Raw genomic sequence first — 43,739 nt, 5'->3', positions numbered from 1 at the left:
GGGAAGGCTCTCTCAGGCGATTGAAAGCCGGTAAGGTGCCGAGAATATGCCCATCCAGCGTATAAACAAAGGGCACCATTCCGAATTCGATGATCTCATGACAGGCAGGGTCAAGGCCGGTGGTTTCAAGATCAAGAAAAAGGCCAACGCGGGTCTGATCACGCGGCACCTGTGTCTCAAGTGGAAGGGGCGCGATACGACGTAAAACCCGGTAAGCACCCGTTGCTTCCAAGGTGCGTGCCTGATCTTCCAGCGAAGTGTGTTGCATAGAAGCGCTCCCTTAAAGCCTGATGTGATAAACAGGAGGTAATCCGTTACAGGCAGTGACAGCATTAGAAGGAGGAAGTCTCATGCGCAAAGCCGGTTTTATGGTGATGACAGCCCTTGGCCTTTTAGGGCCGGTTAGTGGTTTTGCCCAGTCATCGGGGGACTGGCTGCCGCAGTCGGGTGTGAAATCCCCCTATAGTCCTTTGGCGCTTCCCACGACGTTGAAACCACTTGCGCTGTCTTTGACCGAGTTATTGAACAAGGGTTTCAAGGTCATAAGCACGACGGACTATTCGGGGCAAGGGGTTCTTTTAACAGTAGAGGGGCGTAAGCAAACTGTGTTGTGTGTGTTAACCGCCCCCAATCCCCAGACAGATCAGAACGTGCCGACTTCACGCTGTTGGGCTTTGAATTAAGAGACTGATTTAACGTCATAAATTGATTGGGAAGAGGTGTCCGGTTGGGCGACAGCGCATCTTTTTGCAGACACTGTGAGGGGCGTTTTATGCGACCATTGGTCGCCCAGGTTTCCTCTCAAAGCGACCAATGGTCGCATTTGAGAGTTTGGCCATGCGACCAATGGTCGTTGATGAAGCGAGGATGACGCGACCGTTGGTCGCCTAGGTTTCCTCTCAAAGCGACCAATGGTCGCACTTGAGAGTTTGGCCATGCGACCAATGGTCGTTGATGAAGGGAGGGTGATGCGACCGTTGGTCGCCTAGGTTTCCTTCCAAAGCGACCAATGGTCGCATGACGAGAGGGTTTTGGTGACAAGAAACAGCACCAGTGCCCTTCAATCCTGCCCCTAAAACCAGCGCAGGCCGGCTCGGTGTTCACCAGTTTGCAATGTCATCGGGATAGGTAATGGCCTCCACAACCCGCTGAAGGTTTTGCAGATAAATAGCCGATGTGTATTTGGTCGTGCCCTGACTTTTATGGGTGGCTTCATGGCCTAACAGGTCATCAATCCAAAGCTCTCGAATGTGACTGTCCTGATTTCTGAGCACGGTTGAAACCAGATGGCGGAAGGAGTGAAAGGTGACCTGCGTTGGCAGGTTCAGGCGCCGTTTATGTTTGGAAAAGATCAATTCAAAATTGGCGCCCCGCACCCCGAAATTGGAGATAGGCAGTTCACTGAAGAAATAGGGGCCGGCGTTTCTGAATTCCTCAAGGATACCTTTTTCCAGCAGTTTGCTGTGAATGGGCACGATACGGGTGCCAGCCGATGTCTTGGGAGACCATTCCCGAATTTTGCCGTCGATCTCAACCGTATGGGGCCGGATGTGGAAACAGGGAATACCGTTCAGGACTTCGATATCCTCATTCCTCAGATTGCAGATCTCGCCCAGACGCATGCCGGTATACAGAGCAATGCGCACAATGCCCCGATAGGTGCGTTCTGGGAAAACCCGGCCTAGCCATTTTGACGTCAGGAGTGTTCTCAGTTCGTCTTCTGACCAGGCCCGGCGATTGGTCTTTTGTGTTAAATCGAAAGACCAGTTGGCCCAGGGGTTTTTGGGAGCGAGATCTCGCAGGACCAGTTCGCTCCAGATCGCAGACATGCGCGAGAAATGGTTTTTGACGGTCTTGCCGGAGACGAGTTCTGCTCCATTTTCCTCAGCTTCTCTGGCAGCGTCCCGAAGGGGGAGGGTGACCTTACCTTTGCCATGGGTGGTCGGCAGGCCAGAGAGAAGGTCGTAAAATTCTCCAACCACGTCGCCAGTGATCTGGTGAACCGGGATATCTCCGAATGCTTCGGTGAAGAGGGCCACGGTCTTGCCGGTTCCTTTGATGGTGCCAGCACTTTTGGATGGTACTGAGAAGACAAATTTGTCCGCCGCCGCCGACAGTTTCATGCTGCGCGGTTGTTTGGACGAGGATTTCTGCCCATCGGGTTTATCTTCATTGTGAGGCAGGCTGGTCTGGATCAGGCTACAGAGCGTGGTGATCTGGTTTTGTAAGCCCTGTTTTTCGGTGACAGCCCAGACTTCCCGTTTTTCGAGGGTGTGCCTGAGTTGTCCCAGTCCCTTCAGAAGGCCTTCCATGTGAGGCAGGACCGTATTGAGGAAGGTTGATTGCTTGGTGACCAGATCGGCTTTTTCAATGAGATGCTGGGCGCGCTCGGCTTCGAGCACTTTTGCGGCACTCTCTTCCTGCGCTTTCAGAGCGGCCTCGTAGCTGTCAATCAAGTCGCGATAGAGGGCCAGAAGGTCGTCTTTGGTGGGGTGTTGCATCTTGCCTGCTCTGAAAAGCTGTCCCGTCCTGGCATACAGGGCGGCTGCACGTTCACGGGCGACCAGCTTATCAGAGGTATGGAGGACAAGGGAAATCTCGGTCTTGCCCAACAGGGGACGGAGCAGTGCCGGGACAATGCGGCGGAAGTGATAACGAGGCTGTCCTGTGCGTCGGGACGGGATGGCGCGGAGCATGAAGTTTTCCCATTATGGGAAAATTTCCTCTCGGACAAAATACCTCTGTTTTTCAACAGTTTGTGGTGCGAACTGCGGGACTCGAACCCGCACGCCCATTCGGGCTGGAGATTTTAAGTCTCCTGCGTCTACCATTCCGCCAAGTTCGCGTGTGGTTTGCACTGTCAGGGGGTGCTCCTTAGCATGGTTCAGTCGTCGTGCAAACGGGGTGTTTATCTGGCGTGCAGCAGGAGGGGGCCTTTCTGGCGCAGCATGTTTCTGCCTGTTGTTTAAACGGTGTGATTTTGGCGACCTGTTGCCAGAAAAGTGGACCATGATTCATATGTTTGAGGTGGCTAAGTTCATGGGCGATCAGGTAATGGCGTACTATATCTGGCGCCATGATAACGCGCCAGGACAGCATGATACGGCCGGAACTAGAACAACTTCCCCAACGGCTGGATGTGTCACGAATATCTACGCGTGATGGATGTAGGTCCGTACTTTGGGCCATTGCCTGCACTTCCTGCCTGAGAGCTGTTGTGGCGTGGGAACGTAAAAAATCGGCAACGCGTCTATTGATGAATGCACGATCTCCGCTGACCATAAGGTATTGGGCTTCCAGCCATGCTCCGCCCTGTTGTTTGGGGGCATGCATGATACGGTAGGGTTTGCCCTGTATGGGAATGATGTTGTTATCTGAAAAAGAGGGGGGTTTTTCAAGTTTTTGCAGGCGTTCATTGATCCATGCATGGTTTGCCTGCACAAACGCCAGTGCCTGTTCCGACCTGCACCCTATCGGTACAGTTACAATCAGTGTGTGCTCATACGGTGCAATGCGCAGGGAAAGACGCTTGGCACGTATGGATTGTTTCCATACGACCTGCACCACTCCCTGTGCGGCAACATTAATTTCCTTCGGTAGGTTTTGCGTGTTCGGCAGGCCAGTCAACAACGTAATCCTCCAGTGCTCCCGCGCGTCTTTCACTTATGCAGCGCCCTGCGGCGGATGCGCCGGAGGTGATGACTGTCTGGGGGCTGCCCGTTATCAAGGGGTGCCAGGGCGGCAGGTCATCTCCGTCTGATAGTCGTTTGTAAGCACAATCTGGTGGTAGCCAGTCGAGTTCGGGAATCATGGTGGGTGTTAAGGTCACGCAGTCCTGCACTTTTCGGTGGCGTTTTGGGTAGTCCGTGCACTGGCAGGTTTTGACATCCAGAAGTCTGCACGCAACTGATGTGTAATACAGTTCGTCCGTTTCATCATCACGGAGTTTATGCAGGCAGCACCGTCCACATCCATCGCACAGGGATTCCCATTGTGCGTTGGTCATGTCTTTAAGGGGCGTGGTTTTCCAAAAAGGGAGAGGGGGGTGTGATGTCATTGTACAATGCTGAATAAAGTTGCGAGAGATAACGTCAGAACCAAAGGTTTTTTTAACAGTGGCCACCAGAAAAAATATAGTCGCGCCAGCTTGTTGGCCCCCAGTTCCTGCGCTGTTGCGATCCAGCTGCGCTGTAATGTTCTGATTGGCAGGGATAACGGGAGCAGGAGTAGGGGGGATAGTAAAAACCCTTGCAGGATCGGGGTAGTTGTCGCGTGTACAAATGCTGGTAACGCCATGCATATCCCGGTGCAGGGGAGCAGGAGTGCCAGAGTGAGTGTGTACAGGTGCTGTTCGGTCCGCAAAGCAAACACTGAAAGTACAAAGGCTGCTGTGACCAATAAACTGGTTGCAAGCATGACAATACCACAAACCAACGCTGTATAAGCGGATGCGCCGAGTGCAAGATATGGGATCATGTGCGCCGCATCCACTGTTGGAAGCGTTCGTTCAGTGCACCCAGATTATTTTCCCAGAATGTGTCATCTATGGTGATGGCGGGGGGGATGTGACCAAGGCCGGGGGTAAGGGCGTTGAGCTCAGCATGGATGGGAGCGAGGGCCATGCATTGGCAAAAGCCTGTTGCTGTGCGGCCTGCTCCAGCCAGGAGACAAAAGCAAGGGCTGCGGGGTTGGCGGCTGCACTTGCCAGCACGCCCCAGCCGTATTGTACAACAAAGCGCTGTTGCCAGTACAGGCCAAAACGCTGGCGGATAGCGTCTGCTGTGCCCAGAATTTCTCCGGTAGGGACGCAGCCCATAAGCGCTCCGCCGGAGGTCAGTATCTGCCCAGCCTCTCCCGGTGTGGACCACCACGCAATATAAGGTCGCAATTGTTCCAGTTTGAGAAAAGCACGATTAACACCTTCGGTCGTGCCCAGCGCGCGGTAGAGCGCATTTGCCGGCACGCCATCGGCCAGCAAGGCGATTTCCAGCGTCAAGCGGGGGTCGCGTCGTAGGCTTCTGCGGCCGGGGTGGCGGGCCACATCCCAGAAGTCAGACCAGCTTGGGGCGGTTTCGAACCGTGCCTTGTCCCACGCCATGGCGTAATCAATGGAAGCAGATGGCAGGCCGCAGTTGCTGGACGATGTGTCTGTCTGATGGCGGGACAGGAGCTTGAGCGCGCAGCCAATGCGCAGGCTGCTGTTTTCCATCATTGCGGCAGCCGGGTGTTGGTGAGCTGGATTTGTGAGGTGTTGCAGGTCCGGGAGTTCTCCGTTCCAGCCGCGTGGCACTATGCTTTGGTGGGTCAGGTGTTCGTAGGGTTTAAACAGGATTTTGCTCTGGGTCTGGGCAATGCTGCCTGTAAAGGTCAGAATGTGCAGGCTTTTGTCTGCTCTCGTCTGTTTGCGCGTGTGGCCTGCCATAGCTGTGCCCGGTAGCAGACCCCCAAGGCCTGCCAGCAGGATACCACGGCGCGATAACGTGCGGCGGCACGCAGCCTGCCCCTGTTCCTGGGAGGACATGACCTGCCTGCGGGGTATGCTCAGGAAAGAGGGAGAGAACAGGGTAAACCTCACGCGTCGTCGTCGTTAATTATGGACACAATGCCACCAGCCTAAAGCGAGCCGGTTTTTTTATCCATCGGAAAGGCTGTTGCATTCCGCGTTTGCCATGCAAGCAGGGCCGGGCGTCCTGCTTTCAGTTCCCTCGGGTTATGCACGGGGGGGCGGTTAAGGCTGACTTCCGTGCCGTCGCACAAGCGCATCCGCATGACAATGCTGTGGCCCAGATGATGGGCGGAGACCAGTGTGCATATCAGGTCGCCTGCTTCGGCGCTGTTATCAGCCGCACCCGCGCGTGGGAAGAGGACTGAAAGGCGGTCGGGCAGAATGCAGATGCTTGCCAGATCATGCTCGGCCAGATCGGCATCGGCCATGGCTTCCACCGTTTCGCCGGATGGCAGGCGCAGTTCGGCAACATCGTCGTCAATCCGCAGGACCTTACCGGTCAGGATGTTGGCGTCCCCCAGAGCCAGCGCCACGCCGGGGGTGGCGGGGCGGTTGAGCAGTAGGGGCATCCGCCAGTTGCAGCAGGGTTCCGTTATCCAGCACACCAATGGTGGAGGCCGCGATAAACGCCTCGGTACGGTCGCGGGTCAGGAACAGGGATGTCAGGCCAATGGCCTGCCGGAGTCGTTCCAGAAACATCATCGAGCGTCTGACAGCCTGCGTGGGTAGGCCGTCCATGGGCTGGTTGAGCATCAGCAGGTCGGGGGATGTGACCAGCGCACGCGCCAGTGCAGCCCGAAACCTCTGTTCTGCCGAAAGGGTGTTGGGGGAGAGATTACGTACTGCGTCCAGCCCGGTCAGGGCCAGTACCTCGTCGCGCCTGCGGCCTATTTCTGCCTTGGGGAGCTGGCCTGTGGCCCGGAGAGGGAAGAGAATGTTGTCGGTAACACTCAGTTGCGGGAACAGTGGCGCATGCACACCCATGGTGGCGATCTTGCGTGCACCCTGGGGCATATGCCCCACCTCCACCCCATGTATGCGTATTTGCCCTGACGTGTGCGTGCGCCCGGCCAGTGCTTCGGTCAGGGCGGTCAGGTCTGCTGTGTCGGAGCCGATTCCCAGCAGGGCAATGCAGTTACCTGCGTTCAGGCGCAGGGTCAGGGGGGATGCTTCGGGCAGGACCGCCAAATCCGTGAGCGCCAAAGCCGGGGGTGAGCCATGCGCGGGCGGCATGCAACTATGTCCTTTTTTGTGGGTTAAAGAAGGTGTTGTCATTTAAAACGATAAAGTCAACGAGGTTTGTTTCATGTCATCAGATAAAATCAAGGACGTTAAGCTTGCCGGAGAAGCCGCAGCAGATACCGCGCGGGAAGAACTGGAGGCAGTCAAGGCACATATTGAACGCCTTGTTACACAACATATTGTGCCAGCGCTGGGCCGCGCTGGGGGCAAGGCAGGTGATCTGACGGAACAGGCGGTTGCCAATGCGCGCGAACTGGCCGATCATACGCGCAACGATCTTGCAAAGCGTACAGGCAGTCACACGTCCTGGTTGTCCATTGCCATTTCCGGCGTGGTAGGGTTTATCATCGGGCGCATGTCTCGCTGACGCTTTGCGCGTCATCTGAACGAAGGTAGCTCCAGAGCCCATGCGCATCTTTGATCTTGGTAAATCCGCCCTATCTGCCCAGTCCTCCCTGATGCAGCAGATGGCCATCCGTTACGGTCGTCAGGCCGCATTTTTGATTATGGCTGCGGTGTTTGGCCTTTTTGCCCTGATTACGGGGCATGGGTTACTCTGGATTCTTCTTGTATTTGTTGGCCACTTCGGGCCGGTTGGTGCGTCCTTTACCGTTTTCGGGCTGGATGTGCTGGCGGCTCTGGTGTGCATTATGTTTGGTCGTCGCTCCTACCTGACAACGGATGAGGTCGAAGCCCGGATCATGCGTGACCGCTGCATGACCCAGATGCGCGACTCCGTCACCATGGCTGCGGTGACCGCTACGGTTGCTACCGCTGTAGGGCGTGGCGGCTCGCGCAAGCTGTGGGATATTGTGCGCGGTAAAAAGGACTGAATCTGTCCAGTCTAGGTTAAGCCATAGGTTCCATTCCAAATTTGCATTGGCGCGCTGGATTGTTTCTGTAAATGATGGCGTCAGTCTTTTGTGAGCGTGCAAATTTTTTGCATGCTCGCTAGTGTGAGCAGTGAATGGAACTAGAGCATAATCCTGTTGTGGACAACGAAACCAGACGGTCCTTCGGCTACCGTCTGGCTCGGCTTGCGTCCATGTGGCGGCGGGAAATAGATGCCGACCTCCGGGCATTCGGCCTGACAGACGCCACGTGGCGTCCCATTTACTATCTCCATCTTTCATCTTCCTCCATGCGCCAGACTGATCTGGCCCGCTCCCTCTCGCTCGAAGCGCCATCACTGGTCCGGCTTCTGGATGTGCTGGAGAAGCGCGGCTATGTCGTGCGCGAAACGGATGAGGAAGACCGACGTTCCAAGCTTGTCAGCATTACGTCTCAAGGTCGGCATGTGGCTGATCTGGTCTGCCGGGTGGCGGATCAGGTCACTGCACGGCTGATGGCGGGTGTGTCCGACCCGGAGCTGGAAGAATGCTGTGGTGTTCTCGACCGTGTGGAGCAGGCAGCGCTTGCCCACAGGGAGAATGCTACGGATGCACAAAAGAGGGACGCACGGTAATGCTGGTGTCCAGGGCGGTGTCATGCTGACGGAATTCAATCTTTTCGGTGTCTTTATGGCACCTATTGTCGTGTATGCGCTGGCGGCACTTCCCCTTACCATGTGTATCCGCTTTGCGTTGTGGTGGAGCGGCCTGTTGGGCTGGTTCTGGCATATCGCACTGTTTGAAGTTTCGCTCTACGTCTGCATTCTCTGTCTGCTGATCCTCTACGTCTGACCTGAAAAGGCTTTTGAGTCTCTGCAATGCCCCTTCTGCGCACCCTGATACGAGTTGTTCTGACCCTTGCGGTCGTCTCTCTTGCGATTGTTCTGGGGATTACTCTCTGGAACGTCTACATGATCGCCCCCTGGACCCGCGACGGCGCGTGCGTGTTTACGTGGTCGATGTGGCCCCCGAAGTGTCCGGCACTGTGGTGCAGATCCCGGTGGTGGATAACCAGTTCGTGCACAAGGGGGACCCGCTCTTTGTGCTGGACCCGGTTCGCTTCCGTCTGGCTATCCGCGAGGCACAGGCCCGTCTGGACGGCGCTCTGGAGGATTTGAAGCTCAAACGCAATGATGCCAAGCGCCGTATGGGACTGGGTGGCATTGTGTCGGCCGAAGAGCAGGAAGTGTTCAACTCCAATGTGGCAACCCAGATTGCTGCGGTGGATGCAGCCCGCGCGGCGCTGGATGTGGCCAAGCTGAACCTACAGCGTTCGGTTCTGTACTCTCCCGTCAATGGTTATGTGACCAACCTTAACCTGCGGGTGGGGGATTACGCCGCAGCCAGTCAGGCCCGCATGGCGGTGATCGATGCCGACTCCTACTGGGTTTACGGGTATTTTGAAGAAACCAAGATGTGGGGCGTGCACGTGGGGGATGTCGCACGTGTCAAGCTGATGGGGTACAAACCCATTCTGGCAGGGCATGTTGTCAGCATTGCGCGCGGGATTAACGATACCAACGGTACGCCCGACAAGCTGGGGCTGCAGGATGTCAATCCGATCTTTACGTGGGTGCGTCTGGCCCAGCGTATTCCTGTGCGTATCCATCTGGACCATGTGCCTGACAGTGTGACACTGGCCGCAGGTATGACCGCCACGGTCAGTGTCGGGCCGGAACCAACAGGGCGCAGGGGTAAATTGACTACCTGGCTGCAAGATCATCTCTGAGCGTGGGCCAAGGATGAAAAGCATGAAGGCTCGCCGCCGCTTTGGGTTATGTGCCGCAACCGGCATGCTGCTCTCCGCCTGTACTGTTGGGCCAAATTACCAGCCTGACCGTATGAAGCTGCCAGCCCAGTTCAAGGAGGCGGCAGAAGAACACGTTGCCACCCCTGAAGAGATTGAGCGCACAAACAAGGAAATGGTCGAGTGGTGGTCTCTGTTCAGGGACCCCATGCTCTCCCAGCTTGTGCAGGACGCCATCAAGGGGAACTATGACCTGCAGATTGCGGGGCAGCGTATTCTGGCCGAACGTGCCATGCGCGACCGTTCCGCCGCGCAGTGGTATCCGCAGATGGATGCCAACATGGGCGGGGGGGATGTCCGCTATTCCCTGAATATTGATAACTGGCCGATCCGTCCGGGTAACCCGCAGAACAGGCCCGAAGCCTCCATGCTGACCTATGGTGCCACTGCATCGTGGGAGCTCGACATGTTCGGGCGGATCCGTCGGGATGTGGAAGCGCGCGAACACGCAGTTGAAGCCACGATTGAGGCCCGCCGCGCAGTTCTTATGGGTCTTCTGTCCGAGCTGGCATCGGACTACATGCTGCTGCGTGTGACCCAGTTGCAGATCCAGATTGCAACGGACAACATCCGGGTTGCCAAGGACGCGGTGGACCTGACCAACAAGCTGTATCTGGAGGGTGTGGGCAACACCTTGCAGATTGCACAGGCTCAGGCTGAACTGGATGCACAGATTGCGGCACGTGAGCCGCTTAAAACCCGTGTTTCTCAGGTAACACACGCGATTGCAGTTCTGCTGGGCAAAATGCCCGGCGAGCTGGAAGATCAGCTCAAGCAGCCGCGTGCGCTCCCTACAGTGCCTGAATTCCCTGCAGTTCTGCCATCCGTGGTGATTGCCAACCGTCCGGATGTGCGGATGGCCGAGCGGCGTTACGCAGTTGCCACGGCCCAGATTGGCGTATCGGTTGCCAACCTGTACCCGCATTTTGTGGTGCCGTTGACATTCAACCCCAATGCTTCGGCCATGTATCAGGCGTTTCAGGTCAACGCCATGAGCTGGCAGTTCCTGCTTATGGCCAGCCTGCCGCTGATGCATGGTGGCAAAATGACGTCCGAAGTCCGGGCCGCACAGGCCTCCGCGGAAGCATCGCGCCTGACATACCGCCAGACAGTGCTGACTGCGTTCAAGGAAGTCGAAGACGCGATGGCCGCATGGCATGATGATATTGAATATGCCGAGCAGTTGCACAAAGCGGCGGAAGACAGTGCAACAGCCAGCGAGCGGGCGCGCAAGCTGTACGGGGCAGGTCTGGTTGGCTTTCTGGAAGTGCTGACAACCGAACGCACGACCCTGAACGCGCAGAACACGGAGGCACTGGCCCGTCTGGAACGCCTGCGTGATGCGGTTAATCTTTACACGGCGCTGGGGGCGGGCTGGAAAGGTGTAGCCCTGACCAACTCCACCCTGCCTGTTTCTCTTGAAACGCAGAATATTCTGGCAAGGGCCTTCTCGCAGTAACACGCGGGGAGCGGGTCTGGGGCCATATACCCGTCCGGCATGTCTGTCGGGCGGGTTTTTTTATACCCTGACGATCAACCGCGCGCGTTGCCGGCTGCAAACTGCCTGAATGCCGGGCGCTCTGCCTGTGTGTGCAAAAAGTGCAGCATGGCCTTGCGTGCCAGCCCGGCATCTCGCCCCAGATTGATCAGCCCGCTTATCTGCGATGGGTGGCGGAGCAAGGAGCGGAGGAGCAGGCCAATTTTAAGCCTCCATCGGGGGAGAGCACGCAGGCCGTAACCGGGGGGAGGGAGCGCGTTGCCGGGTCGCAGATAACACGCAGCACGGCAAAAGGTAGACCAGCTTCCTGCGCAGCCTGCGCCAGAAAGCCACTTTCCATATCCAGTGCGGCACAGTGTGTGTCGGCAAACAGCGTGGCTTTGTGCTGTGCCTCAAGGACCACATCATCATGGTGCAGCAAAGGGCTATTGATAACGCCTTGCTGGTCCGCTCCCAGAATATGGCGCAGGGTCGCATCACACGACCATGTGTTGCTCCATGCTTTGACCGCGCCGGGAATAACAATGCTCCCCGGTGGCAGGGCCGGGTCCAGCCCTGCGGCCAGCCCGAACGATAGCAGGCAGTCTGCCCCGCATGCGGCCAGCCGGTTGGCCTCGCGCTGGGCACCTGTCCGTGTAGCGCCACTTGCCGCAATGGCTGCATGGGGGAAAACACTGCGGATGAGCTGTGCTTCGGCCTTGAGCCCGACCAGAATACCGGGGCGTAAGGGGGCTGGATGTGTGGTGGATGTTTGTGTCATGGATCAGCCCCCGGCGTGGTGGAGAGTGTGGTGCCCCGTGCTCAGCCCGGGGTTTTAAGGCCCAGTGCCTGTACGGCCCGCAGGCCCGAGCGCATGGCCCCTTCCAGCGTGGCGGGCAGGCCGGTGTTCGTCCAGTCGCCCGCCAGCGCCAGATTGACAAGCGGTGTCGCAGGTCCGGGTCTGCGGCGGTTCTGCTCTGGGGTGGCGGCAAAGGTTGCGCGCTTTTCCCATACAATACGCTGCGCATCTGGTGTTTGCGGCAGGGGTTGTTCGAGCACTGCATCGCAGGCACTGCGCAGCTCGGTCCAGATTGTGCGGGCCAGTTCCTCATGGTCGTGGCTTGCGTAGCGGTTGGCCGCGCTGACTGTGACGGACAGAATATTCCCGCGCAAAAATACCCACTCTGTTACGCCGCCGATTACGCCCATAAACCCGCAGCGGGCAAAACTGCCAACGGGGCGTGGTGCATCCTTCAGGCGGAAATGCAGGTTGAGAATGCTCTCAAACGCGTTGGGGGTTACCAGCCCGGCCATATGCGGGGCCAGCAGTGTTTCGGCTACCGGGGCGGTGGTCGCCACAATGACGTGATCCTGTTCGGACAGAGCAATGCTGTCCTGGGCCGTGTGCAGGGCGCTGACCCGGCCTTTTGTGACATCCAGCCCGGTAATGCGGGTTTGTGTGCGGACTTCGGCGTTCATGCTGCCCAGATAGGTTATGGCCGGGTCCACAAGGGATTCGGACAGACCATCCCGCGCAAACCATGGCACACAGGCATGCCCGCCCAGAGAGAGGGATTCGCGCACCACGGCACCCAGTAGTGCGGCACTTCCCGTATCGCTCAGGGTATTCAGCGCGGAAATGGAAAAAGGTTCCAGCAACCTACGGGTAAAAGCACCGGGGAGCAGGCAGTCGGCTACGGTGGTTTTGGCGTCCGCACGGATCAGGCGGTACAGGCTCTGCAACTCGGGCAGGCGCATGTCCGGCACGCGGCGGTGGGGCTGAAAAACCCACAGGGGGAGCCGCCCACGGGACAGGTCAAGCGTCCAGCGGGCATCCTCGGCCAGATCTACGAATGGAAAAATCGGCTCTTCCGGCCCGCTGAGTGTGTCCAGCGCTCCTGTTATGCCCAGATAACGGAAAACCGTGCTGTTGGCGGACAGCAGCAGGTGGTTGCCGTTATCTATCCTGCAGTCAAGGTGCCGGTCATGGTAGGAGCGTGCTCGCCCACCACAGTTACGCCCGGCTTCATGCACGATAACGCGCGTACCTGTACCCGCTACGTCAACAGCAGCGGCAAGGCCTGCCATGCCGCCGCCAATAATATGCAGAATACCAGACATACCGTGTTTTGCCGTTTCTTCAGGAGACGTAGGACAGGGCAAACCACTTGGCTTTGCCAAGCAGGGTGGTCTGGGGGCGTGCGCGCAGCACGGCGGCACCCCAGCCACGTTTGCACAGGGCCTTGAGAATGGACTCGTAGCTTGCCCCCATAATGCGTGCGGGCAGCATGGAGCGGGGCTGGCAGACCTTCATGGTGGCAAAAGCCGTGCGGAAGTGGTCCTGCGCACGAGCAGCCATAACGCGGGCGACCTGTTCCAGACCGGGTGCGTACAGGGCCTGCACCGGGTCCTTGGGTACGTCAAAGCGTTCCAGCAGGTCGGCGGGCAGGTAGAGCCGCCCGCGGGCGGCATCTTCGGGGATGTCACGCAGGATGTTGGTAATCTGCAGGGCGCGGCCCAAGTGGTAGGCTACGCGATCGCCATTGTCCGAACTATCGCCAAAAATGCGCACGGACAGGCGGCCAACGGCAGAGGCTACGCGGTCACAGTAAAGGTCCAGCGTTTTTTCATCTGGGGCGACAATGGCGGTCTGTGTGTCCATCAGCATGCCGTCGATGACGGCATCAAAATCCACCTGTTGGAGGGAGAAGAAGTTGATGGCAGCCAGCAGCACCCGGTCCAGTGCCTCTACGGGGGGGAAGGCCCGCTCCGCGTAAAGCTCGGCAATACGCTGGTGCCAGTCTTCCAGCCCTTTGGTGCGTTCGGCCAGCGGGGTATTGCCATCGGCAATATCGTCCACAACACGGCAGAAGGCATAAATGGCGTACATGCCATAGCGCCGCATGGGGGGCAGGATACGCATGCCAGCGGCAAAGGAGGTACCAGCCTGTTTGACGGTGCTTTCCACCCAGGCAAGATCAGCAGGATCGCATCCGAGCGGGGTCGGTTTATCGTGCATCTGGATGTTTACGGCTGTCACGCGCTTGTCACCTGTTTATCGTCAAGATTGAAAAGAACGGGTCTCTTTTTACAGAACTTTCACCATTCGGGAAGGTCATGCCCATGCCCGCAGGGCCGCAATGGCTGCATGCATGGCGTCTGTCCGGCGCAGGGCCACGCGCCCTGCCAGAGGGTCCTCGCGGCGCAGGCGCTGTGTCAGGCGGTGGGCAAGGGCCACAATGGCCGCACATTCCATACGGAAACGCCGATCCTTGATATGGGCTGGCAGCGCGCTGGCCTGCTGGTTGAGGTCGTCCACCCCGTCGAGCAGGGTGTTAAAGACCCGGCGCATGGCGGGGCAGGTCCGCCCTGCCAGCAGGTCCTGTGCAGACGTGCCTGCCTGCTGCATCAACTCGGAGGGCATGTAGCAGCGGTTCAGGCGCTCAAGGTCCTTGGCGCAGTCCTGCAGGTGGTTCAGAATTTGCAAGGAGGTGCATAATGCGTCTGACGGGCCAAAGGCTGCCGGGTTCTCCCCATGCAGGCAGATCAGGTAACGCCCCACCGGGTTGGCGGAATATTTGCAGTATTCCAGCAGGTCGTCCCACGTATGGTAATCATGCCCGCGTGAGTCATTGCGAAAGGCGACCAGCAGGTCTGTTGCCGTCTCGAACGGGACATGGGTCTGCAAAAGGGATGCCCGCAGGCGTGCAGCACTCAGGGCATCGGCCCGGTTGATGGCGCTGCGCTGGCCAAGGAGCACCTCCTCCATGGCATCAAGCCGAGTAATCTTGTCCTGCGGGGGCAGGCTCTCGCAGTCTGCAATGTCGTCTATGACGCGGGCATAGTCATAATAGGCATGCACATGCGGGCGCAGTTTGCGGCTGAGTAGCAGGGAGCCTACGGGAAAATTCTCGTCAGACGCACCCTTGCCGGATGAAACGTCAGCTTGTCCCCAGATGCGTGTATCGTCAGTCATGCCGTGCCGTGTTCCAATAAAGGGTGCCTAAAGGCCGCTTGGTGTTTACATGACCCCGCCAGCCGTGCCTATCCCTTAATCCGGAAGGGGAGGGATGGCACAAATCCTTCACCTGCCGGGTGCGCGTATTTTCTGCGCCGTATCGGTGGGGGAGGTGTGGTCGCTGTCGGGGGTGGTTCCGGTATAGGCCCGGTTCTTCCACACAACACCGCGCCCACGGTGGTGGTTAAGTGCGGAGCCTATGGTGGCAGCAGTGTAAAACACTGCGATGAGCGGCAATGCCAACGCCCAGAGTAAGGAGAGCCGGAAGCGTCGGAGTGTTGGCACAAAGGATACCGTGGCGGCAAGCCAGACCCCGGCGCCAATCCACCGGGCGCTACCATGTGCGCAGAGTGCAAGCATGGCCGGTGCAATCCAGACCACCAGCATGGCCACAACGGTCAGAACAAGCAGAATGGGGGAGAACCCGAGCTGCACGTAAGCCGTGCGCGCAATCATGCGCCAGATATCGGCGGCAGATGGGTAAGGGCGAATGGAACGTGCCAGGCAGGAGTGGCCAAGGTAGAGTTGTCCTCCTGCCTGTTTGACGTGGGCTGCCAGAGTGCAGTCATCAATCAGGGCACCCTTCAGAGCCTCAATCCCGCCAATCTGGCGGAGCATGTCACGCCGGAGCAAAATGGTGCCTCCGGCGGCTCCGGCTGTTTTGTCTTTGGGGTTGTTGACCTTGGCAAAGGGGTAGAGCAGCGTAAAAAAGAAAACAAAAGCAGGGACCAGCGCACGTTCGGCCAGTGTTGCGCACTGGAGTTCCACCATTTCGGAAACCATGTGCAGTCGCTCGGCCTGCGCCTTGGCAACAAGGGTGGAAATATGGGCCGGAGCGTGAATGATGTCCGCATCGGTCAGGAACAGGTAGCCACTGCCCTGTGGGGTTTGTCGTTCTGCCTCATGCACCCCTTGGGCAACAGCCCATAGCTTGCCGCTCCAGCCTGCCTCCGGGGTTGCGCCATCCAGTACGTGCAGTCGCCCCTGCGGGTCGGGCAGGGCTCTGGCCAATGCGCCTGTGCCATCCGTGCTGCGGTCGTTGACCACAATAACGCGCAGTGCCCCCGGGTAGTCCTGCTGCAAAAGGGAGCCTACGGCCCCGGCAATGGATTCCGCCTCGTCACGTGCGGGAACGATGACTGTAACCTCAGGGGCAATATCCGCCGCAGCCTGCGCCATGCTGAGTGGCTGGAGAATGGGCCCTGCCTGCCAGAAATACCCGTGGCAGAAGAGCAGACCCACCCAGACAAGGGCGCACAGAATGGCCAGAGCAAGCAGCATGGCGGACTGTGCCTTCCCTTATTTGAGCATGCCGTTGTTGCGGAACCACGTAATGGCATCCCCTACCGCCTGCTGTGCCGGGCGTGGCGCGTAGCCCAGTTCGTCCATGGCTTTTGCGGATGAGAAAAACATTTTCTTGCGGGACATGGCGAGCATCTCCCGTGTGACACGGGGCGAAAAGCCAAAGGCGCGGGACATCCACTCGGACACAACAGCTACCGGCCAGATGACTTCCTGCGGCAGGCTGATCTTGGGTGGGGGGACATGCGCGATCTGTGACACCATGGCAAACAGGTCACGCAGCAGATAGTTCTCTCCGCCCAGAATGTATTTTTCGCCAATTCTGCCGCGTTCAAGGGCCAGCGCATGGCCTTCTGCCACATCATCTACATGCACGATGTTTACGCCCGTATCCACATAGGCGGGCATGCGTCCTGCGGCGCAGTCCAGAATCATCTGTCCTGTGGGGGTGGGTTTGATGTCGCGCGGGCCCACGGGAGTGGAGGGGTTTACAATCACCGCAGGCAGTTGCTGCTCACGCACAAGACGCAGGACTTCCTGCTCCGCGCGGTATTTGGAGCGTTTGTAAATGCCAATAACGGCATGTTCCTCTACGGGCGTGTTCTCGTCCGCTATGGAGCCGTCCCCGATCAGCCCAAGGGCGGCCACGGACGAGCAATAGACAATCCGCTCCACTCCGGCCTTCTGGGCGGCCAGCATCAGCAGACGGGTGCCCTCGACGTTGGCGGTCATCATGGGGGCGGGATCGGGCACCCACAGCCGGTAGTCGGCGGCAACATGGAAGACGTAGCGGCACCCTTCCACAGCACGCGCAAATGTGTCCGGGCGGGAAAGATCCCCCTCCACCAGCTCGGCGGGAATGTCGGCAATGTTTCTACGGTCGCTGCCTTCTCGCACCATCAGGCGCAGGGAATGGCCACGTTCGAGCAGTGTACGAGCCACGGCGGAACCGACAAAACCAGTTGCGCCGGTTACGAGCGTATGAGCAGTCATGGAGGGTGCGCTCCCGGTAGAGGGCTGAAAAAAAAACAGGTGTTGGGCTTTGATCCCGAACGGCTGGTCTGTTTCTTTATCCTGACACCCGAGGTGGCGCCAGACCCCGTGGTAGTGTAAGGGGGCGGAACATTCACACATGCGCCCGGTCGGGTTTGCGCCACATCCATGGGGGTGGCGGAGCCAGTGGCGTAACAGGCGGACAGAGCTGAGGCCTTGAAGAAGCTTACGGTTTTTCTCACTTTTCTTGGGCTCGTGGTCGTTACGGCGGCAATGGCGTGGAGCGGTTTCGATTCCGTTTTGCGCGCTGTTATGCGCATTGGTCTGGGCGGCTTTCTGCTTATGGTATGCTGCCAGCTGGCCGTGGATGGCGTGCTGGGCATGGCATGGCATGCCGCGTTCCCTGAAATTGGATATGTGCGTCTGCTGCTTGCCCGCATGGTGCGTGACGCGGCGGCGACCTGCCTGCCGTTCTCCCAGGTCGGGGGGATTGTCATTGGTATTCGTGCCACGTGCTCGGGCCATGGCATGCACCGTGCATCCGACCGCGAAGTGGAGCTGCCCGAAGCGGCCTGCGCCAACCTTGTAGACATTACAACAGAGGTCATGGGGCAGGTGGCATTTGTGCTGCTTGGTGTGGCCTGCCTTGTGGCGCACCAGCGCACCAGCCCGTTTGTGGTGCCGGTGGTAGGGGGCACACTGTTCCTGATCGCAGGGACGGCAGGCTTTATCTGGACACAGACGCATGGGGGCAACCTGTTCCGCAAGTTTGGCGGCATGTTTACCCGCAGCCTTGCATCACAATGGCGGGACAGCATTCTGGCAGGTGCAGATAATCTGCAGGAGCGCATGGAGGCAGCTTGGAGCCGCCCATGGCATATCTGCCGTTCGGCCTCCTACCACCTGCTTGGCTGGCTGGGGGGCGCTGGCATGCTCTGGCTGACCGCGCGTTTTCTGGGGGCGCACCTGACCTTCTCCGGCGCTGTGGCGGTGGAAGGGGTGACCTGCGCCATTATGTCGGTCGGGTTTCTGGTCCCCGGTAGTCTGGGTGTGCAGGAAGGGGCCTATATGGCCATGGGCCATGCGTTTGGTATTGACCCTTCCCTGTCCCTCGGGATTTCGCTGCTGCGCCGTGGGCGGGAAATTATGATTGGTATTCCCGTGCTGCTGCTCTGGCAGTTCATGGAAATGCGGGGCCTGCGCCAGAGTGCGTCTGCCGAGCCTGCCCCGAGCAACGGCGAGGGTATGGGGTATTCCCCCTCTTCCAACGTGGTGAAGGATAGCTGAGCGGTGGCAGATACAGACTCTGGCGTCGTGTTTGATACGCTTGTTGTTGTGGGGCCGGGGCTGATTGGCTCCTCCGTGCTCCGTCGCGCCAAAGAGTATGGCACACTGGCCCGCAGATTGGTCGCGGTGGATAACAGTGCAGCCGTGTGCGCGCGGGTTATGGAGCTCGGTCTGGCGGATGAGGCCACGACCGATGGTGTGGCTGCTGTAGCACAGGCCGACTGTGTTATGCTCTGCGTGCCGGTGGGGGCCATGGGTGCCGTTGCAGCCCAGCTTGTGCCAGCCATGAAGCCCGGTGCCGTGCTGACCGATGTCGGCTCCACCAAGGTTTCCGTGACCGAGGCCATAGCCCCCAGTCTGCGGGCGGATGTGCCCTATGTGCCTGCCCACCCCATGGCGGGAACCGAATTTTCCGGTCCGGATGCAGCTGGTGGACCTGTTTGAAAACCGCTGGTGCCTGCTGACCCCGCTGGAGGCCACAACGCCGCAGGCGCTACAGCAGATTCGCACGTTATGGACACGTTGTGGCGCTCGCCTGCGGGAGATGAGCCCCGCCCACCATGACCGCGTGTGCGCCATTGTCAGCCATCTGCCACACCTGCTGGCCTTTACCATCTGCGGTACGGCCGATGATCTGGCGGAGGAAACACGCTCGGAGGTGTTGGACCTCGCGGCTTCGGGGTTCCGTGATTTTACGCGTATTGCCGCCTCCGACCCCGTGATGTGGCGTGACATCTTTCTGGCCAACCGCGAGGCGCTCTTGGAAATGCTGGGGCGTTTTATGGAAGACGCACAGGCCATGGCCCGCGCCATCCGTTGGGGGGATGCGGAGTATATTGTCGATAAAATTGAACGCGGGCGTGAGATTCGTAAAAGCCTGATTGAAAACCGGCAGGCCTGAACCCGCTCAGGTCGGCTGACCAAAGGCCTTGAGACGGAGGGAATCGAGCCGCTTGCCGCTCTTGTCCAGCATGGGGTTAAGGGCTGTCGCCTTTTGCCACGCCTTGAGTGCGGCCTGACCATCGTTCAGGTGTTCTTCCACACTGGCTAGCAGGCTCCAGCTTTGCGCGTCCTCTGCATCGCGCGCCAGTGCCTCCCCAAGGTCCGCTACAGCCCCGCGCAGATTGCCCGCTACAAGGCGCATCTGGGCCCGCGTGCGCCACAGGACGGCCTGATCGGGTTGCAGGGCCAGAGCATCGCCAACATCTTCTACCGCATCGTCCGGCTTTTCTGCCGCGAGGTCTTTTTCCGCCCGGCGGAGCAGGAGCTGTGTGGTGGGGGAAAGATGCGCGGCCCGCAGTGCCTCCAGCCTGCTTTGCAGGGTATGGGCGTCATCAGGAGTCTGGGCTTGGGCCAACAGCTTGACCAGCATGGCAATCTGTACCGCTGTGGTGCCAGTGCCAGTGCCAGTGCCAGTGCCAGTGCCAGTGCCAGTGCCAGTGCCAGTGCCAGTGCCAGTGCCAGTGCCAGTGTGGATGGCAGGAGGAGCCGGTGCGGTAGTGGGGGCAGGTGGCGCAGCCGCCAGCGCGTCTTCCCAAATCAGGGGTAGAGCCGTGCTCAGCAGTGCAACAGACAGGCTATAAAACAGAAACCCGTTCCTTCGGTATCCGAGGGAACGGGTTTTGTGCATGATAGTCATGATAAGCTTGCCCGCAAGGGCGCGGCCAACCATCAATTAGCCCTGACGGGCCTTCATGCGGGGGTTCTTTTTGTTGATAACGTAAACCCGGCCACGACGACGCACCACACGGCAGTCTTTGTCGCGCACCTTGGCTGACTTCAGGCTATTTCTGATTTTCATGGCCCGTATTCTCCGCCGATGCTGCTCAATGCATGAATAAGTTGGCTCGGCACATACCGGCCCCGTGCGTCTGAGTCAATATTGCCCGCATTTATCGCGCGTTTTTCTTGCGGATTTTACGTTTTTGGGGCCTGCCAGTGGGCCAGATGCCTGTGATCTGGTCCGCTCTTCAGGCTGCGTGGGGGGCAAGGGTGCGCAGTGTGCCGGCCAGCGTGGTAAAATCCGCAGCACGGGGGGAGCGGGGGCGCCAGGCCAGGCCGATGGTGCGCCACGTAGCCCCCCCGGCCAGTGGGCGGGCAAGAATGGCACGGTTTTTAAGGATGCCGTTCTCAATGGCCAGTGCGGGCATAATGGCGATTCCCAACCCTAGTTCGACCATTTCCGCCATGCTGTGGAGTGACATGGCGGTAAATGTGGGTTCGCTCTCCCCTTCCGAACCACTGCGGCTGGGGCTTTGGCGGCAGATGGCCAGTGTCTGCTCGCGCAGGCAGTGCCCGTCTTCCATCATCACCATGTTGTACTCGGACAGGCGCTCTACAGGCACGCTTTCCAATGCCCCAAAAGGGTGGTTGGTGGGCATGATGACGTAAAAGGGGTCCTGCCACAGGGGGTGGGTCTCTGTGCCGTCACACAGGCAGGGCATGGCCAGCACCAGCATGTCCAACTGCCCAAGGGAGAGTTTTTCCAGCAGATGCTCCGTTGTGTCTTCGGTCAGGGACAGGAGCAGGCGCGGAAAATGCTCATGCAGGATGCGGACCGTGCGGGGGATAAGGAACGGGCCAATAGTGGGGATGACCCCGAGTCGCAGGGGGCCGGTCAACGGGGTGCGGGCGGCTGCGGCCAACTGGGGCACGGCCTCCAGTGCCGCCAGCGCCTGCCGGGCCTTTAGCGCGATCTCGTGCCCCAGTGGTGTAAAAACCACTTTTTTACCCACAGTGCGGTCCAGCAGGAGGGCATCAAGCTGGCGCTCAAGCGCCATAATCCCGGCAGAGAGGGTGGACTGGGTAACCGCGCAGACTGCCGCCGCACGGCCAAAATGGCGTAGTTCGGACAGGGCGATCAGGTAGCGCAGTTGCTGGGCGGAGGGGAGGGGAAGCATGGCCAAGTCCTACCTGAAAACCAAGGTATGGGTAATCGATATACTCAATTGTTCCTATATAAAATTTTCATTGGATTAAATGAAAAAGGCGGCCCATACAGGTTTGCACCGCCTGACCAACTCAAGATGGTCAGGCACAGTGCCAGAAACAAGGAGCAAACATATGCTGACCGTTGGCGATAAGTTTCCCAGCTTTGATCTGACCGCCGTTCCGGGTGGGCCGGAAGGCTGAAGGGCGAATTCGTTCAGATTTCCGACAAGTCCGATGCCGGTAAGTGGAAAGTAGTGTTCTTCTGGCCGAAGGACTTCACCTTTGTCTGCCCGACCGAAATCGTGGCTTTTGGCAAACTGTCCAAAGACTTCGCAGACCGCGACGCAGTTGTGTATGGCGTGTCCATCGACAGCGAGTTCGTGCATCTGAACTGGCGTCTGCACCACGATGACCTGAAGGATCTGTCGATCCCGATGCTGGCCGACATCAAGCGCGAGCTGACAGAAGGCACGGGCGTTATGGCAAAGGACGCTGGCGTTGCCCTGCGCGCCACCTTTGTGATCGACCCCCACGGCGTCATCCGTCATGTGTCCGTCAACGACCTGTCCGTTGGTCGTAACCCGCAGGAAATCCTGCGTATTCTGGACGGTCTGCAGAGCGATGAGCTGTGCCCGTGCAACTGGAAGAAGGGCGAAGACTTTATTAAAGTCTGAGTCTGATACTTCTCCCGGTCCGTGTTTGCGGGCCGGGGGTAGTCAGGCAGACCCATTGCGTGGTCTGCCTGACTACCTGCACTGCTCTGTTCTGGTGGTTATGCCCACTTCCGCCATCTGATGTGGCGGCCATGTGTTCCAGTTAACCATAATCTGGTCTGGCGCAGTTTTTTCCCCAAAAAAAAATCACGATGGAAAAAGTCATGTCCATAGATGCTCTCAAAGACCGTATTCCCGATTACGCCAAGGACCTGCGCCTCAATCTGGGGTCTCTGGCCAGCGACATCTCCCTGACCCCGCAGCAGCTTGGTGGTACGTTTGTGGCCTCCGCCCTTGCTGCGAGAAATGACGATGTCACGCGTGAGATTGTGGCCCAGTTCCGCGATGTCCTGTCCGAACAGGCGCTGACAGCCGCACAGTCTGCCAATGCCATTATGGGCATGAACAATATTTACTACCGCTTTGTGCATATGGCCGGTGGTGAGTATGCCAAAATGCCTGCCCAGCTCCGTATGAGCGTTATTGGCAACCCGGGTGTGGATAAAGCCGACTTTGAGCTGTGGTGTCTGGCTGTTTCCATTATCAATGGGTGTGACCTGTGCGTAACCAGCCACGAAAAAATCGTGCGTGATGCGCTAGGGGCCGCCGCTGTGCAGACTGCCGCCCGTATTGCTGCAACCGTGCACGCTGTTGCGGTAACACTGCAAGGTGCAGACGCATTGCAGGGCTAACGGTCAGTAAGACGTCAGGCGTAAGCGCAAACCGGTCGTTCTCGCGGCCGGTCAGGAGTGTGCATGTGGCTTGTAGTAAAAAGGGGCGCTCGGCGCCACTTTCTGATTACGATAAGATTGTAAGGGAAAGTGGCGCGAGTGACGGGGCTCGAACCCGCGACCTCCGGCGTGACAGGCCGGCGCTCTAACCAACTGAGCTACACCCGCATTTTCGACGCTCAACCGTTGTGTGCGTCGGTATGTGGGGCTTTATAACGATGTTTTTTTCTTTGGCAACAGGCATTTCACAAAAAATGCAAAGAAACGCATTTTAGCCAGTGCCATGCTGCCCAAAGGGGCAAAAAGCACCCGGCCAAGGGGCCGGGTTACCCAAAACGGTAGCCCGAGAGCGCTTTGCCCAGAACGATATCGCTGTAGATCTGCTGGCCTTTATCCTGCCCGGCGGCTCCGGCAGCGATCATAAGGGGCAGTAGGTGCTCCTCACGCGGGTGGCACAGGCGCGCACCGGGGGCTTGTGCCCATTGCGTCAGCCTCAGGTTTCGTTCAGGCGGTGGGGCGCAGGCTGTGGCCGTCAGCCATGCATCAAACGCCTGCGCGGGCTGGTCGGTCACAGGGGAGCCGTTCATGAAGTGACGCAGGTTATGGTAGCTCAGGCCGGTGCCCACAATCAGCACATTCTGCGCACGCAATGGGGCAAGTGCTGCACCAATGGCCAGATGCTCCGCTGGGTCCAGAGCCATTTGCAAGGATAACTCCACCACGGGAATATCTGCGTGCGGAAAGGCGAGAATGAAGGGAATGAAGACCCCGTGGTCAAGCCCGCGCTGTTCGTCTGCGGCGTTGGCAATCCCGGCGTTCTGGAGCAGGGTGCGTATGTGCCGCGCGACATCCGGGCTGCCCGGTGCAGGGTATTGTAGCGTATAGGTGTGGGGCGGAAAGCGTAATAGTCGTATATCAGTTCTGGTGCTGGGCTGGAGGTGACCGTTACGGCCTGTTCCTCCCAATGGCCGGACACAACAACAATCGCATCCGGCTTTTGTGGAAGCGTGTTGCCAAGCCCGCGCAAAAAAGCGGCCATATGGTCCCATGTCTGGGGCCAGTCCATAAAAAAGCACGGCCCACCCCCATGAGGGATGAACAGGGTCGGCTGCTGGGGTCGGGTCGTTGAGGGGGAGAGGTCAGTGGCAGGCATGAACAGTCACCGTTAAAACATGAGTGTTTCAGAGTGTTGTTCAGAGCATGGCGTAAAACTGGCAGGCTGATAATCCGCGATACACGCAATATATCTCACACTTTGGGTGTGAGTGCGGGCAGCCTGCGGGCATGGTGGCGCAATGGGCCACCATGCCGTTCTGGTATAAGGTGTGGAAGCCTTATTTGGTTTTTGCGGCTTCCAGAGCCTTGAGGATGAAGGAGCCTGCTTCTTCCTTTGTGCCCCAGCCGGTCACTTTGACCCACTTGCCTTTTTCAAGGTCCTTGTAGCGGGTAAAAAAGTGCTCAATGGCCTTGACCGTAATTTCGGGCAGGTCCGCAATGGTTTCTACCTTGGAGAACTCGGGGTGCACCTTGTCGTGGGGGACGCAGATGATCTTTTCGTCCTGCCCGGATTCGTCTTCCATCTTCAGCACGCCAATGGGGCGCGCGCGGATCACGCTGCCGGGTACGACGTTGGTGGGGGTCAGGACCAGCGCATCCGTGGGGTCGCCATCAGCGGCCAGCGTGTTGGGAATAAAGCCATAAGCCGTCGGGTAGGCCATGGGCGTGAACAGAAAACGGTCAACGAACAGAGCGCCGCTTTCTTTGTCGATTTCGTATTTGACCGAGGAACCCTGCGGGATTTCAATCACGACATTGATGTCAAAGGGGACATCCTTGCCGGGAGAAAGTTTGGAAACGTCCATGAGCACTGCTCCAGCCAGTAAATAAGAGAGAATGCTCCAGACCCTATCCGCCCGCCCGCTGCTTGCCAAGGGCTGGAGTATAAACGGGCAATATATGGATTTTCCTGCCCCAGACCCTTGCCAAACCGCTCTGGTTGCGTAATCAGATACTCGCCTGCGCGCCCGTAGCTCAATTGGTTAGAGCGGGCCGCTCATAACGGCTTGGTTGCGGGTTCAAGTCCTGCCGGGCGCAGGCTGTTCCAGCCAGTCGCGCTGCCTGTGACCACTTCATTTTTTCAGTCTGTTCCGCATAACGGGGGTTCATCATCATGGCATCTTATCAATACGTCTATGTGATGAAGGATCTGACAAAGTCCTATCCCGGCGGGCGTGAAGTGTTCAAGGGGATTACCCTGTCCTTCGTGCCGGGTGCCAAGATCGGTATTCTGGGTGTGAACGGCGCGGGTAAGTCCACCCTGCTCAAGATCATGGCTGGACTCGATAAGGAATTCGGGGGGGAAGCCTGGGCGGCTGAAGGTGCGCGCGTTGGCTATCTGGAGCAGGAACCCCAACTGGACCCCAAGCTGACCGTGGGGGAGAACGTTGCTCTGGGCTTTGGTGAGCTCAAAAAAGCGGTAGATCGTTTTAACGAAATTTCTGCCCGTTTTGCCGAACCCATGGAAGACGACGAAATGAACGCCCTGCTGGCCGAACAGGCCGAACTGCAGGAAAAAATTGATGCGGGTGACGGCTGGGAGCTGGACCGCAAGCTGGAGATCGCACTGGACGCCCTGCGCTGCCCGCCTGCGGACAGTTCGGTAGAAAAACTGTCCGGGGGGGAGTGCCGCCGGGTCGCTCTGTGCCGCCTGCTGCTGGAAAAACCAGACCTTCTGCTGCTTGACGAACCGACCAACCATCTGGACGCAGAAAGCGTGGCATGGCTGGAAAAAACCCTGCGTGACTACGACGGCACGGTAATGGTCATTACCCATGACCGTTACTTCCTGGATAACGTGACTAACTGGATTTTGGAAATTGAGCGCGGTCGCGGTATCCCGTTCGAGGGCAATTATTCCTCATGGCTGGAACAGAAGCGCAAGCGCCTGTCGCAGGAAGAAAAGGAAGAAAGTGCCCGCCAGCGTGCCCTCGCCGCCGAACAGGAATGGATTAACGCCAGCCCCAAGGCCCGCCAGAGCAAAAGCAAAGCCCGTATTGCCAAGTATGAGGAAATGCTGGCCGCAAGTGCCGAGCGTGTGGGCGGTGTGGCTGATATTGTTATCCCCCCTGGCCCGCGCCTTGGCGGTACGGTGATCGAGGCTGACAACCTGACCAAAGGGTTTGGGGACCGGCTGCTGATTGATAATCTGAACTTCAAGCTGCCACCGGGCGGCATTGTGGGTGTCATCGGGCCGAATGGTGCTGGTAAGTCCACGCTGTTCAAAATGATTATCGGGCAGGACAAGCCCGATTCAGGTGAGCTGAAAATCGGTGAGACGGTCAAGCTCGGCTATGTTGACCAGTCGCGTGATGACCTGTCCCCCGATAAAACCGTGTGGGAAGAAATCTCGGGCGGGACGGATGTGATCTACTTGGGCAAGCGGGCTGTGCCGTCGCGCGCTACGTAGGGGCTTTTAACTTTAAAGGCTCCGACCAGCAGAAAAAGGTTGGTGTGCTCTCGGGCGGGGAACGCAACCGTGTGCATCTGGCTAAAATGCTCCGCCAGGAAAGCAACGTGATCCTGCTTGACGAACCGACCAACGATCTGGACGTGGATACGCTGCGCGCTCTGGAAGATGCTCTGGCCGAGTTTGCAGGCTGCGCCGTGGTTATCTCCCATGACCGCTGGTTCCTGGACCGTCTGGCTACGCATATTCTCGCGTTTGAAGGCGATTCCCACGTTGAGTGGTTTGAGGGTAACTTCCAGGCTTATGAAGAAGACAAACGCCGTCGTCTTGGCCCGGATGCCACCGAACCCGGACGTATCCATTACAAACCGCTTGCCCGTTAAGGGCATGCGGACATGGGGGCTCCATCAGGGGGCCTTCCTCCGCTGCGGGGGCTGAGCAATGGATTTACGCTCGGTCAGAACACCACGCCTGCTCCTTAAACCCGTTACGTGGCGGGATATGGAAGATATGGTGCGCCTGAAGGCCGATGGCGGCGCTTTTGGCCAGATGCTGGGCGGGGTTTGTACCCGCCAGCAGGCAGAGCGCGAAATGGCAGATGACATTGCTTTTTGGGCATGCCATCGCGTTGGTATTTTTACCATTCATGAAAACGGCCAGTTTGTGGGTATGACCGGCATCCATGACCGACCGGATGGTCGTGGGTTTGGTCTGCGCTTTGCTCTGTTTGCAAGCGCGCGCGGGCGCGGCATTGCGCGTGAGGCTGCCAATGCGGCATTGAACTTTGCGCATGATGCAGGCTTGCACAGGGTTATTGCTGTGGCATCGGAGAGTAATGTGGCCTCCCGTACCATTCTGGGCAGTATTGGTATGCATGTCTGCGAGACATTCGCCAGAAACGGACAGACAATGATGGTGTACGAGAGCAAGCGCGCATAAAAAGCACCCTTTCGGGTGCTTTTTGCCAGAGTGGCTGGTGCGTTTTTTTATATGCTCAGTTGGCTGCCTGAGCGTGACGGTCCAACTGTTTTTGCAGGGCAACCAGCAGTGTGTCCACGCTGCCACCATTACGGGCAATAAAGGAGGAGTAGTCGTTACGCTGGGTCAGGCGCAGGCTTGCCCCTTCACCGATCACGTCCACAACCTGTGGCTGCCCATTGTCATAGCCAACAATCCACTGCATGGAGGCAGGGGGCTGCTGGGGGCGTGTGAGAATGGCGTTAACGGAATCTTCCCCACCCGATTTGGTCACATCCCCGATGGTGAAGCTTACGCCACGGTATTCACCAAGCTTGTCGGTAATGGCGTTGACCAGCACTTCGTGGAAGAGGGCCAGATAATGCTGCCGCTGTTCCGGGGTGGCAATTTTCCAGTAACGGCCAAGGCAGTAGCGGCCAATACCGTCAATATCCACGTTTTTCTGAACAAGAGGAAGCACTTTGGCTTTCTTTTCAGGCAGGGGCACAGGGCTGTTTACAATGGCAACAAGCTGGGTGCCAAAGCCCTGAATGAACTGCTTGGCGTTATCCGCTGCACGGGCTGGCAGTGCAAACAGTCCGCTGGCGCATGTCAGGGCCAGAGTGGCAAGAACAATACGACGACCAGAAAGGAGTTTCATGTCTGCGCTACCTTCTTGTTGTTAGTTATTGATACCAGTCGGGCACGGTGGCGCGGTGGTCATTTTTAATGGCCTCGGCCTGTGCCTTGCGCTGCTGCTGGTATGCGCTGCGGATTGTGGCGTAGGGGTCCAGAGCATCGCGCTGCAAGGCATCCAGATCTTCCAGATGCTCGGAGCGGCCGTGTACTACGCCCATCATATTGTAAGCCCAGTTAAAGCTGACAAGCCCATAGCCGCGGGGAACGTAATCCCATGGGGACAGACCCTGATCAATACCGTAGCCAATGCCATCACGGAACGAGGATGGCCCCATGGGCAGGAACAGGTAAGGACCGGAGGAAATACCCCAGTTGGCCATGGTCAGGCCCGCATCGTTGTCATGGTGCGGGAAGCCAGCCATTTTGGCCACGTCAATCAGCCCGCCTACACCTACGGTCATGTTGATGCACCAGCGCACGAACGAGTCCCCTGCACGGCGGGGTTTGCCAGCTCCCACGTCGTTAAAGAAGACGGAGGGTTCGTTCATGGTGGTAATCATGTTGCCGAGCGAGTTGCGTACCGGGCGCGGCACGGCCCACACATAGGCCTTGGCAGCAGGGCGGAGGGCCCATTTGTCAAACTTCATGGTCAGGTTGAAGACCTTGCGGTTCAACGGCTCGTAAGGGTCGTTTGCCGCCTGGTATTCGGCCAGAGCGTCCGGGTCTTTGGGAACGGGGGCTTTTATGGAGCTACACCCCGTTGTGCCGACCAGCACAAGACCAAGGCAGAGTGTTCCCAGACGGAAACGGCGATGTACCGAGGAACCTTCCCGCGTCTGATCATTTTGATCCTGCGCGCGAGGGCGGAGCCGTGAGCCGTTCCGTCCTGAAATCATTGCCACCTTTACCTTTGCCTTGTGACGTCCGCATGGCCTGCCGGGCAGACCTGTTTACTGCTGCCTTCTCTACCATGAGAAACGCAGGGTGCAATGGCAGGGCTTCTCTGCGTAGAAGGCAGGGGACAAAATACAGCCCTTTGCATGTTGTCTTTTAGCCGGGAAGTCTAGGTTTTTGCAACTGCTGTTGCCATAAAGTCGCACATCCTGCTCAGGATGTGATGGCAGGTTGGGACTCCGGTTTTACAGCCCGCGCTCACGCTTGATAATATCCCATGCAGCGTTGATTCTGGATATGCGGACGGAGGCCACCTGCACCTCTTCCGCGCTGGCATTGCGCGCGGCCAGAATGTCCGGGTGGTACTGCCGGACAAGCTTTTTCCAGTGCGCACGTAACTCCTCGTTGGAGAGGGAGGCGCTGACCCCCATAACGGTGTAGGCGTCATCTTCCCCCATGCTGGCGCGGGCGCGGCCCTGTTCCGCCCGCTCCCATGCCCCACGTCCCAGCCCGAACAGGGCATGCACGCGTTTGAGAAAGCGCAGCTCTTCAGGTGCCAGAGGTTCATCATCCGCCAGATCAGCGCGGGCAATGGCAAACAGGGTCCCCATCAGGTCTTCCAGCGGAGGTTTGTCCTTGCCGTAAGCCTGCCCGAGTTCGCGGGCAAAGGCCTCGTAATCATCGGTTCTCTGGCGGGCCATATCAAACAGGCGGCCAATGTCGCGCATGTTCTCATCGGGTACGCGGAAGCGGTTTTTAAAAGCGTTGATTTCCCGCCGGTTGACCGGTGCATCGCATTTGGCAAGCTTGGCGCACAGGATCACGCAGGTCAGCCCGTAGAGCTGCTCTTTTTTGCCCAATGTCGCCGCCAGTTTGGCGGCCACAAAAGCTGCGGCCCCGTTGGGGTCCGGGCGTGCCCGGGCGGCCCAGCGGTCGCTCCAGCCAACAGCGGGCGGGTGCAGCAATGTACCATTGTCCGCAGCATGGCCCAAAGCCGTGCCCAAAGCGGCACCGAGTGGCCCGCCAACGGCAAAGCCGGTTACTCCGCCAAATATTTTGCCCCAAATCGCCATAAGCTCTTTTATCATGTTCTGGTGTTAAACCCTAGTGCGGGTAGGGGTAGCGTAAAAGCTGGGCAGCAATGTGCCCAAATCGTATTTGTGATGAACCGCGTTAAATCAAAAAAAGAGAGAGGGTATGATTACACACACGGCACCCAGACCAGCCCCTGCGCGGCCAACTGTCGCCCTGATCGGGGCCGGCGCGGTCGGGCTGGTTATGGCGGGGGCTCTTGCCCGTGCCGGGTGGGGGATAAGGGTATGCGGTGCGCGTGCCCCGTTTGCGCGGCTGGATGTAACCGAAGGCGCGGACACAACGGTGTGTGCCGTCACACACGCGCACACTGTGGCCGATGTGGGGGCATGCACGCTGGCTATTGTGGCGGTCAAGGCGCACCAGACGGCGGATGTGGCGGGTTGGATTGGCGCGTTCAATCAGCCGGGGGTGCGTATTCTGGTTGCCCAGAATGGTCTGGAACACCGTGCGCGCATTGCTGCATATGCGCCCGAGGCCAGTGCTGTGCCTGCTATTGTCTATTTTAACGCAGAGCGGTTGGCACCGGGGCATACGGTCCTGCGCCGAATCGGTGCGGCGGACATCTGTCTGCCCGCACAGGCAGATGTGCAGGATGTGGCACAGGCCCTGCAACAGGGCGGGCTGCGTACCCAGACCACGGCAGATATGACCACCATCGTATGGACCAAGCTGCTGGCCAACAGTGCGGCCAACCCGCTGACTGCCCTGAGTGGTCGCACGACCGGGGTGCTGCACGACCCAGCCCTTGCTGCCAGTGCGCGCCAGATCATGGTCGAGGTACTCCGTGTCGGGCAGGCGGAAGGTGCGGCGTTGACCGAGCAGCATGTGGACGAGAGCCTTGCATGGCTCCAGAGTGTGCCGCCGGAGAGCATGACATCCATGCTGCAGGACAGGCAGGCAGGGCGCATCTTGGAGTATGACGCCATAACCGGTGCCATTGTGCGTGCGGCTGAGCGGCATGGGCTGGATGTGCCTTTGAACCGTCTGCTTCTTGGCCTGTTGCGTGCGATCAGGCCCACGCAGGGAGTGGGTCATTCTGGTCATCGGTAAGGCGGTTTGAACGGGAAACCTTATGAAATACGCGTATAAAGTTGTGGATGTTTTTACCCAGACGTCTTTTACCGGGAATCCGGTGGCTGTGGTGCTGGACGCTCAGGGGCTGGATACGCAGGCCATGCAGGCAATAGCCAGTTGGACCAACCTGTCTGAAACAACCTTTGTGCTGCCACCCCGGGCTGAGGGAGCAGACTACAGGCTGCGCATTTTTACCCCCCGGAGCGAACTGCCCTTTGCAGGCCATCCAACACTGGGAAGTGCCCATGCCATACTGGAGGCAGGGCGCGCCACGCCACGGGATGGGCGGCTGGTGCAGGAGTGTGGCGTTGGTCTTGTAGCACTACGGGTTGAGGGGAGTGGTGCTGAGCGTCATTTATATTTCTCTCTCCCCCCTGCAACACAGCAGGCTTTAAGTGCTGCGGATACAGAGGAGCTTGAGGCTATTCTGGGGGTAAGCGTGGACCGTGCAGCCGCCCCGTTGCAGGTTGATGTCGGGCCGGTGTGGGTTGTTGCCCGCGTGGCGGATGTGGCGCAGTTGCTCGCGCTTACGCCTGATTTCTGGCGGGCAAAAATATTTGAACAGCGCCTTGGTGCAACGGGGATCAGTGTGTTCGCCAATCATGAGCATACGTTGGCGGATATAGAGGTCCGCTCCTTTGCCGCATCGCAGGGAGTCAACGAGGACCCCGTGTGTGGCAGCGGTAATGGGAGTGTTGCTGTCTTTAGGCACGCGCATGGCCTGCTGCCGCCCGGTCAGGTCCGGTACAATGCCACGCAGGGGCATTGCGTGGGGCGTGCAGGGCGGCTGGTGGTGTCGGTGGGGCCTGATGGCGCGGTGCAGGTCGGTGGGCAGTGTGTGACCACGGTTGAAGGACGTCTGGCGGGTTAAGGGGATGGCGTGCGCATGTGTGTTTCCACCTGCTGCTCAAGCCATTCCAGCGTGCTGACCCGCAGGGCAGATGCAAGGGACTGGTCGGGCGCGCGCTGGGCGTCAACCTGGGTAACCAGTTGCACCAGCGTGATGTGCTGGTGAGCAATCATACGCTCAAGCACGGCCCAAAAGGCGGGTTCGAGTGCAACGCTGGTATCATGCCCGGCCAGAATCAGGCTGCGCTTTCGTAAATGTCTGCTCATGTGGCGCGGCCTTCAAGTTGTGCAATGGCCCAGAGTGCGGCATCGCGTACGACCGGGTCGGGGTCCATGCTCAGGGTGTGGGCATGGGGCAGCAGGGCGGGTAGGCCAGAATTGCCAATGGCAATCAGCACATTGCGCACAAAGCGGTTGCGGCCGATGCGTTTGATGGGAGAGCCCGAAAACAGGGTTCTGAACGCGGGGTCATTCAGTTGGCTGAGTTCTGCCAGGTCCGGGGCGATAAGCTCTGCTCTGGGCTGGAGTTTGATGTGGTGGCTTGCCTTGGCAAACCTGTTCCATGGGCACACGGCCAGACAGTCATCGCACCCGTAAATATGCGTGCCCATCAGTGGCCGCAGCGCTACGGGAATGGGGCCTGCGTGCTCTATGGTCAGGTAGGAGATGCAGCGCCGTGCGTCCATCTGGTAGGGGGCAGGAAAAGCCTGTGTGGGGCAGGCGCTCAGGCAGCGGCTGCAACTGCCACACCCCCCGCCAGACGGAGGGGAGGATGGCAGGGCGAGCGTTGTATAGATCTCGCCTAAAAACAGCCAGCTTCCATGTTGGCGGGAGACAAGGTTGGTGTGTTTGCCAGCCCAGCCCAGTCCCGCTTTTTCTGCCAGAGGTTTTTCGGCCACAGGAGCGGTATCAACAAACACCTTGACCTCGGGTGCCGCAGTGGCCTGCCTGCCCTCACGCACAACAAACTGCGCCAGATGTTTGAGCATGCCCTTGACCACATCGTGGTAATCCCTGTGGCGGGCATAAACCGAAATATTGCCGCAGCCGGGCTCGTGCAATGTGGCCAGTGCATCCCCTTCCGGCGCGTAGGATGTGCCAAGGGCAATGACCGTGCGGGCATCGGGCCATAGGGCCGTGGGCTGGCTGCGTTGTTCCGCGCGGTCGGCCAGCCAGTTCATCTGCCCATGGTATCCGTTTGCCAGAAAATCCTGCAACCGCAGGCGCACCTCGGGGCCGAGACTGGCCGGGCAGAAACCAATGGCGTCAAACCCCAACTCCAGCGCCTTGTTGCGTATGCGTTCGGCAAGGCGGTGCGCGGTCGGGTCCGCTGTGCCCGTTGTATGGGGCGGAGGGGAGGGGGGTGTCATGGTGGCAGGGCTGGCCCGGAGCGCATGGTGCGGTGTGCCTGCGCGCTACGGTATGGGGGGGATGAGGGGTTGTGGCATCTCATCTTCCGTCCAGTCCTGTGCTGCCCATTCTGCCCGCATGCGCGCCGCGGTGGCATCCAGATTTTTGTCTACGATAGCCTGCCGGATCTGGCGCATGAGGCGCTGATAATAGGCAATATTATGCCACGTCAGCAGCATGGGGCCCAAAATCTCGTTCGCGCGGAACAGGTGGTGCAAATAGGCACGGCTATGGCGCGTGCAGGCCAGACAGTTGCAATGGGGGGAAATGGGGCGCGCGTCCGTGGCATGGCGGGCGTTGCGCAGGTTGAGTGTTCCCCGCTCGGTATAGGCGCGGGCGGTGCGGCCTGCGCGGGTAGGCATGACGCAGTCAAACATGTCCACACCGCGTTGCACACTGCCGAGCAGGTCGTCCGGGGTGCCAACCCCCATAAGGTAACGGGGCTTGTCGGTGGGCATGATGGGGGTGGTGCTGTCCAGCGTTGCGAACATGAGCTCCTGCCCCTCGCCCACTGCCAGCCCGCCAATGGCGTAGCCTTCAAACCCGATGTCGGTCAGGCTCTTACACTTTCTGCCCGCAGGTCGGTTTCTGTTCCGCCTTGCACAATGCCAAACTGGCCGTAACCCGTGCGCTGCACGTAAGCCTCGCGCGAGCGGGCGGCCCAGCGCATGGACAGGCGCATGGAGGCGGCAATGGCCTCTGGCGGGGCGGGGAGTGCGGGGCACTCGTCAAAACACATGGTAATGGTGGCGTCCAGATCATGCTGGATGCCTGTCGAGCTTTCAGGTGTCAGCCGGTGTTCGGAGCCATCAATATGGGAGCGGAAGGTCACACCGTCCTGATCCAGCCGCCGCAGGGCCCCCAGCGACATGACCTGAAAGCCCCCCGAATCGGTCAGGATCGGGCCGGACCAGTCCATAAATCGGTGCAGCCCGCCAAGTGCGCGTACCCGTGCCGCACCGGGGCGGAGCATCAGGTGGTAGGTGTTGCCCAGCACAATGCCTGCTCCGGTGGAGCGCACGGCATCCATGGTCATGGCCTTGACGGTTCCAACCGTGCCTACGGGCATAAAGGTGGGCGTGGCCACGGGGCCGTGGGCTGTGTGCAGCATGCCCGCACGGGCTGCGCCATCAGTACTTTCACAGGTCCAGTGGAAACGGCTCATGGAGTGGTCCTTGTGGGAGAATGGCAGGTTGAGGGAGGAAGGCTCAGCGGTCATGAAGACTGCTCGCACACTGGAGCAGGCAGGCATCACCATAAGAATAAAAGCGGTAGCCGGTATTGAGTGCATGAGCGTACACCGCTTTTGCACGCTCCTGTCCGGCAAAGGCGCAGACCAGCATGAACAGGGTCGAGCGCGGCAGGTGGAAGTTGGTCATCAGCACATCCACTGCCCGGAAGCGGTAGCCAGGGCGGATGAAGATTGCGGTCTCGCCCTCAAACGGATGCACAACGCCGTGCTCATCCGCAGCACTTTCCAAAAGACGTAGGGTGGTGGTGCCTATGGCAACAATACGCCCGCCCGCTGCCCGTGTGGCGTTAATGCGTTCGGCGGTCTGGGGGGTGATAACCCCGTGCTCGGAGTGCATGTGGTGGTGTGCAATATCGTCCGCACGCACGGGCAGAAATGTGCCAGCACCCACATGCAGCGTTAATGTGCAGCGTTGGGCCCCTGTTGCATCGATAGCTGCCAGTAGCTCGGGCGTAAAATGCAATCCGGCGGTGGGCGCGGCCACGGCCCCTTTGTAGCGTTCAAAAATGGTGGCGTAGTCTTTGCTGTCCTGCGCCGTGGGGCCGTTGGGGCGGTGGATGTAAGGGGGCAGGGCCAGAGCACCCGCCGCCTGCAAGAATGCGTCAAACGCATCTCCCTCGCATGAAAAGCGCAGGTTTGCCCCCCCGCCGGGTTCCAGCGCCATGACCTGAGCCGTCTGGTCAGAGTGTGGGAAGGTCAGCATGTCTCCCACTTTCAGGCGGCGGGCGTTGCGTACCAGAACGTGCCATGTGCCATCAGGGCGGATCTGGTCAAGGGTAATGCCAATTCTGGCTTCGCCGCGCAGGGCATGGAGCTGGGCGCGGATGACTGCCGTATTGTTGGCAACCAGCAGGTCCCCCTTGCGCAGGAGCTGAGGCAGGTCACGCACATGGCGGTCTACCAGCGTATGCGCAGATGTGGCGTCCAACAGGCGCGCGGCCTCGCGCGGGCGGGCGGGCTCCTGCGCGATCAGGGCTTCGGGGAGGTGGAAGTCAAAATCTTCGGTGCGGTTGCTCATGGTGTGCCGGGTTTACGCAATAGGGGAGCGCAATGCCAGAGGGAAAGGGAAGGCAGCCTCCACATCGCGGGGCTTGCGTATATGGCCTGACAGGGCCAGTTTTGGTTTGAAATGGCCAGACAGTTCCCTGTTTGTCCATGAGTTTACATCCATAATAAGGAGACGACCCGGCATGTCCTATGCTCTGCTTGATGCGGCCCGCGTGGCCAAGGCCTCCGGTGTTTCGCTTGGTGTTCTCAAAACCAGTGCCGAAACATCAGAAACCCATGTGCGCAAGGTTGTCATGATCGAACGGATTGAGCACTGGCTAACGCCGCCGCCGATTCCGGTGAGCGTGTGACCCTGACGTCCGAAGAGTTCTGGCTGATCAGCAAGAACTGGTAAGGATGTGGCCCCATGTGTTGCCTGTGCCGTGTATTGAGCGGTCAGAGCATGTGGGGCTTACTCCATGCACCACTGCAAGCTGCGTTTAACTGACAGCGCAGAGCAGGCTGGTTTTCTGTAATCTGAGATAGTTGCAAGGTTATCAGAATTTAATATTTTATTCATTTAGAATTGATAAATGCCCACCGCTAAGTGGAAAAACTAAGTTTGGCGGTTGGTTTCGTGAGGAAGTTAAATACAAGAACAATATTAATTATATTATTTTGCGTAATATATTTTATTTTTGAATATTATATAGCCAAGCATTCTGATGGTCGGCATTATAAGCACTTCACATTGCAGATGGCAGTTTTGCCAATTTTGTTTTTTAATTGTGGCCGAATTGCCAGTGTTTTACTGAATACCATATTTGTACTGATTTTGATTTTTGATTTTGATATTTCGTATAATTGTCAACTGGTTACCAGCGGTACGCTCGATGCCGTCATGGGCACCAATCGGCACGAAGCAGCCTCTATGCTATCAACCATCTGTTGGCCTGTGCTCTGTGCGGTCATGCTGGTGCTGGGTGGTGTTGCGGCTCTTTCCTGGAAATTAGGAAGATGGAACCCGCGTATAGCTCTCGTGAGTTTTGTGTTTATTCTGTTGAGCGGCACATATGCCTGTTGGAGAGTCTATACGCTTAAATCATCCCTTCGTTCAGAAACATGGGCGGATATTGGGGAGTTAAGTGATATTGCATCTTCTCTGCGCCAACGCTCGCCCGGTGTGGTTGGTGATGTGACCTATATAATGGTGATGTCTGTGCAACGAGCGCTGGATAAGCGTTTTATTGTGCATCCACACGCCATAACAGATGCTCAGGTTATTGGTCGGCATGCAGGAAGAGTCCATAATATTATCTTTGTTATGGGGGAATCATCACTGGCAAAACGGTACGGCGTGTATGGGTATGCAAGCCAGAATACAACGCCCGGTTTTCGCGCGGCACAGGCGCAGGGGCAGGTTTGTATTGTGGGCAAGGTGCATTCTAATGCCAATTTGACCCGTTATTCTGTTCCCATGACCTTTTCGTTTGAAACACCTTTGGCGCGTAACCAGTTTTTTCAGGAAAAAAACCTGATCGAAATGGCGCGGGACAACGGGTACAAAACATTCTGGATTTCATCACAGGATGGCACAGGCCCGTATGCACGCTCTTACGGCTATATTTCTGAATATAGTGATTATACGACCCGTCAGGATTACAATAATAAAACCAATGGCGTGACATGGAAAGATGAATCCCTGCTACCTGTGCTGGCTGACAGGTTACGTGATTCTGCGCCCTATAAACTTTATGTTTTACATATCAATGGTAGCCACCAGAGTTATGAAGATAAGGTCCGGCCAGAGGATCGGGCCGCACTCCCTCAGGCTGATACATACGACCAGAGTATCCACCATACAGATGATCTGGTGCAGCGTGTTATGGCCATGGCGGCCTCCACACTGGGTGATTACACCCTGATCTATACGTCTGACCATGGTGAGATTGTGGGTGTAGGGCATGGGTACCAGTATGGTGGTTACGACCAGTACACCATTCCCATGATTATTCATGACAGCCATGGAACCGGACGGTATTGCGATATGGCGGAAGCGTTACGTAATGAAGATGGATATTACACGTCAATTATGAATAAGTATCTGTTGCTGGACATGCTGGGTTATGATGTAGATACACACTATATCAACTCCATGCGCAAATCGGATACAATATTGCACTCTGATTTGAAGGTGTACGCATACGCAAATCTGCCCACTGCGCGTGATCGGCGCTGAGTGGGGCTGGAATTTTAGAATTTCTGACGGCTGGAGAGTTTTTTGTGTACATAATCTACAATCCTGCATCTGGTCGTCAGGATATGAAAAAACTTTTATCTGTTCAGCAAGCTTTGGCCAAGCACCATGTTTTTCCTCAGTTGCTTATAACAGAATACGCAGGTCATGCTACAGAACTGGCCCGTTCGGTCTCCGGGCAGGAGGGGGTAACAGTGGTTGCCGCCGGTGGAGACGGGACGATTGCTGAAGTGGTTTCAGGGTTGGTCGGAAGTCGTGCCCGACTGGGGCTTATTCCCCTTGGCACTGCAAATGTATTGGCGCGCGAGTTAGGTATACCGGCGGCTCCCGATACTATTGCAGAAATTCTGGCAACATCTGGAGGACGTATCCTTTGGCCGGGGTGTTTGTATGATACGTCCGGAATACGGAAAATTTTTGTGCAGATGGCCAGTGTTGGCTTTGACGCATGTGTTGTTCACAATGTCAATTACAGCCTAAAAAAACGCATTGGCAGGTATGCTTATGTTTTCCAGATGATACATGATCTATTTTTCTATGATTTTTCATCCGTGCGCATGGAAATTGATGGGGAAACCTGCTCTGCAACAGGCGCTATTGTAAGTAAGGGATGCTTTTACGGTGGGGGTTACCGCATAACTGATTGTGCAGATCCGTCAAAACAAGGGTTTGTTGTGATTTTGTTTGAGAAGGGCGGTATCTTTTCTGCTCTACGGTATGGACACGCTATACTGCGGAATAAATTGGGTGATCTGTCCGACGTGCGGGTGATCAGGGCACGGCAGGTCAAAATTATGGGGTCAAGCAGCATTCCATTACAGGCCGATGGAGATACAGCGGGTTTTGCACCTGTGATGATAAAGGATGCGGAGGCCCCGCTCCTTGTTGCAAGTGCTTAGGATTATGGTGCACGCACACGGCAGAATATGTCGGTATGGGATAACTATATTTTTTGCTTGCTCTGCGTTTGCGTAGTCGCGCCTGCCAGACAAAGGTGCCGGTGCTCGGGGTTAGCGGGTGGAGTGCTCGTCATTGGGATGTTCCAAGATGATCGCACTCACCCCCGCTATTAAAAACACCTGTAGAACAGGAAGTTTTTTACCTGTTCAGAGTAGTCCAGTTTTTCACCCATCTCCGCGCTGGAGATGGAATGATACAGGTTCAGGACGCCGCTTCAAGCAGGGCAGGCAGGTATTGTTCCAGCTTGATGCGTACAGGCATCAGATAGGCGCTAGCCTGATCGCGTGCCAGTTCGCGCAGGACTCTCTGCGCAAAGGCAATGTTTGATTCAAGCGTTGTGGAAAAATCCTTGGGAAAGACAATGTGGTTCGTGGTCTCCCAGTAAGAGCGGGAGCGTGGACCAATAACGGGAGAAAGACCCCAGAATACATCTTCGCCCTGCAGCCACTCGCGGCACAGGTCAAACAGCTTGTAGTCAAATACAGGCTGGGTGAAAAAACCGCTGGCTCCTGCTTCTTTTTTGCGGGCGATGTCTTCCAGCTCTTTCCACGGTGCACGGCGGTAGGGGTCGAATGCTGCGTAGATTTTAAGATGTGGCGCTTCCTTGCGGTAGCGGCGGATAATGCTTTCCGTGCTGTTGGGGTATGTGCGCATGGACAGGTCGGCTGGGGGGTCTCCATGCACGACCAGAATTTCCTCCAGCCCTTCCTGCGCGGCTCCGGGCAGGGGGGCGTCGGGTGCAATGTCTATGGCGCGGATGTGTGGTATAATGTGGGGAAAGGTCGGGCGCAGCAGGGCCGCTGCATCCCAGCTCCGTAGGGGGAAGCGCATAAGGTCGGGGATGTTGAGCGTATCCGCTACGGGGAAAACGGTTTTAACCGTTTCTACATCCTGCGCCAAAGACTCGGCCGAGCGGGGGATCAGTTCAACGCACAGGCGGTTCAGGCTCATTCGGCTTGCCCCTTGATCTGCATCTGCGCGGCTGTGAGTGTGTTCTTGAGCAGGCAGGCAATGGTCATGGGGCCAACACCGCCCGGTACGGGGGTAATGCGCCCGGCAACCTGAACAGCCTCGTCAAACGCCACATCGCCGACAAGCCGGGTTTTGCCATTTGCTGTCTGGGTGCGGGTAATGCCCACATCAATGACCGTAGCACCGGGTTTGATCCAGCTCCCCCGGACCAGCTCGCGGCAGCCGGTGGCTACAACCAGAATATCGGCCTCACGGGCAAGGGCTGCGGTGTCGCGCGTGTGAATATGGGCAATGCTGACCGTGCAGCCTTCGCCCAGTAGCAGTAGCGCCATGGGTTTGCCCACAAGGTTGGAAGCACCAATAACCACGGCGTGCTTGCCCTTCATATCCCCAAGCTGGTCGCGTAGCAGCAGCAGGCACCCAAGCGGGGTGCAGGGCACAATGCCGGGCAGCTCAACCGCAAGGCGGCCTGCGTTGACCTCGCCCAGACCATCCACATCCTTGTCAGGGGCAATGGCATTGGTGATGCGGCGTGCATCCAACCCTTTGGGGAGGGGGAGCTGCACCAGAATACCATGAATTTCCGGGTCATTGTTCAGCCGCCCGATCAGGTCAGCAGTTCGGTCTCTGACGTGGTTTCGGGGAGCATGTGCATGAAGGAGCGCATGCCTGCATGGTGTGTCTGAATGGCCTTGTTTTTGACGTACACCTCGCTTGCCGGGTCGTTGCCCACCAGAATGACGGCCAGTCCGGGGGTTACGCCATGCTGGTCGTGGAAGGCCAGAACATCCTCACGGATCTGCTGGCGCAATGTTGCGGCAAAGGCCTTGCCATCGATCAGGGTTGCCTGATGCTCGGAGGGGAGGGAGGAGGATGTGCTCATCAGTTCTGTGCCGGTCCGGTCGCGTAAACAGGTGGGAAAAGATCACGCGGGCATACGCAAAAAAACGCGTGTCGACAATCTCTGGCCCCAGAAGTTCCGGTTTGTGGCGTTGGCGTGTGGGGCAGATGTGTGGGGTTGTGGAGGTTACAGCGCATCGGGGGTGCTGTCCTGCCTGTAAGGGGTCAGTACGTTCAGGTTCTGGGCTTCGGCCAGTATGGCGGGCCGCTCTGCGTTTAAAAAACCCTCAACGGCCTCGCGCAGGGACGGGTTTTGCAGCCAGTGGGCAGAGTGGGTCAGGGTGGGCTGGTAACCACGCTGGATTTTGTGTTCACCCTGAGCGCCTGCCTCCACACGTTGCAGACCGTGAGCTATGGCAAAATCTATGGCGCGATAATAGCAGAGTTCAAAATGTAGAAAAGGCCAGTTGCCCACACAGCCCCAGTTGCGACCGTAAAGGGTATTGGTGCCCATTAGGTTGAGTGCGGCGGCAACGGGTGTTTGTCCGTTGCGAGCGATCATGAGCACCACCCGCTCCCCCAGACGTTGCGCCATAAGGGGGAAAAACTCGGCGCTCAGGTACGCACTGCCCCATTTGCGGTCGATCGTATTGCGGTAAAATGCGTAAAAGGCCTGCCAGTCCGCCGGTGTTATGTCGGACCTTGCAGGGTTTCGAAAGTCAGGCCCGCGGCATTGGCGTCCCGCCGCTCCCGCTTGATGCTTTTACGTTTACGAGCAGAGAGTGTGGACAGAAAATCGTCGAAGGTGGCGTAACCCCTGTTGTGCCAGTGGTATTGCAAACCAAGGCGGGGCAGCCAGCCCTGCTGCTGCAGCACTGCACTTTCTGCCTCGGTGCAGAAGGTGACGTGGACGGAGGACAGGCCGGTATCCGCACAGATCTGGCGGAGCGCATCGGCCATGACAGCGGCTGTCTCGGGCGGGGCGTTGGGGTGGCACAGCAGCCTTGGGCCGGGGGCTGGGGTAAAGGGTACGGCAATCTGGAGCTTTGGGTAGTAGCGCCCCCCCGCCGCCTCAAACGCGCGGGCCCAGCCCTGATCGAACACATACTCACCCCACGAGTGGCCCTTGAGGTAAGCAGGGCAGACTGCGGCCAGTTGCCCGTCTGGGCTATGCAGGCTGACATGGCGGGGTATCCACCCGCTTGTGCGCCCGGTGGAGCCACTGTCTTCCAGTGCGCTCAGAAAATCATGGCTGACAAATGGGTTGTCCGGCCCAGCACATTGCGCCCATTCCTTTGCGGGAATGTCGTGAATGCGGTCATGCAGGGCAACGGACCAGTCAGCCATCAGGTTTTGTCCACGCGGTCAGGCGATTTCAAACAGACCTTCCACTTCCACCGGCGCGTCCAGCGGCAGGGAGGGTACACCAACGGTCGAGCGGGCATGGCGCCCTGCATCCCCAAAGACAGCAACCGCCAGATCGGATGCCCCGTTCATGACTGAAGCATGGGCCGTAAAGTCGGGTGTGCAGGCAATAAAGCCACCCAGACGCACAACGCGCTTAACCCGTGCAAGGTCGCCCACCGCAGCCTGGACCTGTGCGATCACGTTGATCATGCTGTAACGCGCGGCTTCTACGGCTGTGTCCACATCCACCGTGCCACCCAGCTTGCCGGTAGCGAACAGCTTGCCATTGTGCAGCGGCAACTGGCCGGACACGACCAGCAGCGAACCAGTTTGCACACAGGCTACATAGTTGGCCACGGGCGCTGCGGGTGTGGGCAGGTCAATACCCAGTTCGGCCAGACGGGATTGGGGAGTGCTCATCGCGTTTTGTTCCGTTCCTTGTCAAAAAAACCGGGCCTAGCAAACCAGCCGCAGGTTGCGCCGTGGGCGGGTAGGCTGCGTATCGTCTCCCTCGGGCAGGTCCAGTGGCAGCAGCGGGTCCGGCTCTGACGCGCTGTCCTGATGGGGGCCGTCGGGCAGGCGTCTGTCCAGATAGGTGTCGGACAGGGCCCTGAAGGCGTAGTCCAGCATGGAAGTGGCATAGGAGGCAACCGGGTCGCCCTCCACGGTGCCAGCCGGGCCAAAGCAGGAATAGGCAAAGTTTTCCACATAGGCTTCCAGCGGTGCGCCATATTGCAGGCCGATGCTGACTGCGTCCCCAAAGCTTTCCATCAGTCCGCGCACCATCGGGCTCTCACGCGTGGGGGTGAGTGTGAGCTCCCCTAGCGTGCCGTCCTCGTATTCTCCGGTGCGCATGAACAGGCGGTGCCCGCCAATGGTGGTTTTTTGTGTAAAACCGCCATGCCGTGCGGGCAGAATCCGCCGCATGCCACGCTCCAGCTTCAGCCGCACAGGTGTTGGCAGGGTTTCTGGCCGTGCGGGCATGCGGTCGGCAAAACCGGTGAGCGCACGATACATGGCCAGATGCGCCTTGGGGCCGGGCTGGGGGAGCACAGTCTCGCCCGCAAGGGCTGCCGCCAGAGCGGTTTCCACCGTAAAACCGCGGATATCCAGCCGTTGCCGCGTGCTGTTGGCCAGCCGCCCATCGGGGCGGAGCATGGAAAAAACAGGGGCGAGCCCACAGGATTCCACCCCAAGCAGGCCATCTATGGGGTTGGGGGTGGAGAACCCGGTCTCGATCGGGGCTACGGGGGTCAGGGTTTCCACCGCAGCTTCGTTCCAGACTGCGCGCAGGGTCTCGCCCAGACCGGGGAGCACGGTGCGCACGGGGGGAAGAGGCAGGGACTCCGGGCCACGTCCGGCATGGGCGGTCAGTGTGGCCAGTGCCGTAATGGCGCAGGCGGCGGCCCGGCCATCCTCGCTGTCATAATCCAGACCGACTCCGGCCAGACAGGCATCCATGTTGGTCAGCAGGATGTCTCCTGCTGTTATGGCCTGCATGGGGGGTGTGTCCGTTCCGGCGGAGGGGCTGGGCGCGAACAGGTCGGGTAGCGGCAAATCCCCATTACGCTGGTCCGCCATAGTCAGCGCTGCCTGACGCAGGACTGCGCAGATGAGCTTGAGAGCCGCAACAAAGGTGCGGGCGGCAAAGCCCTCTCCGGGGGAGACAAAGCTCGCCAGATTAACCACAAAGCCTGCGGGCCGGTCGAATGCGCAATGCCACACGGCTTCCACCGGGGCGGCCTGCCGTGTGAGCAGCAGCCAGACCAGCGAGCGCGCGGAG

The 43,739-nt window shown here is 58.5% G+C and carries 40 protein-coding genes, 3 tRNA genes and 11 pseudogenes; 19 read left to right on the top strand and 35 right to left on the bottom strand.

The features are described from left to right. Positions 1 to 268: pseudogene (locus tag JCM25146_RS10025) on the bottom strand (exonuclease domain-containing protein); the annotation flags it as partial. An 82-nt stretch (positions 269 to 350) separates the two neighbouring features. Between JCM25146_RS10025 and JCM25146_RS10020 the strand changes: the two are divergent. Then, positions 351 to 683, top strand: a complete 333-nt coding sequence (locus tag JCM25146_RS10020) for a hypothetical protein (protein WP_025827714.1) — start codon at positions 351 to 353, stop codon at positions 681 to 683. 417 nt (positions 684 to 1,100) lie between these two features. Here the strand turns inward: JCM25146_RS10020 and JCM25146_RS10015 are convergent, their stop codons facing one another. The 8 genes from JCM25146_RS10015 to JCM25146_RS18645 all read right to left on the bottom strand — a co-directional run bounded on the left by JCM25146_RS10015 (position 1,101) and on the right by JCM25146_RS18645 (position 6,739). Then, positions 1,101 to 2,696 carry a tyrosine-type recombinase/integrase gene (locus tag JCM25146_RS10015; RefSeq protein ID WP_025827713.1) on the bottom strand — a complete coding sequence of 532 codons (1,596 nt, stop codon included), beginning with the start codon at positions 2,694 to 2,696 and terminating at the stop codon, positions 1,101 to 1,103. 63 nt (positions 2,697 to 2,759) lie between these two features. Beyond that, positions 2,760 to 2,845 (bottom strand) — tRNA-Leu (locus JCM25146_RS10010). Positions 2,846 to 2,874: 29 nt separating this feature from the next. After that, the gene (locus tag JCM25146_RS18655) at positions 2,875 to 3,627 is read right to left on the bottom strand and encodes a M48 family metallopeptidase (protein WP_242401046.1); all 753 of its coding nucleotides are present in this window, start codon (positions 3,625 to 3,627) and stop codon (positions 2,875 to 2,877) included. Beyond that, positions 3,584 to 4,057, bottom strand: coding sequence for a YcgN family cysteine cluster protein (locus JCM25146_RS10000; protein WP_025827711.1), 474 nt, complete (start codon positions 4,055 to 4,057; stop codon positions 3,584 to 3,586). The genes JCM25146_RS18655 and JCM25146_RS10000 overlap by 44 nt, the downstream gene beginning before the upstream one ends. Next, a complete protein-coding gene (locus JCM25146_RS22055; RefSeq protein ID WP_148299040.1) occupies positions 4,054 to 4,476 on the bottom strand; it encodes a hypothetical protein in 423 nt (140 codons plus the stop codon). The genes JCM25146_RS10000 and JCM25146_RS22055 overlap by 4 nt, the downstream gene beginning before the upstream one ends. Positions 4,477 to 4,543: 67 nt before the next feature. Next, on the bottom strand, positions 4,544 to 5,521 hold the full coding sequence (locus tag JCM25146_RS18650) for an extracellular solute-binding protein (RefSeq protein WP_051544191.1): 978 nt from the start codon (positions 5,519 to 5,521) through the stop codon (positions 4,544 to 4,546). Positions 5,522 to 5,613: 92 nt separating this feature from the next. Further along, positions 5,614 to 6,075 carry a TOBE domain-containing protein gene (locus tag JCM25146_RS23840; protein WP_242401045.1) on the bottom strand — a complete coding sequence of 154 codons (462 nt, stop codon included), beginning with the start codon at positions 6,073 to 6,075 and terminating at the stop codon, positions 5,614 to 5,616. After that, on the bottom strand, positions 5,999 to 6,739 hold the full coding sequence (locus JCM25146_RS18645; RefSeq protein ID WP_242401044.1) for an ATP-binding cassette domain-containing protein: 741 nt from the start codon (positions 6,737 to 6,739) through the stop codon (positions 5,999 to 6,001). Before JCM25146_RS18645 ends, JCM25146_RS23840 begins: the two co-directional genes overlap by 77 nt. A 73-nt stretch (positions 6,740 to 6,812) precedes the next feature. Here JCM25146_RS18645 and JCM25146_RS09985 point away from each other — a divergent pair, with 73 nt between their 5' ends. The 6 genes and pseudogenes from JCM25146_RS09985 to JCM25146_RS09960 all read left to right on the top strand — a co-directional run bounded on the left by JCM25146_RS09985 (position 6,813) and on the right by JCM25146_RS09960 (position 10,904). Further along, positions 6,813 to 7,115, top strand: a complete 303-nt coding sequence (locus tag JCM25146_RS09985) for a hypothetical protein (RefSeq protein ID WP_025827710.1) — start codon at positions 6,813 to 6,815, stop codon at positions 7,113 to 7,115. 40 nt (positions 7,116 to 7,155) lie between these two features. Continuing rightward, positions 7,156 to 7,581, top strand: a complete 426-nt coding sequence (locus JCM25146_RS09980) for a phage holin family protein (protein ID WP_025827708.1) — start codon at positions 7,156 to 7,158, stop codon at positions 7,579 to 7,581. 134 nt (positions 7,582 to 7,715) lie between these two features. After that, positions 7,716 to 8,213 (top strand): MarR family winged helix-turn-helix transcriptional regulator, encoded by a 498-nt coding sequence (locus JCM25146_RS09975; protein ID WP_025827707.1) that lies wholly within the window; start codon positions 7,716 to 7,718, stop codon positions 8,211 to 8,213. A 22-nt stretch (positions 8,214 to 8,235) separates the two neighbouring features. Continuing rightward, positions 8,236 to 8,430 carry a DUF1656 domain-containing protein gene (locus JCM25146_RS09970; RefSeq protein ID WP_025827705.1) on the top strand — a complete coding sequence of 65 codons (195 nt, stop codon included), beginning with the start codon at positions 8,236 to 8,238 and terminating at the stop codon, positions 8,428 to 8,430. A gap of 26 nt (positions 8,431 to 8,456) precedes the next feature. Beyond that, positions 8,457 to 9,367, top strand: a pseudogene (locus tag JCM25146_RS18640) (biotin/lipoyl-binding protein). Between the two features lie 22 nt (positions 9,368 to 9,389). Continuing rightward, entirely contained in the window at positions 9,390 to 10,904 is a 1,515-nt protein-coding gene (locus JCM25146_RS09960) for an efflux transporter outer membrane subunit (protein ID WP_025827703.1), read from the top strand. A 74-nt stretch (positions 10,905 to 10,978) separates the two neighbouring features. Here the strand turns inward: JCM25146_RS09960 and JCM25146_RS18635 are convergent. The 6 genes and pseudogenes from JCM25146_RS18635 to hpnA form a co-directional block, all read right to left on the bottom strand. After that, a pseudogene (locus JCM25146_RS18635) lies at positions 10,979 to 11,703 on the bottom strand (phosphorylase family protein). 41 nt (positions 11,704 to 11,744) lie between these two features. Then, positions 11,745 to 13,043: a hydroxysqualene dehydroxylase HpnE gene (gene hpnE / locus JCM25146_RS09950; RefSeq protein WP_025827702.1), complete on the bottom strand. Its 1,299-nt coding sequence runs from the start codon at positions 13,041 to 13,043 to the stop codon at positions 11,745 to 11,747. A gap of 19 nt (positions 13,044 to 13,062) precedes the next feature. Continuing rightward, positions 13,063 to 13,941: a presqualene diphosphate synthase HpnD gene (gene hpnD / locus JCM25146_RS09945; RefSeq protein WP_025827700.1), complete on the bottom strand. Its 879-nt coding sequence runs from the start codon at positions 13,939 to 13,941 to the stop codon at positions 13,063 to 13,065. Positions 13,942 to 14,037: 96 nt separating this feature from the next. Continuing rightward, positions 14,038 to 14,898 (bottom strand): squalene synthase HpnC, encoded by an 861-nt coding sequence (gene hpnC, locus JCM25146_RS09940; RefSeq protein WP_025827699.1) that lies wholly within the window; start codon positions 14,896 to 14,898, stop codon positions 14,038 to 14,040. Between the two features lie 108 nt (positions 14,899 to 15,006). Next, the gene (locus JCM25146_RS09935; protein ID WP_025827697.1) at positions 15,007 to 16,221 is read right to left on the bottom strand and encodes a glycosyltransferase; all 1,215 of its coding nucleotides are present in this window, start codon (positions 16,219 to 16,221) and stop codon (positions 15,007 to 15,009) included. Positions 16,222 to 16,239: 18 nt separating this feature from the next. After that, positions 16,240 to 17,235, bottom strand: coding sequence for a hopanoid-associated sugar epimerase (gene hpnA / locus JCM25146_RS09930; protein WP_025827695.1), 996 nt, complete (start codon positions 17,233 to 17,235; stop codon positions 16,240 to 16,242). A 216-nt stretch (positions 17,236 to 17,451) separates the two neighbouring features. Between hpnA and JCM25146_RS09925 the strand changes: the two genes are divergently transcribed. Both JCM25146_RS09925 and JCM25146_RS18630 read left to right on the top strand, forming a co-directional pair. Then, positions 17,452 to 18,522, top strand: coding sequence for a lysylphosphatidylglycerol synthase domain-containing protein (locus JCM25146_RS09925; RefSeq protein ID WP_025827693.1), 1,071 nt, complete (start codon positions 17,452 to 17,454; stop codon positions 18,520 to 18,522). Positions 18,523 to 18,525: 3 nt separating this feature from the next. Next, positions 18,526 to 19,423: pseudogene (locus tag JCM25146_RS18630) on the top strand (prephenate dehydrogenase/arogenate dehydrogenase family protein). Between the two features lie 6 nt (positions 19,424 to 19,429). Here the strand turns inward: JCM25146_RS18630 and JCM25146_RS22905 are convergent. The 3 genes from JCM25146_RS22905 to JCM25146_RS09905 form a co-directional block, all read right to left on the bottom strand. Next, positions 19,430 to 20,194, bottom strand: a complete 765-nt coding sequence (locus JCM25146_RS22905; protein ID WP_025827691.1) for a hypothetical protein — start codon at positions 20,192 to 20,194, stop codon at positions 19,430 to 19,432. Between the two features lie 3 nt (positions 20,195 to 20,197). After that, positions 20,198 to 20,323 carry a type B 50S ribosomal protein L36 gene (gene ykgO, locus JCM25146_RS09910; protein WP_003625637.1) on the bottom strand — a complete coding sequence of 42 codons (126 nt, stop codon included), beginning with the start codon at positions 20,321 to 20,323 and terminating at the stop codon, positions 20,198 to 20,200. Between the two features lie 169 nt (positions 20,324 to 20,492). Continuing rightward, the gene (locus JCM25146_RS09905; protein ID WP_025827689.1) at positions 20,493 to 21,422 is read right to left on the bottom strand and encodes a hydrogen peroxide-inducible genes activator; all 930 of its coding nucleotides are present in this window, start codon (positions 21,420 to 21,422) and stop codon (positions 20,493 to 20,495) included. Between the two features lie 163 nt (positions 21,423 to 21,585). Here JCM25146_RS09905 and JCM25146_RS18625 point away from each other — a divergent pair. Together JCM25146_RS18625 and JCM25146_RS09895 are read left to right on the top strand one after the other, a co-directional pair. Continuing rightward, positions 21,586 to 22,127 (top strand): annotated as a pseudogene (locus JCM25146_RS18625) (peroxiredoxin). Positions 22,128 to 22,330: 203 nt separating this feature from the next. After that, on the top strand, positions 22,331 to 22,858 hold the full coding sequence (locus JCM25146_RS09895; RefSeq protein ID WP_025827687.1) for a carboxymuconolactone decarboxylase family protein: 528 nt from the start codon (positions 22,331 to 22,333) through the stop codon (positions 22,856 to 22,858). Positions 22,859 to 22,988: 130 nt separating this feature from the next. Here JCM25146_RS09895 and JCM25146_RS09890 read toward each other — a convergent pair. The 3 genes and pseudogenes from JCM25146_RS09890 to ppa form a co-directional block, all read right to left on the bottom strand. Then, positions 22,989 to 23,065: transfer RNA gene (locus JCM25146_RS09890), tRNA-Asp, on the bottom strand. Positions 23,066 to 23,223: 158 nt separating this feature from the next. Further along, positions 23,224 to 24,050 (bottom strand): annotated as a pseudogene (locus JCM25146_RS18620) (DODA-type extradiol aromatic ring-opening family dioxygenase). A gap of 181 nt (positions 24,051 to 24,231) precedes the next feature. After that, on the bottom strand, positions 24,232 to 24,759 hold the full coding sequence (ppa, locus tag JCM25146_RS09875; protein WP_025827684.1) for an inorganic diphosphatase: 528 nt from the start codon (positions 24,757 to 24,759) through the stop codon (positions 24,232 to 24,234). 158 nt (positions 24,760 to 24,917) lie between these two features. On the opposite strand from ppa, the gene JCM25146_RS09870 reads away from it, so the two are divergent. The 3 genes and pseudogenes from JCM25146_RS09870 to JCM25146_RS09860 all read left to right on the top strand — a co-directional run bounded on the left by JCM25146_RS09870 (position 24,918) and on the right by JCM25146_RS09860 (position 27,302). Beyond that, positions 24,918 to 24,991, top strand: a tRNA-Ile gene (locus JCM25146_RS09870). Between the two features lie 76 nt (positions 24,992 to 25,067). Next, positions 25,068 to 26,746: pseudogene (ettA, locus tag JCM25146_RS18615) on the top strand (energy-dependent translational throttle protein EttA). A 58-nt stretch (positions 26,747 to 26,804) separates the two neighbouring features. Continuing rightward, complete coding sequence (locus tag JCM25146_RS09860; RefSeq protein WP_025827682.1) at positions 26,805 to 27,302, top strand: GNAT family N-acetyltransferase; 498 nt, start codon at positions 26,805 to 26,807, stop codon at positions 27,300 to 27,302. A gap of 55 nt (positions 27,303 to 27,357) precedes the next feature. On the opposite strand, the gene JCM25146_RS09855 is transcribed toward JCM25146_RS09860, so the two are convergent. The 3 genes from JCM25146_RS09855 to JCM25146_RS09845 form a co-directional block, all read right to left on the bottom strand. Further along, entirely contained in the window at positions 27,358 to 27,981 is a 624-nt protein-coding gene (locus JCM25146_RS09855; protein WP_025827680.1) for an MlaC/ttg2D family ABC transporter substrate-binding protein, read from the bottom strand. Positions 27,982 to 28,006: 25 nt separating this feature from the next. Beyond that, complete coding sequence (locus JCM25146_RS09850; protein ID WP_025827678.1) at positions 28,007 to 28,855, bottom strand: MlaA family lipoprotein; 849 nt, start codon at positions 28,853 to 28,855, stop codon at positions 28,007 to 28,009. Positions 28,856 to 29,098: 243 nt separating this feature from the next. After that, on the bottom strand, positions 29,099 to 29,926 hold the full coding sequence (locus JCM25146_RS09845; protein ID WP_025827675.1) for a TerB family tellurite resistance protein: 828 nt from the start codon (positions 29,924 to 29,926) through the stop codon (positions 29,099 to 29,101). 124 nt (positions 29,927 to 30,050) lie between these two features. Between JCM25146_RS09845 and JCM25146_RS09840 the strand changes: the two genes are divergently transcribed. Further along, positions 30,051 to 30,998: a ketopantoate reductase family protein gene (locus JCM25146_RS09840; protein WP_025827673.1), complete on the top strand. Its 948-nt coding sequence runs from the start codon at positions 30,051 to 30,053 to the stop codon at positions 30,996 to 30,998. 22 nt (positions 30,999 to 31,020) lie between these two features. Continuing rightward, positions 31,021 to 31,893: a PhzF family phenazine biosynthesis protein gene (locus tag JCM25146_RS09835; RefSeq protein WP_025827671.1), complete on the top strand. Its 873-nt coding sequence runs from the start codon at positions 31,021 to 31,023 to the stop codon at positions 31,891 to 31,893. Here JCM25146_RS09835 and JCM25146_RS09830 read toward each other — a convergent pair. The 5 genes and pseudogenes from JCM25146_RS09830 to JCM25146_RS22475 all read right to left on the bottom strand — a co-directional run bounded on the left by JCM25146_RS09830 (position 31,890) and on the right by JCM25146_RS22475 (position 35,725). Next, complete coding sequence (locus JCM25146_RS09830; protein WP_025827669.1) at positions 31,890 to 32,138, bottom strand: ribbon-helix-helix domain-containing protein; 249 nt, start codon at positions 32,136 to 32,138, stop codon at positions 31,890 to 31,892. The two genes, JCM25146_RS09835 and JCM25146_RS09830, sit on opposite strands and share 4 nt — an antisense overlap. Then, positions 32,135 to 33,241: a tRNA epoxyqueuosine(34) reductase QueG gene (queG, locus tag JCM25146_RS09825; RefSeq protein WP_025827667.1), complete on the bottom strand. Its 1,107-nt coding sequence runs from the start codon at positions 33,239 to 33,241 to the stop codon at positions 32,135 to 32,137. Before queG ends, JCM25146_RS09830 begins: the two co-directional genes overlap by 4 nt. Before the next feature lie 45 nt (positions 33,242 to 33,286). Beyond that, positions 33,287 to 34,446: pseudogene (tgt, locus tag JCM25146_RS18610) on the bottom strand (tRNA guanosine(34) transglycosylase Tgt). Between the two features lie 43 nt (positions 34,447 to 34,489). Beyond that, positions 34,490 to 35,551 carry a tRNA preQ1(34) S-adenosylmethionine ribosyltransferase-isomerase QueA gene (queA, locus tag JCM25146_RS09815; protein WP_025827665.1) on the bottom strand — a complete coding sequence of 354 codons (1,062 nt, stop codon included), beginning with the start codon at positions 35,549 to 35,551 and terminating at the stop codon, positions 34,490 to 34,492. Positions 35,552 to 35,563: 12 nt separating this feature from the next. Next, complete coding sequence (locus JCM25146_RS22475) at positions 35,564 to 35,725, bottom strand: hypothetical protein (RefSeq protein ID WP_159101983.1); 162 nt, start codon at positions 35,723 to 35,725, stop codon at positions 35,564 to 35,566. On the opposite strand from JCM25146_RS22475, the pseudogene JCM25146_RS18605 reads away from it, so the two are divergent. The 3 genes and pseudogenes from JCM25146_RS18605 (at position 35,724) to JCM25146_RS09795 (ending at position 38,676) form a co-directional block, all read left to right on the top strand. Then, a pseudogene (locus JCM25146_RS18605) lies at positions 35,724 to 35,935 on the top strand (hypothetical protein). The gene JCM25146_RS22475 and the pseudogene JCM25146_RS18605 overlap by 2 nt on opposite strands. A 192-nt stretch (positions 35,936 to 36,127) precedes the next feature. Then, entirely contained in the window at positions 36,128 to 37,759 is a 1,632-nt protein-coding gene (locus JCM25146_RS22050; RefSeq protein WP_148299039.1) for a phosphoethanolamine transferase, read from the top strand. Positions 37,760 to 37,803: 44 nt separating this feature from the next. Continuing rightward, positions 37,804 to 38,676, top strand: coding sequence for a diacylglycerol/lipid kinase family protein (locus JCM25146_RS09795; protein WP_025827663.1), 873 nt, complete (start codon positions 37,804 to 37,806; stop codon positions 38,674 to 38,676). A 262-nt stretch (positions 38,677 to 38,938) separates the two neighbouring features. Here the strand turns inward: JCM25146_RS09795 and JCM25146_RS09790 are convergent, their stop codons facing one another. From JCM25146_RS09790 to JCM25146_RS09770, 6 genes and pseudogenes are all read right to left on the bottom strand, one after another. Beyond that, positions 38,939 to 39,688, bottom strand: coding sequence for a methylenetetrahydrofolate reductase (locus tag JCM25146_RS09790; RefSeq protein WP_025827660.1), 750 nt, complete (start codon positions 39,686 to 39,688; stop codon positions 38,939 to 38,941). Further along, positions 39,685 to 40,149 carry a hypothetical protein gene (locus JCM25146_RS23835; RefSeq protein ID WP_242401047.1) on the bottom strand — a complete coding sequence of 155 codons (465 nt, stop codon included), beginning with the start codon at positions 40,147 to 40,149 and terminating at the stop codon, positions 39,685 to 39,687. The genes JCM25146_RS09790 and JCM25146_RS23835 overlap by 4 nt, the downstream gene beginning before the upstream one ends. 111 nt (positions 40,150 to 40,260) lie before the next feature. After that, positions 40,261 to 40,592: pseudogene (locus tag JCM25146_RS23830) on the bottom strand (tetrahydrofolate dehydrogenase/cyclohydrolase catalytic domain-containing protein); the annotation flags it as partial. Positions 40,593 to 40,736: 144 nt separating this feature from the next. Beyond that, positions 40,737 to 41,896, bottom strand: a pseudogene (locus JCM25146_RS18595) (GNAT family N-acetyltransferase). A gap of 18 nt (positions 41,897 to 41,914) precedes the next feature. Then, entirely contained in the window at positions 41,915 to 42,376 is a 462-nt protein-coding gene (locus tag JCM25146_RS09775; protein WP_025827658.1) for a RidA family protein, read from the bottom strand. 36 nt (positions 42,377 to 42,412) lie between these two features. Beyond that, positions 42,413 to 43,739, bottom strand: a 1,327-nt coding sequence (locus JCM25146_RS09770) for a TSCPD domain-containing protein (protein ID WP_025827657.1), incomplete at its 5' end; no start/stop codon positions are given.

It is taken from the genome of Acetobacter okinawensis JCM 25146 (assembly GCF_000613865.1).
Taxonomy (GTDB): domain Bacteria; phylum Pseudomonadota; class Alphaproteobacteria; order Acetobacterales; family Acetobacteraceae; genus Acetobacter; species Acetobacter okinawensis.
The sequence above is the reverse complement of the archived record's forward strand: the minus strand, read 5'-3'. Positions and strand labels throughout refer to the sequence as shown.

Bases quoted from the DNA above. Each gene is read 5' to 3' on its own strand.
- JCM25146_RS10020 (WP_025827714.1), top strand. From the start codon at position 351: ATGCGCAAAGCCGGTTTTATGGTGATGACAGCCCTTGGCCTTTTAGGG.
- JCM25146_RS10015 (WP_025827713.1), bottom strand. From the start codon at position 2,696: ATGCTCCGCGCCATCCCGTCCCGACGCACAGGACAGCCTCGTTATCAC.
- JCM25146_RS10000 (WP_025827711.1), bottom strand. From the start codon at position 4,057: ATGACATCACACCCCCCTCTCCCTTTTTGGAAAACCACGCCCCTTAAA.
- JCM25146_RS22055 (WP_148299040.1), bottom strand. From the start codon at position 4,476: ATGATCCCATATCTTGCACTCGGCGCATCCGCTTATACAGCGTTGGTT.
- JCM25146_RS18650 (WP_051544191.1), bottom strand. From the start codon at position 5,521: ATGTCCTCCCAGGAACAGGGGCAGGCTGCGTGCCGCCGCACGTTATCG.
- JCM25146_RS23840 (WP_242401045.1), bottom strand. From the start codon at position 6,075: ATGCCCCTACTGCTCAACCGCCCCGCCACCCCCGGCGTGGCGCTGGCT.
- JCM25146_RS18645 (WP_242401044.1), bottom strand. From the start codon at position 6,739: ATGCCGCCCGCGCATGGCTCACCCCCGGCTTTGGCGCTCACGGATTTG.
- JCM25146_RS09985 (WP_025827710.1), top strand. From the start codon at position 6,813: ATGTCATCAGATAAAATCAAGGACGTTAAGCTTGCCGGAGAAGCCGCA.
- JCM25146_RS09980 (WP_025827708.1), top strand. From the start codon at position 7,156: ATGCGCATCTTTGATCTTGGTAAATCCGCCCTATCTGCCCAGTCCTCC.
- JCM25146_RS09975 (WP_025827707.1), top strand. From the start codon at position 7,716: ATGGAACTAGAGCATAATCCTGTTGTGGACAACGAAACCAGACGGTCC.
- JCM25146_RS09970 (WP_025827705.1), top strand. From the start codon at position 8,236: ATGCTGACGGAATTCAATCTTTTCGGTGTCTTTATGGCACCTATTGTC.
- JCM25146_RS09960 (WP_025827703.1), top strand. From the start codon at position 9,390: ATGAAGGCTCGCCGCCGCTTTGGGTTATGTGCCGCAACCGGCATGCTG.
- hpnE (WP_025827702.1), bottom strand. From the start codon at position 13,043: ATGTCTGGTATTCTGCATATTATTGGCGGCGGCATGGCAGGCCTTGCC.
- hpnD (WP_025827700.1), bottom strand. From the start codon at position 13,941: ATGCACGATAAACCGACCCCGCTCGGATGCGATCCTGCTGATCTTGCC.
- hpnC (WP_025827699.1), bottom strand. From the start codon at position 14,898: ATGACTGACGATACACGCATCTGGGGACAAGCTGACGTTTCATCCGGC.
- JCM25146_RS09935 (WP_025827697.1), bottom strand. From the start codon at position 16,221: ATGCTGCTTGCTCTGGCCATTCTGTGCGCCCTTGTCTGGGTGGGTCTG.
- hpnA (WP_025827695.1), bottom strand. From the start codon at position 17,235: ATGACTGCTCATACGCTCGTAACCGGCGCAACTGGTTTTGTCGGTTCC.
- JCM25146_RS22905 (WP_025827691.1), bottom strand. From the start codon at position 20,194: ATGGTTGGCCGCGCCCTTGCGGGCAAGCTTATCATGACTATCATGCAC.
- ykgO (WP_003625637.1), bottom strand. From the start codon at position 20,323: ATGAAAATCAGAAATAGCCTGAAGTCAGCCAAGGTGCGCGACAAAGAC.
- JCM25146_RS09905 (WP_025827689.1), bottom strand. From the start codon at position 21,422: ATGCTTCCCCTCCCCTCCGCCCAGCAACTGCGCTACCTGATCGCCCTG.
- JCM25146_RS09895 (WP_025827687.1), top strand. From the start codon at position 22,331: ATGTCCATAGATGCTCTCAAAGACCGTATTCCCGATTACGCCAAGGAC.
- ppa (WP_025827684.1), bottom strand. From the start codon at position 24,759: ATGGACGTTTCCAAACTTTCTCCCGGCAAGGATGTCCCCTTTGACATC.
- JCM25146_RS09860 (WP_025827682.1), top strand. From the start codon at position 26,805: ATGGATTTACGCTCGGTCAGAACACCACGCCTGCTCCTTAAACCCGTT.
- JCM25146_RS09855 (WP_025827680.1), bottom strand. From the start codon at position 27,981: ATGAAACTCCTTTCTGGTCGTCGTATTGTTCTTGCCACTCTGGCCCTG.
- JCM25146_RS09850 (WP_025827678.1), bottom strand. From the start codon at position 28,855: ATGATTTCAGGACGGAACGGCTCACGGCTCCGCCCTCGCGCGCAGGAT.
- JCM25146_RS09845 (WP_025827675.1), bottom strand. From the start codon at position 29,926: ATGGCGATTTGGGGCAAAATATTTGGCGGAGTAACCGGCTTTGCCGTT.
- JCM25146_RS09840 (WP_025827673.1), top strand. From the start codon at position 30,051: ATGATTACACACACGGCACCCAGACCAGCCCCTGCGCGGCCAACTGTC.
- JCM25146_RS09835 (WP_025827671.1), top strand. From the start codon at position 31,021: ATGAAATACGCGTATAAAGTTGTGGATGTTTTTACCCAGACGTCTTTT.
- JCM25146_RS09830 (WP_025827669.1), bottom strand. From the start codon at position 32,138: ATGAGCAGACATTTACGAAAGCGCAGCCTGATTCTGGCCGGGCATGAT.
- queG (WP_025827667.1), bottom strand. From the start codon at position 33,241: ATGACACCCCCCTCCCCTCCGCCCCATACAACGGGCACAGCGGACCCG.
- queA (WP_025827665.1), bottom strand. From the start codon at position 35,551: ATGAGCAACCGCACCGAAGATTTTGACTTCCACCTCCCCGAAGCCCTG.
- JCM25146_RS22475 (WP_159101983.1), bottom strand. From the start codon at position 35,725: ATGCCGGGTCGTCTCCTTATTATGGATGTAAACTCATGGACAAACAGG.
- JCM25146_RS09790 (WP_025827660.1), bottom strand. From the start codon at position 39,688: ATGAGCCTGAACCGCCTGTGCGTTGAACTGATCCCCCGCTCGGCCGAG.
- JCM25146_RS09775 (WP_025827658.1), bottom strand. From the start codon at position 42,376: ATGAGCACTCCCCAATCCCGTCTGGCCGAACTGGGTATTGACCTGCCC.